54 protein-coding genes and 2 pseudogenes (2 of these 56 cut by a window edge) are annotated in these 55,240 nt (G+C 71.1%); 26 read left to right on the forward strand and 30 right to left on the reverse strand.

Going from position 1 to position 55,240, the window contains the following annotated elements; genetic code table 11:
- On the reverse strand, positions 1-366 hold the 5' portion of the coding sequence (locus ACWDA7_RS09205) for a hypothetical protein (RefSeq protein WP_450603511.1). The gene continues 642 nt to the left of window position 1, outside the view; 366 of the gene's 1,008 nt are visible here — the first part of the coding sequence; it begins with the start codon at positions 364-366; its stop codon lies off the left edge, out of view.
- 300 nt (positions 367-666) lie between these two features.
- On the opposite strand from ACWDA7_RS09205, the gene ACWDA7_RS09210 reads away from it, so the two are divergent.
- From ACWDA7_RS09210 to ACWDA7_RS09225, 4 genes are all read left to right on the forward strand, one after another.
- Positions 667-1,119 carry a DUF4442 domain-containing protein gene (locus tag ACWDA7_RS09210; protein WP_450603512.1) on the forward strand — a complete coding sequence of 151 codons (453 nt, stop codon included), beginning with the start codon at positions 667-669 and terminating at the stop codon, positions 1,117-1,119.
- 477 nt (positions 1,120-1,596) lie between these two features.
- On the forward strand, positions 1,597-1,983 hold the full coding sequence (locus tag ACWDA7_RS09215; RefSeq protein WP_450603513.1) for a hypothetical protein: 387 nt from the start codon (positions 1,597-1,599) through the stop codon (positions 1,981-1,983).
- Between the two features lie 511 nt (positions 1,984-2,494).
- Entirely contained in the window at positions 2,495-2,641 is a 147-nt protein-coding gene (locus tag ACWDA7_RS09220; RefSeq protein WP_450603514.1) for a hypothetical protein, read from the forward strand.
- Between the two features lie 198 nt (positions 2,642-2,839).
- Positions 2,840-3,490 carry a DedA family protein gene (locus ACWDA7_RS09225; RefSeq protein WP_450603515.1) on the forward strand — a complete coding sequence of 217 codons (651 nt, stop codon included), beginning with the start codon at positions 2,840-2,842 and terminating at the stop codon, positions 3,488-3,490.
- 2 nt (positions 3,491-3,492) lie between these two features.
- Here the strand turns inward: ACWDA7_RS09225 and ACWDA7_RS09230 are convergent, their stop codons facing one another.
- The gene (locus ACWDA7_RS09230) at positions 3,493-4,026 is read right to left on the reverse strand and encodes a gamma carbonic anhydrase family protein (protein WP_450603516.1); all 534 of its coding nucleotides are present in this window, start codon (positions 4,024-4,026) and stop codon (positions 3,493-3,495) included.
- Positions 4,027-4,132: 106 nt separating this feature from the next.
- Between ACWDA7_RS09230 and ACWDA7_RS09235 the strand changes: the two genes are divergently transcribed.
- Positions 4,133-4,897 (forward strand): acyltransferase, encoded by a 765-nt coding sequence (locus ACWDA7_RS09235; protein ID WP_450603517.1) that lies wholly within the window; start codon positions 4,133-4,135, stop codon positions 4,895-4,897.
- A 1-nt stretch (position 4,898) separates the two neighbouring features.
- Here ACWDA7_RS09235 and ACWDA7_RS09240 read toward each other — a convergent pair whose 3' ends face one another.
- Entirely contained in the window at positions 4,899-5,756 is an 858-nt protein-coding gene (locus ACWDA7_RS09240) for a DMT family transporter (RefSeq protein ID WP_450603518.1), read from the reverse strand.
- A gap of 93 nt (positions 5,757-5,849) precedes the next feature.
- Here ACWDA7_RS09240 and ACWDA7_RS09245 point away from each other — a divergent pair, with 93 nt between their 5' ends.
- Together ACWDA7_RS09245 and ACWDA7_RS09250 are read left to right on the forward strand one after the other, a co-directional pair.
- Positions 5,850-6,422: a helix-turn-helix domain-containing protein gene (locus tag ACWDA7_RS09245; protein ID WP_450603519.1), complete on the forward strand. Its 573-nt coding sequence runs from the start codon at positions 5,850-5,852 to the stop codon at positions 6,420-6,422.
- Positions 6,423-6,465: 43 nt separating this feature from the next.
- A complete protein-coding gene (locus ACWDA7_RS09250; RefSeq protein WP_450603520.1) occupies positions 6,466-7,020 on the forward strand; it encodes a YbaK/EbsC family protein in 555 nt (184 codons plus the stop codon).
- 630 nt (positions 7,021-7,650) lie between these two features.
- Here the strand turns inward: ACWDA7_RS09250 and ACWDA7_RS09255 are convergent.
- Positions 7,651-8,772: a cation diffusion facilitator family transporter gene (locus ACWDA7_RS09255; protein WP_450603521.1), complete on the reverse strand. Its 1,122-nt coding sequence runs from the start codon at positions 8,770-8,772 to the stop codon at positions 7,651-7,653.
- A 63-nt stretch (positions 8,773-8,835) separates the two neighbouring features.
- On the opposite strand from ACWDA7_RS09255, the gene ACWDA7_RS09260 reads away from it, so the two are divergent.
- Entirely contained in the window at positions 8,836-9,225 is a 390-nt protein-coding gene (locus ACWDA7_RS09260; RefSeq protein ID WP_432925357.1) for a metalloregulator ArsR/SmtB family transcription factor, read from the forward strand.
- A gap of 271 nt (positions 9,226-9,496) precedes the next feature.
- On the opposite strand, the gene ppk2 is transcribed toward ACWDA7_RS09260, so the two are convergent.
- From ppk2 to ACWDA7_RS09280, 4 genes are all read right to left on the reverse strand, one after another.
- Positions 9,497-10,384, reverse strand: coding sequence for a polyphosphate kinase 2 (gene ppk2, locus ACWDA7_RS09265; protein ID WP_450603522.1), 888 nt, complete (start codon positions 10,382-10,384; stop codon positions 9,497-9,499).
- A 22-nt stretch (positions 10,385-10,406) separates the two neighbouring features.
- Positions 10,407-10,640 (reverse strand): hypothetical protein, encoded by a 234-nt coding sequence (locus ACWDA7_RS09270; RefSeq protein ID WP_450603523.1) that lies wholly within the window; start codon positions 10,638-10,640, stop codon positions 10,407-10,409.
- 19 nt (positions 10,641-10,659) lie between these two features.
- Positions 10,660-11,814, reverse strand: coding sequence for an anion permease (locus tag ACWDA7_RS09275; RefSeq protein WP_450603524.1), 1,155 nt, complete (start codon positions 11,812-11,814; stop codon positions 10,660-10,662).
- A gap of 256 nt (positions 11,815-12,070) precedes the next feature.
- Entirely contained in the window at positions 12,071-12,628 is a 558-nt protein-coding gene (locus ACWDA7_RS09280) for an NAD(P)H-dependent oxidoreductase (protein WP_432925349.1), read from the reverse strand.
- A 148-nt stretch (positions 12,629-12,776) separates the two neighbouring features.
- On the opposite strand from ACWDA7_RS09280, the gene ACWDA7_RS09285 reads away from it, so the two are divergent.
- From ACWDA7_RS09285 to ACWDA7_RS09310, 6 genes are all read left to right on the forward strand, one after another.
- The gene (locus tag ACWDA7_RS09285) at positions 12,777-13,433 is read left to right on the forward strand and encodes a TetR family transcriptional regulator (protein WP_432925347.1); all 657 of its coding nucleotides are present in this window, start codon (positions 12,777-12,779) and stop codon (positions 13,431-13,433) included.
- A 38-nt stretch (positions 13,434-13,471) separates the two neighbouring features.
- Positions 13,472-14,023 (forward strand): DinB family protein, encoded by a 552-nt coding sequence (locus tag ACWDA7_RS09290; protein WP_450603526.1) that lies wholly within the window; start codon positions 13,472-13,474, stop codon positions 14,021-14,023.
- Positions 14,024-14,207: 184 nt separating this feature from the next.
- The gene (locus ACWDA7_RS09295) at positions 14,208-15,221 is read left to right on the forward strand and encodes a cation diffusion facilitator family transporter (RefSeq protein ID WP_450603527.1); all 1,014 of its coding nucleotides are present in this window, start codon (positions 14,208-14,210) and stop codon (positions 15,219-15,221) included.
- Between the two features lie 76 nt (positions 15,222-15,297).
- On the forward strand, positions 15,298-15,753 hold the full coding sequence (locus tag ACWDA7_RS09300; protein WP_359398391.1) for a MarR family winged helix-turn-helix transcriptional regulator: 456 nt from the start codon (positions 15,298-15,300) through the stop codon (positions 15,751-15,753).
- Positions 15,750-16,604 carry an ABC transporter ATP-binding protein gene (locus ACWDA7_RS09305; RefSeq protein WP_450603528.1) on the forward strand — a complete coding sequence of 285 codons (855 nt, stop codon included), beginning with the start codon at positions 15,750-15,752 and terminating at the stop codon, positions 16,602-16,604. Before ACWDA7_RS09300 ends, ACWDA7_RS09305 begins: the two co-directional genes overlap by 4 nt.
- Positions 16,564-17,424 carry an ABC transporter permease gene (locus ACWDA7_RS09310; RefSeq protein ID WP_432925337.1) on the forward strand — a complete coding sequence of 287 codons (861 nt, stop codon included), beginning with the start codon at positions 16,564-16,566 and terminating at the stop codon, positions 17,422-17,424. The genes ACWDA7_RS09305 and ACWDA7_RS09310 overlap by 41 nt, the downstream gene beginning before the upstream one ends.
- A gap of 8 nt (positions 17,425-17,432) precedes the next feature.
- Here the strand turns inward: ACWDA7_RS09310 and ACWDA7_RS09315 are convergent, their stop codons facing one another.
- The 5 genes from ACWDA7_RS09315 to ACWDA7_RS09335 form a co-directional block, all read right to left on the reverse strand.
- The gene (locus tag ACWDA7_RS09315; protein ID WP_450603530.1) at positions 17,433-17,615 is read right to left on the reverse strand and encodes a hypothetical protein; all 183 of its coding nucleotides are present in this window, start codon (positions 17,613-17,615) and stop codon (positions 17,433-17,435) included.
- A gap of 490 nt (positions 17,616-18,105) precedes the next feature.
- Positions 18,106-18,513: a CoA-binding protein gene (locus ACWDA7_RS09320; protein ID WP_450603531.1), complete on the reverse strand. Its 408-nt coding sequence runs from the start codon at positions 18,511-18,513 to the stop codon at positions 18,106-18,108.
- 889 nt (positions 18,514-19,402) lie between these two features.
- Complete coding sequence (locus ACWDA7_RS09325) at positions 19,403-20,290, reverse strand: alpha/beta hydrolase (protein ID WP_450603532.1); 888 nt, start codon at positions 20,288-20,290, stop codon at positions 19,403-19,405.
- Positions 20,291-20,511: 221 nt separating this feature from the next.
- A complete protein-coding gene (locus ACWDA7_RS09330) occupies positions 20,512-21,501 on the reverse strand; it encodes a cytochrome d ubiquinol oxidase subunit II (protein ID WP_450603533.1) in 990 nt (329 codons plus the stop codon).
- A complete protein-coding gene (locus ACWDA7_RS09335; protein ID WP_450603534.1) occupies positions 21,498-22,913 on the reverse strand; it encodes a cytochrome ubiquinol oxidase subunit I in 1,416 nt (471 codons plus the stop codon). The genes ACWDA7_RS09330 and ACWDA7_RS09335 overlap by 4 nt, the downstream gene beginning before the upstream one ends.
- Before the next feature lie 699 nt (positions 22,914-23,612).
- On the opposite strand from ACWDA7_RS09335, the gene ACWDA7_RS09340 reads away from it, so the two are divergent.
- Both ACWDA7_RS09340 and ACWDA7_RS09345 read left to right on the forward strand, forming a co-directional pair.
- A complete protein-coding gene (locus ACWDA7_RS09340) occupies positions 23,613-24,293 on the forward strand; it encodes a hypothetical protein (protein ID WP_450603535.1) in 681 nt (226 codons plus the stop codon).
- Complete coding sequence (locus ACWDA7_RS09345; protein WP_450603536.1) at positions 24,290-24,829, forward strand: SixA phosphatase family protein; 540 nt, start codon at positions 24,290-24,292, stop codon at positions 24,827-24,829. Before ACWDA7_RS09340 ends, ACWDA7_RS09345 begins: the two co-directional genes overlap by 4 nt.
- Before the next feature lie 15 nt (positions 24,830-24,844).
- Here ACWDA7_RS09345 and ACWDA7_RS09350 read toward each other — a convergent pair.
- Positions 24,845-26,110 (reverse strand): annotated as a pseudogene (locus ACWDA7_RS09350) (amino acid transporter); the annotation flags it as partial.
- Positions 26,111-26,171: 61 nt separating this feature from the next.
- Here ACWDA7_RS09350 and ACWDA7_RS09355 point away from each other — a divergent pair.
- The 3 genes from ACWDA7_RS09355 to ACWDA7_RS09365 all read left to right on the forward strand — a co-directional run bounded on the left by ACWDA7_RS09355 (position 26,172) and on the right by ACWDA7_RS09365 (position 31,081).
- Complete coding sequence (locus tag ACWDA7_RS09355) at positions 26,172-26,798, forward strand: YigZ family protein (RefSeq protein WP_450603537.1); 627 nt, start codon at positions 26,172-26,174, stop codon at positions 26,796-26,798.
- A gap of 94 nt (positions 26,799-26,892) precedes the next feature.
- A complete protein-coding gene (locus tag ACWDA7_RS09360; RefSeq protein WP_450603538.1) occupies positions 26,893-28,056 on the forward strand; it encodes an exonuclease SbcCD subunit D C-terminal domain-containing protein in 1,164 nt (387 codons plus the stop codon).
- Positions 28,057-28,087: 31 nt separating this feature from the next.
- Positions 28,088-31,081 carry an AAA family ATPase gene (locus tag ACWDA7_RS09365; RefSeq protein WP_450603539.1) on the forward strand — a complete coding sequence of 998 codons (2,994 nt, stop codon included), beginning with the start codon at positions 28,088-28,090 and terminating at the stop codon, positions 31,079-31,081.
- A 6-nt stretch (positions 31,082-31,087) separates the two neighbouring features.
- On the opposite strand, the gene ACWDA7_RS09370 is transcribed toward ACWDA7_RS09365, so the two are convergent.
- Entirely contained in the window at positions 31,088-31,534 is a 447-nt protein-coding gene (locus ACWDA7_RS09370) for an Lrp/AsnC family transcriptional regulator (RefSeq protein WP_359391211.1), read from the reverse strand.
- 123 nt (positions 31,535-31,657) lie between these two features.
- Between ACWDA7_RS09370 and ACWDA7_RS09375 the strand changes: the two genes are divergently transcribed.
- From ACWDA7_RS09375 to ACWDA7_RS09385, 3 genes are all read left to right on the forward strand, one after another.
- Positions 31,658-32,140, forward strand: coding sequence for a rhodanese-like domain-containing protein (locus tag ACWDA7_RS09375; RefSeq protein WP_450603540.1), 483 nt, complete (start codon positions 31,658-31,660; stop codon positions 32,138-32,140).
- A gap of 50 nt (positions 32,141-32,190) precedes the next feature.
- Complete coding sequence (locus ACWDA7_RS09380) at positions 32,191-32,706, forward strand: immunity 21 family protein (protein WP_450603541.1); 516 nt, start codon at positions 32,191-32,193, stop codon at positions 32,704-32,706.
- A 62-nt stretch (positions 32,707-32,768) separates the two neighbouring features.
- Positions 32,769-33,614: an SDR family oxidoreductase gene (locus tag ACWDA7_RS09385; RefSeq protein ID WP_450603543.1), complete on the forward strand. Its 846-nt coding sequence runs from the start codon at positions 32,769-32,771 to the stop codon at positions 33,612-33,614.
- Between the two features lie 45 nt (positions 33,615-33,659).
- Here ACWDA7_RS09385 and ACWDA7_RS09390 read toward each other — a convergent pair whose 3' ends face one another.
- Both ACWDA7_RS09390 and ACWDA7_RS09395 read right to left on the reverse strand, forming a co-directional pair.
- Positions 33,660-35,354, reverse strand: a complete 1,695-nt coding sequence (locus tag ACWDA7_RS09390) for a DUF885 domain-containing protein (RefSeq protein WP_450603545.1) — start codon at positions 35,352-35,354, stop codon at positions 33,660-33,662.
- 55 nt (positions 35,355-35,409) lie between these two features.
- Positions 35,410-35,913: an Lrp/AsnC family transcriptional regulator gene (locus ACWDA7_RS09395; protein ID WP_450603546.1), complete on the reverse strand. Its 504-nt coding sequence runs from the start codon at positions 35,911-35,913 to the stop codon at positions 35,410-35,412.
- Between the two features lie 60 nt (positions 35,914-35,973).
- Between ACWDA7_RS09395 and ACWDA7_RS09400 the strand changes: the two genes are divergently transcribed.
- The gene (locus ACWDA7_RS09400; protein WP_450603547.1) at positions 35,974-37,191 is read left to right on the forward strand and encodes a trans-sulfuration enzyme family protein; all 1,218 of its coding nucleotides are present in this window, start codon (positions 35,974-35,976) and stop codon (positions 37,189-37,191) included.
- A gap of 217 nt (positions 37,192-37,408) precedes the next feature.
- On the opposite strand, the gene ACWDA7_RS09405 is transcribed toward ACWDA7_RS09400, so the two are convergent.
- The 3 genes from ACWDA7_RS09405 to ACWDA7_RS09415 form a co-directional block, all read right to left on the reverse strand.
- Positions 37,409-38,842: a GNAT family N-acetyltransferase gene (locus ACWDA7_RS09405; protein WP_450603549.1), complete on the reverse strand. Its 1,434-nt coding sequence runs from the start codon at positions 38,840-38,842 to the stop codon at positions 37,409-37,411.
- Positions 38,843-39,122: 280 nt separating this feature from the next.
- Positions 39,123-40,709 carry an alkaline phosphatase D family protein gene (locus tag ACWDA7_RS09410; protein WP_450603550.1) on the reverse strand — a complete coding sequence of 529 codons (1,587 nt, stop codon included), beginning with the start codon at positions 40,707-40,709 and terminating at the stop codon, positions 39,123-39,125.
- 346 nt (positions 40,710-41,055) lie between these two features.
- Positions 41,056-41,886: an alpha/beta fold hydrolase gene (locus tag ACWDA7_RS09415; RefSeq protein ID WP_450603551.1), complete on the reverse strand. Its 831-nt coding sequence runs from the start codon at positions 41,884-41,886 to the stop codon at positions 41,056-41,058.
- 497 nt (positions 41,887-42,383) lie between these two features.
- Between ACWDA7_RS09415 and ACWDA7_RS09420 the strand changes: the two genes are divergently transcribed.
- A complete protein-coding gene (locus ACWDA7_RS09420; protein WP_450603552.1) occupies positions 42,384-43,145 on the forward strand; it encodes a GntR family transcriptional regulator in 762 nt (253 codons plus the stop codon).
- 111 nt (positions 43,146-43,256) lie between these two features.
- Here the strand turns inward: ACWDA7_RS09420 and ACWDA7_RS09425 are convergent, their stop codons facing one another.
- Positions 43,257-44,414: an ROK family transcriptional regulator gene (locus ACWDA7_RS09425; protein WP_359391234.1), complete on the reverse strand. Its 1,158-nt coding sequence runs from the start codon at positions 44,412-44,414 to the stop codon at positions 43,257-43,259.
- A gap of 314 nt (positions 44,415-44,728) precedes the next feature.
- On the opposite strand from ACWDA7_RS09425, the gene ACWDA7_RS09430 reads away from it, so the two are divergent.
- On the forward strand, positions 44,729-45,172 hold the full coding sequence (locus ACWDA7_RS09430; RefSeq protein WP_450603553.1) for a hypothetical protein: 444 nt from the start codon (positions 44,729-44,731) through the stop codon (positions 45,170-45,172).
- 4 nt (positions 45,173-45,176) lie between these two features.
- Here the strand turns inward: ACWDA7_RS09430 and mug are convergent, their stop codons facing one another.
- Positions 45,177-45,722: a G/U mismatch-specific DNA glycosylase gene (gene mug / locus ACWDA7_RS09435; protein WP_450603572.1), complete on the reverse strand. Its 546-nt coding sequence runs from the start codon at positions 45,720-45,722 to the stop codon at positions 45,177-45,179.
- Positions 45,719-47,161 (reverse strand): adenylosuccinate lyase, encoded by a 1,443-nt coding sequence (purB, locus tag ACWDA7_RS09440; RefSeq protein WP_450603555.1) that lies wholly within the window; start codon positions 47,159-47,161, stop codon positions 45,719-45,721. Before purB ends, mug begins: the two co-directional genes overlap by 4 nt.
- A gap of 203 nt (positions 47,162-47,364) precedes the next feature.
- Between purB and ACWDA7_RS09445 the strand changes: the two genes are divergently transcribed.
- Entirely contained in the window at positions 47,365-47,544 is a 180-nt protein-coding gene (locus ACWDA7_RS09445) for a hypothetical protein (protein WP_450603556.1), read from the forward strand.
- 135 nt (positions 47,545-47,679) lie between these two features.
- On the opposite strand, the gene ACWDA7_RS09450 is transcribed toward ACWDA7_RS09445, so the two are convergent.
- The 7 genes and pseudogenes from ACWDA7_RS09450 to ACWDA7_RS09480 all read right to left on the reverse strand — a co-directional run.
- Positions 47,680-48,039, reverse strand: coding sequence for a DUF4326 domain-containing protein (locus tag ACWDA7_RS09450; RefSeq protein WP_450603557.1), 360 nt, complete (start codon positions 48,037-48,039; stop codon positions 47,680-47,682).
- Positions 48,040-48,070: 31 nt separating this feature from the next.
- Entirely contained in the window at positions 48,071-48,853 is a 783-nt protein-coding gene (locus ACWDA7_RS09455; protein WP_450603558.1) for an SGNH/GDSL hydrolase family protein, read from the reverse strand.
- A 158-nt stretch (positions 48,854-49,011) separates the two neighbouring features.
- On the reverse strand, positions 49,012-50,043 hold the full coding sequence (locus ACWDA7_RS09460) for a hemolysin family protein (protein ID WP_450603559.1): 1,032 nt from the start codon (positions 50,041-50,043) through the stop codon (positions 49,012-49,014).
- Positions 50,040-51,368 carry a hemolysin family protein gene (locus ACWDA7_RS09465; protein ID WP_450603560.1) on the reverse strand — a complete coding sequence of 443 codons (1,329 nt, stop codon included), beginning with the start codon at positions 51,366-51,368 and terminating at the stop codon, positions 50,040-50,042. Before ACWDA7_RS09465 ends, ACWDA7_RS09460 begins: the two co-directional genes overlap by 4 nt.
- Positions 51,369-51,532: 164 nt before the next feature.
- A complete protein-coding gene (locus ACWDA7_RS09470) occupies positions 51,533-51,958 on the reverse strand; it encodes a GNAT family N-acetyltransferase (protein WP_450603562.1) in 426 nt (141 codons plus the stop codon).
- A gap of 56 nt (positions 51,959-52,014) precedes the next feature.
- A pseudogene (locus ACWDA7_RS09475) lies at positions 52,015-52,911 on the reverse strand (LLM class F420-dependent oxidoreductase).
- Positions 52,912-52,954: 43 nt separating this feature from the next.
- Positions 52,955-55,240 carry the 3' portion of an ABC transporter permease gene (locus ACWDA7_RS09480; RefSeq protein ID WP_450603563.1) on the reverse strand. The gene runs 282 nt beyond the window's last position, so only the last 2,286 of its 2,568 coding nucleotides appear in the window; the start codon falls outside the window, past its right edge; the stop codon is at positions 52,955-52,957.

Consider the following 55,240-nt stretch of genomic DNA (forward strand, 5'->3'; position numbering starts at 1 on the left):
GGGCGCCGAAGGCGTCGTGCTCTGCGAGGCGCTGGGCGACGGCTTCGTGTTGCCCCCGGCGTTGTCGTCCTTGCCGTCGTTGCCGAGGACCAGGAAACCGGTCACCCCGGCGGCCACGACCACGGCCGTGGCCGCACCGATCGCGACGTACTTGGTCCGGTTCCCGCCGCCTCCGCCGCTCGGCGGCTTCGGCGCCCCCATGGGCGAGGGCGTCCCCCACTGCTGCGCACCGGGCTGCTGATACGGGTTCGGCTGCTGGTATCCCGGCTGCTGGTACGGGTTCGGCTGCTGGTAACCCGGCTGCTGATAGGGGTTCTGGTGCTGCGGGTTCTGCTCGCCCCCGGGCGGCTGCTGTCCTGGCCACATGGACGGTAACCCTAGTGCGGCCTGTGGCACGTTTGGGTCACCGCGCATCGTCAGACCCGTACCGGAAGCGGGAGTTGAGGATTCCGGCCCCGGCCCCGGAACGGATCAGGGTGACTTGGGCCACCACGTCGGCGGGGGGCACACCGGGGCGTGGTGGCCGGTACCCACACGCCGGTGTTCCGTACCGATCCGGAATTCCGACGGTGGAGAAAGCGCCTGGCCCGAGGCGCTTCACCCGGGCCAGGAACGAGGGAAACAGCGGGGTGGCCAGGAGCCCTACTCGTCGGTAACCTCGTCCCCATGACAATCAACAGCGCCTCGATGGGCGAGATGCTTGCCGCCACGGTCCCCATGGTGCGCACCCTGAACCTGGAGTTCGTCGAGGTGACCCCGGAGCGCGCCGTGCTCCGGCTTCCGGACCAGCCGGACTACCACAATCACCTCGGCGGTCCCCATGCGGGTGCCATGTTCACCTTGGCCGAATCCGCCAGTGGCGCCATCGTTCTCTCAGCCTTCGGCGATGAGCTCTCCCGAGCGGTGCCGCTCGCGGTGCGGGCCGAGATCGGCTACAAGAAGTTGGCCATGGGCCCCGTGACGGCCACGGCTACCCTGGGGCGCCCGACGGCCGAGGTCATCGCGGAACTCGACGCGGGCACGCGGCCGGAATTCCCGGTGAGCATCTCCATCCAGCGCGAGGACGGGGCTGTCACGGGCGAGATGACGGTTGTCTGGACGCTGCGGCCGAACGGCTGAGGGTTTTGGCTGGAGAAACCGCGCTCCCTGGCTTCGCTGCTCTGAGGCCAGGGAGCGCTCAGGGAGATCATTGACGAAGCGCCCGCGAATCAGGCATCCATCGCCGTCCGACCCCGGCATCATGTGCGCATAGATCTTGAGCGTGATCGACGGGTCCGAGTGCCCCAGCCACTTCGACACCGCCACCACCGACTCCCGGGCGCCCAACTGCACCGAAGCGAACGTGCGCGAGTCGTGGAAGCCGTCGTCCGGCGAAACCGCATGCTTCGTGCGCGGCCGAGCCCTGCTACCGTCCGATCGCCGCGGCTGCGGTATACGCGCTTCCCGCACGGCGTCGAGCTGCAACTGCAGGTAGATGCCGACGGTCTCGTTCTCGACGACCTGCTCGTCCAGCCAACGCAGGATCGCGCGGAGACGCTCGGGATCAGGGGGCAGTTCGGGCATGGGGCCGAGCCCCAGGGCGGTATCGGGTCTGCCATGCTGAGCGCGACGAAGGAGGAGATCGTGGACGAGCCGCGCATCACCCTGGTCAGCGCCGACCTGCTCTCGAAGTGGGGTTTCCACGACGGCAGCGACCCCGACGAGTGGATCGACTACTGCGACAACAACGGTCTCGACTGGGCCAAGCTGGACTTCCCGCTCGTCGAGGTCGTCCGCCGCTTCCTTCTGCCGAAGCTGGAGCAGAACGTCACGGTCGTGGAGATCGAGACGAGCCACAACCCGATTCGCGTGGAGACGATCGACGGAGTCGACGTCAGCGAGTACTGGTGGCTGGAGAGCGACTCAGGCCCGAAGCTCACCCCGGAGTACGTCGACGTGCCGCTCTCGGAGGTGGCACGGATCGCGCAGGAGCTGGCCGCGTGACCAGCCCGAGCAATTCCACTTCACCCTGACCCTGGACGGCCGCCGCACATTCGTCTCCGCTCGTCTCTGCATCGCAGAGCCCTGAAGGCGCCCTGGGTCATGATTCGCGCTGGTGGCCGGGCTGCGGAAGCCAGATGACGGTTGTCTGGACGCTGTGGGCGAGAGCCGGTCTCAAACTTGGAGGTCAGACGGGATCGGTCCCATCCGGGGGCCGACCCCGCCGCAGAGCCTGACCCTCGGGGCGTCAACTGCACCACTTTCCATGAGAGCGTCGTGCCGGTGACCGAGGCCTGGGTGATCGCTGACGGCAGCACCGTCCCCGTGGCGTCCGAGGCGGTACCGGCGACTCTGCGGTCGAGGATCGGCAAAGGGCAGCTTGAGACGTGGCTGACCAGTTCGTACGGCCGATCGCTGGCCTTCGTGACGAACATCGAGCGCGCGATGGTGATGCTCCTCGGCGGCGAAGGCGATCCCGGCGAGCACGCTGTGCATCCAGGGGCCCCTGGGTGGAGTGAGGGGTTTCGTCCTCGCCAATGGGCAACATGACGAGTACCCGGACGAGGACACCGTGCCGAGCGGCGACGCGTTCAGGATCGTGGAGCACATCGTCGGCAAGGGGTCCTGGCCTCCGTACGCCCGATGGGTGTCCGATCGCTGACCGGCAGGCTGCCGCCGGGCCAGGACAAGCCAGACAAGGATGGCGGCGACGGCGAGCCCGCTGCGCAGGCGCTGACGCAGCCGGAACGTCCTTCCGCGAGGCGTCGTCGGGGGTGGCCGAACCGGTAGGCTTCCCGGGGGCCGGCCCGAGCGGGCGTGCCCACGGAGAACGCGGACGCGAATCGGAGAGGAACCGACTGTGCACGTCCAGGAATGGCTCGACACGGTGCCCGCGGTCGCCGTCTACGCCGTGGTGGCGCTGGTCATCGGCGTGGAGAGTCTGGGCATTCCGCTGCCGGGCGAGATCGTCCTGGTGTCTGCCGCGCTGCTCTCCTCCCAGCACAGCGGCATCAATCCCGTGATCCTGGGCGCCTGCGCGAGCCTCGGCGCCGTGGTCGGCGACTCCATCGGCTACGCCATCGGGCGCAAGGGCGGACGGCCGCTGCTCGCCTGGCTCGGGAACAAGTTCCCCCGACACTTCAGCGAGGGCCATGTCGCGACCGCCGAGCGCTTCTTCGAGAAGTGGGGCATGTGGGCGGTCTTCTTCGGCCGCTTCATCGCCCTGCTGCGGATCTTCGCCGGTCCGCTCGCCGGTGTCCTGCGCATGCCCTACTGGAAGTTCCTGATCGCCAACCTCCTCGGTGGCGTGGTCTGGGCCGGCGGTACCACCGCGGTCATCTACTACGTCGGAGTGGTCGCCGAGTCCTGGCTCAAGAAGTTCTCGTGGGTGGGGCTCGTAGCGGCGCTGCTCATCGGGCTCGCCTCGATGCTGATCGTGAGGCGCAAGGCGAAGAAGGCGACGCAGGAGAGGGAGGCGGCCGAACGGGAAGCCGTCCCGGCCGCCGAGTGAGGTCAGGGCTTCTCGTGCACGTCTCGATGCGCCCTTGCCAGGTCCGCGTACATCGTGCCGTTCAGCGTGACGACTTCGCGCTCCTCGGGCGTCAGTTCACGCTTGACCTTCGCGGGTACGCCCGCCACGAGTGAGCCCGGGGGTACGCGCATGCCCTGCGGCACCAGCGCCTGCGCCGCGACCAGCGAACCCGCGCCGATCACCGCGCCGTTGAGCACCGTGGCGCCCATCCCGACCAGGCAGTCGTCCTCGACGGTGGCGCCGTGCACCACGGCGTTGTGCCCGATGGAGACTCGCTCGCCGACGGTCACCGGGAAGCCCGGGTCGGCGTGCAGCGTGCAGTTGTCCTGCACATTGCTGCTCGCACCGACGGTGATCCGCTCGACGTCGCCACGGAGCACCGCGCCGTACCAGACGCTGGCGCCCGCGTGCAGCGTGACGTCTCCTATCACCACGGACGTGGGTGAGACGAACGCCTCCTGATCCACCTTGGGGTCCTTGCCGCCGATGCCTGTGATCAGGGCCTTGTGCGTCATCGCCGTCTCCTCGTGGTCGGTTCACCGGCACGGTACGCCATCGGTGGGGTGAAGATCACAGCCGTCCCTACTCATGAGTACCCCCGGCGCCGACTACGGTGTGCGGGTGCCCAGAAGCAAGAACACGTTCTCGTCATGGCGCCGCGGCCTCGCGCAGCGCGCCGTCCACGCGGGCTGGGCCTGGGCGCAGCGCCGGGGGGCCGTGACCGCGGAGCAGCCCGGGCGGTTCCGCTTCGGTGCGATGGGCGTGGGCACCAGGCTCGCCTTTCCGCTCGGCACCGTGTTCGGCGAACCCTGGATCCATCTCGGCGCGCACTGCATCATCGGCGAGCAGGTCACCCTGACCGCCGGGCTGATGCCCGATCTCGATCTCGGCCCCGACCCGATCCTGCGCATCGGCGACGGCGTCGTCCTGGGCCGCGGCAGCCATGTCATCGCCGACACCGAGGTCACCATCGGCAGCGACTGCTACTTCGGTCCGTACGTCTATGTGACCTCCACCAACCACTCGTACGACGATCCGCACCAGCCCATCGGCAAGCAGTGGCCGCGGATGGAGCCGGTGGAGATCGGCCCGGGGTGCTGGATCGGGACGGGCGCCGTGATCCTGCCGGGCGCCCGGATCGGACGGAACGTGGTGGTGGCGGCCGGGGCGGTCGTACGCGGAGCCGTACCCGACCATGCGGTGGTGGCCGGGGCCCCGGCACGGGTCGTGCGGCGCTGGACCCCCGATACCGGCTGGCAGCCGCCGCTGCGGACTCCCGCTCCGGTGCCGATACCCGACGGGGTCACCCCCGAGCAGTTGCAGGCGCTGTCGCAACTGGACGAGGGGGACATCGCCCGGCTCGCGGAGCTGGAGGCCGAGTCGTGACTCAGCCGGTGGCCAGCAGCACCGTGCCGACCAGCGCGAGGCCCGCGCCGGCCGCCTGCACAGCGCGCAGCCGCTCGCTGAGGAAGCCTCGCGCGGCGAGCGCCGTGACCACCGGGTAGAGCGAGGCGAGGACCGCGGCCACGGTCACCGGGCCGTGCTGGGCGGCGAGCGCGTAGGTGCCGTTGGCGGCCACGTCCGCCAGACCGACGAACGCGAGCGCGGGCAGCGAGCGCCATGGGAAGCCCTCGCCCGGGAGCGCGGCGGCACCGCGCCGCACGGAGGCGTACAGGGCGGCCCCGCCCACGGCGACATTGGTGACGCGCTGGACGAAGAGCGCCAGGAGCAGCCCGGTGACCGTGGTCGACGCCTCCGCGATCAGGGCGAACACCGTGCCGAAGCCGAGTGCCGCGACCAGCGTGAGCAGGATCGCGCGCCGCTGCACCGGCGCGCCTCTGAGCTGGGGCCCGCCCGCGAGCACCACCCCGGACAGGGCGACCGCGATGCCGGTGGCCTGCAGCAGCCCCGGACGCTCGCCGAGGACGAGCCCGACGCCGACGGGAACGGCCACGCTCAGGGTGGCGAGCGGTGAGACGACCCCCATCGGGCCCAGAGCGAGTGCCTGGTAGAAGGAGAGCAGGGCGATCGGCCCGACCAGGCCCGCGGCGAGCGCGAACCAGAGCCGGGGTCCCGCCTCGCCGAAGCCGCCGGTCGCCACCACGAGCGCGCCGAGGACGGTCGCGGCGACGGCCTGGGAGACGACGACCACGGTCAGCGCCGGAATCCGCCGGGTCAGCAGCCCGCCGCCGAAGTCGGCCAGGCCCCACAGGAGGCTCGTGGCCAGGGCGAAGAGTGCTGTCATGGACCGCCTCGCAGTACAGTTCAGTGAACGATCGGGTGCACCACACCATAGTTCATTGAATTAAACTCTGTCATACACAATATTGGACGGAAAGTGTCGGACCTCGACCTGCTGACTCAGTCCCTGGCGCGCAACGTCAAGCGCTGGCGTACCGAGCGGGGCTTCACGCTGGAGGCGCTCGCCGCCCGCGCCGGAGTCAGCCGCGGCATGCTCATCCAGATCGAGCAGGCGCGTACCAATCCGAGCATCGGCACCGTCGTGAAGATCGCCGACGCACTCGGCGTCAGCATCACCACGCTGCTCGACTACGAGCAGGGCCCCAAGGTCCGCATCGTCCCGGCCGAGCAGGCCGTGCGCCTCTGGCACACCGACGCGGGCAGCTACAACCGCCTTCTCGCGGGCACCGAGGCGCCCGGACCGCTGGAGATGTGGGACTGGCACCTGATGCCCGGCGACCACAGCGCCTCGGACCCACATCCCTCCGGGACGGTGGAACTCGTCCATGTCACCGCCGGCGAACTGTCCCTCACGGTCGACGGCGTCCTCTACGTCGTCCCCACGGGTGCCAGTGCCTCCTTCGAGGCCAACACCCCGCACATCTACGGCAACGACGGCGACGGCCCGACGGAGATGGTGATGGCGATCTCGGTGCCGCCCGTGCGCTGAGACGCCCGTACGGCCATGGGCGTACGGCTGTTAGCGTGCGCCCATGCGCGCACCCATCGGAGACTTCGACAACGCCAGGCCCGCCCCCGACTGCCTCGACGAGCTCGCTCGCCCGGTGGCGGACGCCCTGCGCACTTGGACCGGTAGTGTGCCCGCCGAGCGGATCGTCTACGTCGACACCGAGCCCGAGTGGGCCGACACCGCGGTCTTCCTGGAGCACTACGGCAAGGACCTGCTCGACACGTCCGCCAACTGCGTGGTGGTCGCGGGCAAGCGCGGCAGCGAGACGACCCTGGCCGCCTGCATGGTCCTGTTCACCACTCGCGCCGACGTGAACGGCGTCGTCCGCCGTCAACTGGGTGCGCGCAAGGCGTCCTTCGCGCCGATGGAGACGGCGACGGGGGAGAGCGGGATGGAGTACGGCGGCATCACGCCGATCGGACTGCCCCGCACCTGGCCGGTGCTGGTGGACTCGGCGGTCGCCGACCTGCCGTACGTGCTGGTCGGCAGCGGTAGGCGCCGCGGCAAGCTGCTGGTGCCGGGCAAGGCGCTCGCCGAACTGGCGAACGCGGTGGTGCTGGAGGGGCTCGGCGTCTGACGGCCCTCCGGGCCGGCGCCCCCGGGTGTGAGCGCTGCGCCTGGGAGGACAGGGCCCGCCCGGCCTGGGAGAGGCTGCGTCGCCCCGGGCCGGGACCCTGGTGTGAGCGCTGCGCCTGGACAGGCTCGGCTGGCCCGGGAAGGGCCCATGGTGTGAACGCCCAGCCCGGGACAGGATGCGTACAACCCCGGGACGGGGCCCTGGTGTGAGCGCCCGCCTGGACAGGCCTGTCCGCCCGGGAAGGGGCCCCTGGTGTGAGCGCCCAGCCCGTGCAATCCCGGGACGGGGCCGCCCCCTTGGGGCAGGGCAGCCTGTGAAGGGCCGCTGGTGTGAGCGCCCGGCCCCGGAGAGGGCCCGGCGCGGCCCCGGGACAGGCCCGCCCCGTTCGGGGCAGGGCAGCCAACGTAGCCCGGACAGGCCCGCCCGTCCCGGGAAGGGGCCCACGGTGTGAGCGCCTGGCCTGGTTCGTGCCCCTGGCGTGAGCGCTCCGCGCGAAGCCAGCACCCCCGGTGTGAGCGCCCGGCCCGTGACGGGGCCCGCGCAGCCCGGGGACTGGGCCCGCCCCGATCGGGCAGCAGCCCGCGCAACTCCGGGACAAGACCCACCCCGCCCGAGGCGGGCCCCCGCGCGTCAGCCCACAGTGCGGTCGTGATGCGCCAGAACCAGATGCGGATCCGTTTCGCCCGGTGCCGGGGCCGGGTCGGCGTGGACCAGGGCCGCGGTGAGCTTCGGGACCGCGTGCAGCAGGGCGTGTTCGGCCTCGACCGCGATGGCGTGCGCGTGGCGCACGCTGACCTCGCCGTCGACCACGACCGCCACCTCGGCGCGCAGACGGTGCCCGATCCAGCGCAGCCGCAACTCGCCCACCTCACGTACGCCCGGCACCGCGCGCAGCGCCAGCTCGGCCCGGTCCACCAGGGCCGGGTCGACGGCGTCCATCACCCGCCGGAACACCTCGCGGGCCGCGTCCCGCAGCACCACCGCGCTCGCTGCGGTGATCGCCAGGCCCACGACCGGGTCGGCGAGCTGCCACCCCAGCGCCGCCCCGCCCGCGCCGAGGAGCACCGCGAGCGAGGTGAACCCGTCCGTGCGCGCATGCAGCCCGTCGGCCACGAGAGCGGCCGAGCCGATCTCACGGCCCACCCGGATCCGGTGCCGGGCGACCCACTCGTTGCCGACGAATCCGATGACCGCCGCCGCGGCCACGGCCGGGATGTGCTGTACCGGGCGTGGGTCCAGCAGCCGGTCGACCGCAGCCCAGGCGGCGAACGCGGCGGAGGCGGCGATGGTCAGCACGATCACGATTCCGGCGAGGTCCTCGGCACGGCCGTACCCGTAGGTGAAACGGCGCGTGGCCGCACGCCGGCCCAGGACGAAGGCGACGCCGAGCGGTACGGCGGTCAGGGCGTCGGCGGCGTTGTGCACCGTGTCGCCGAGCAGCGCGACGGATCCGGACAACACGACGACGGCCGCCTGGGCCAGTGCCGTCCCCCCGAGTACGGCCAGCGAGACCCACAGCGCCCGCATGCCCCGAGCGGAGGACTCCAGCGCGGAGTCGAGCTTGTCGGCGGTCTCGTGGGAGTGGGGGACAAAGAGGTGCCGGAGGCGGGGCAAGGGCCCGTTACGGTGCGCGTGGCCGTGGCCGTGACCGTGGCCGTGACCGTGGCCGTGCGGGTGGTGATGCGGACGGGCCTGATCGAGATCGTGACCGGGCGCTCTGTCGTGCTCGTGCCCCGCGTGTTCGTGTCCCATCCGAAGGCCCCTTCCGCCGCGCGGCAGTGGACGCGTCCGCCCCCACAGGGCCATTATGTGCGTATGAGCGCACGCATGCACCTATCACCTGCGGACGATGCGCAGCCGCGCACGGATGGCGCGGCCGGCGACCATCCCCGCACCCCTGGCGAGGAGCAGTTCGCGCTCGCTGCCGAGTTGCTCGCCCTGCTTGGCGACCGCACCCGTCTCGCCCTGCTGCACGCCCTGACCGGTGGGGAGGCGGATGTCTCCACGCTCACAGAAGCGTGCGGCGCGGCCCGGCCGGCGGTCAGTCAGCATCTGGCGCGGCTGCGGCTCGCAGGACTGGTCCAGACGCGCAAGGAGGGCCGCAGGGTGATCTACTGGCTGCGCGACGGCCATCTGCGCAGGGTCGTGGACGAGGCTCTCAGCCTCGCCGACCACCGGCTCACCGACCGTCCGGCGCACGACTGACGGGTGCGCACGGCGCCGTGGCCGCAGGACGCGCGTGACGCCGTACCCGAACCCCCGGCCGCCGAATGCCGAAGGACGCGTCACCCGGGCTGGGTACGAGCCGGGTGAGTGACGTAAAGGCGCCCGCGTCGGGCGCCCTTACGCGACACCGGCCGTCGGCGGCCGGCAGTGCGTGCTCCTGCCGAGTGAGGCCCAGACGCGAAGTCGCACCGAGGTCGGGCGCGCCCACACAGCCTCCCGTTCGGGCAGGTGCCCCCGGCCCGGCGCTCGTTCACCGGGTGTTGTCGTCCTCGCCCGCTTCCAGCAGGTTGGCCGCCGCACCCACGATGCTGGGATCGGGGCTGCCGACGACCTCCTTGTCCTTGTCGCTGTAGTCGAAGCGGGCCAGGACGCTGCGCATCGCCTCCACCCGCGCCCGCTTCTTGTCGTTGCTCTTCACCACGGTCCACGGCGCGTAACCGGTGTCCGTCTCGCGGAACATGGTGACCTTGGCGGCGGTGTAGTCGTCCCAGCGGTCCAGGGAGGCAAGGTCCATCGGGCTGAGCTTCCACTGCCGTACGGGGTCGACCTGACGGATCGTGAAACGGGTGCGCTGCTCGCTCTGCGAGACGGAGAACCAGAACTTCACGAGGTCCACGCCGTCGTCCACCAGCATCCGCTCGAACAGCGGCGCCTGGCGCATGAAGCGGTGGTACTCGTCGTCCGTGCAGAAGCCCATCACGCGTTCGACTCCGGCCCGGTTGTACCAGGACCGGTCGAACATCACTATCTCGCCCTCGGTCGGCAGGTGTTCGACGTAACGCTGGAAGTACCACTGCCCGCGCTCGCGCTCGGTCGGCTTCTCCAGAGCCACCACCCGGGCGCCGCGCGGGTTGAGGTGCTCGGTGAAACGTTTGATCGTCCCGCCCTTGCCGGCCGCGTCGCGGCCCTCGAAGACGATCACGAGACGGCGGCCGGACTCCTTGATCCAGCTCTGCAGCTTCAGCAGTTCGATCTGCTGGAGCCGCTTGTGCCACTCGTACTCCTTGCGCTCCATCCGCTGGTCGTACGGGTAGTTCTCCCGCCACGTGTCCACCGGGCTGCCGTCGGGGCGAAGCAACACCGGATCGTCGTGGTCGGTGTAGTCGACCCGCAGGCCTTCCGTCACCAAAGGTGTCATCACGTCCTCCCTGCCTGCTCTCTCAGTGGAACTGCGGCACGATCAGATAGATTCCGTACGCGACCGCGGCGGCACAGGCCAGGAAGCAGAGCCCCGCCTGGGCGATGCCGACGGCATGAGTGCCGCCGTCCCGCTCGCGGGCGTGCTCGACCTGTGCCAGGCCGAGCACGCCGAGCGCGAAGACGACGACCACACCGACGGTAACTCCGATGCTGACCGCGGTGACCTCGCCGAGGGCTGTCCAGTCAAGGTGCATGTCTCGTATTCTTCCTGGCTCAGGCGGCGGTGCCGACGCTCGTGGGGGCGGTGGCGCGAACGGTGACCTCGTGGCTGTCGTTCACGTTGTGGGCGTGTACCGGGTTGCGGCGCGAGGCGACGACGATGAAGGCGGCGACGGCGGCGGCGACGAGGGCGATCACCACGGTTCCGGCGTTCCCGCCGTGTTTCACCACGGCGGCGGACACTCCTCCGACCAGCGCCGCCGACGGGAGGGTGATCAACCATGCGATCACCATGCGGCCCGCGGTGCCCCAGCGCACCTCGGCGAGCCGTCGCCCGAGTCCCGCGCCGAGGATGCCGCCGGAGCAGACCTGCGTGGTGGACAGGGCGAAACCGAGGTGGGCCGAGGTGAGGATGACGGTGGTGGACGCTGCCTCGGCGGCGAAGCCCTGCGGCGACTGGATGTCCGTGAGCCCCTTGCCCATCGTGCGGATGATCCGCCAGCCACCCAGATAGGTGCCGAGCCCGATGGCGAGGCCGGCCGTCGCGATCACCCACACGGGAGGACCGGCGTCATGTCCCAGTGCTCCCGCGGAGATCAGCGTGAGCGTGATCACGCCCATCGTCTTCTGCGCGTCGTTGGTGCCGTGCGCGAGGGAGACGAGCGAGGCGGAGGCGATCTGCCCGAGGCGGAAGCCCTTGGTCACCGACTCCTTGCGGCCCCGGGCCGTGATCTTGTAGGCGAGGTAGGTGGCCAGCAGCGCCGCGAGACCGGCGACGACGGGCGAGGCGAACGCCGGGACCAGCACCTTCTCGACAACCTTGTCAAAGTGCACGCCGTTGCTGCCGGCGCCCACCCATACGGCGCCGATCAGACCACCGAACAGCGCGTGCGAGGAACTCGACGGCAGTCCGACGAGCCAGGTGAGTAGATTCCACAGGATCGCGCCGACCAGCCCGGCGAAGATCATCCCGGGTGTCACCAGGGTGTCGTCCACGATGCCGCCCGAGATGGTCTTCGCCACCTCGGTGGACAGAAAGGCGCCGACGATGTTCAGCACGCCGCTGATCAGGACCGCGGTTCTCGGCTTGAGGGCGCCGGTGGCGATGGATGTGGCCATCGCGTTGGCGGTGTCATGGAATCCGTTCGTGAAGTCGAAGGCCAGTGCCGTGACGATGACGGCGGCCACGAGGAACGTGATGTGGTCCATTCCCCGATCTAAGCAACCCGAGACGTACTGACGGAGAATCACAAGCGAAGCGGAACCGTGTGTCTGATGGGCGAACAGGCACCGGATGCACAGCCGGTCAAGGGTGTAGGGAAGCCCCTGCGGGGTACGCGGTCGACTCACGGTGGCACGGTGCGGTCCCGGTGGGGTGCGGAGACGGCCGTGGGCCAGAACCCTCGGGGGTTCTGGCCCACGGCCGGTCACGCACGGGGCGCCGACGAGCCGGATCCCCTAGGGATCAGGCGGCGGCGGGGGCGGCCTGCGAGAGCTGGTCGATGACCTTGGTCAGGCCCTCGACGACCTCGGCGTCGTCGGCCGGGTGGGTCTCGGCGAAGCGGGTCACGGAGCCGGGGATGGACAGCTTGGCCTCCTCGACGACGGTGCCGCCGGCGATGCCCACGGCCTTGCGGGCCTCGTCCTGCGCCCACACACCGCCGTACTGGCCGAAGGCCGTGCCGACCACCGCGACCGGCTTGCCGACCATGGCGCCGGCGCCGTACGGGCGGGACAGCCAGTCGATCGCGTTCTTCAGAACGGCCGGGATGGTGCCGTTGTACTCGGGCGAGAACAGCAGCAGGGCGTCGGCCTGGTTGGCGGCGGCACGCAGCGTGGCCGCGGCGGCGGGCACGTTGCCCTCGACGTCGATGTCCTCGTTGTAGAAGGGCACCTCGGCCAGACCCTCCTGGAGCACCACCTCCACGCCCTCGGGGGCGTGCTTGACGGCGGCCTCGGCGAGCTGGCGGTTGTGGGAACCGGCGCGAAGGCTGCCGACGAGGGCGAGGATGCGTACGGACATGGCGTTAACTCCCAGAATCTACGATCAGCACGAACGGAACGACTGAGTCCGTTGAATGTTGTACCACTTTAACCGGACCTCGGTCCACTTTCTATCATGTCAAACGGACCACGGTCCGATTGTCTTCCCGGGGCGCTAGGCTGATCTCATGACCGAGCCGCTTCCGCACTTCCCCGCGCCGCCGGACGACCGGGGCCCCGCGGACCTCAGCCTCATGCCGAGTGGTGAGCGCGCCCAACTGCGCGCCGACGCCGCGCGCAACCGCACCCGCCTGCTGGAAGTGGCCGCCCGCCTGGCCGCCGAGCGCGGCATCGCGAACGTGACCATGGAGGCCATCGCCTGTGGCGCCGGGGTTGGAAAGGGCACGGTCTTCCGTCGGTTCGGCGACCGCACCGGCCTCCTGGTGGCGTTGCTCAGCCATCAGGAGGAGCAGTTCCAGGCGGCCCTGATCTCAGGACCGTCGCCGGTCGGCCCGGGGGCGCCCGCGGTGGAGCGGCTGCACGCCTTCGGCTCGGCCCTCATGCGCCACGAGCAGGCACACCGGGATCTGTATCTGGCCGCCCACGCGGAGCCGGGCCGCATTCGTACGAGTCCGCCGTACCAGTTCCGGCTGGCCCACGTCTGCATGCTGCTGCGCGAGGCGCGCGCCGACGGCGACATAGACCTCGTCGCGCACACCCTGCTCGCCTACCTGGAGACGGTGTTCGTCGACCACCTGGTCACCGGCCGCGGGATGTCCATGGAGCGCCTCGAGGTCGGCTGGTACGACCTGGTCGACCGGTTCACCGGCCGATGTAGCGGCTGACGTCCCTTCGAGCCTTCGAGGGCCCGAAGATGGTGGCCATGACCCCTCCCAGCAGAAGAGCCGAGATGTTCGTCGCCGCCGGGCCGGATCCCCGTCCCCTCGGCCCCGCCACGGGCGGCGAACGCACCCTCCTGCGCGATTTCCTCGCCGCCCAGCGCACCACGCTGGAACTCAAGTGCCAGGGTCAGCAAACGCAGTTGTCGCAGCGCTCCGTGGCGCCGTCCACCCTCTCCCTGCTCGGCCTGGTCCGGCACCTCGCCGACGTCGAACGCCGGTGGTTCCGGTGTGCCTTGGCCGGTCAGGACGCACCGCCCAGGTTCTCCTCGCCCGCCGACCCCGACGGGGACTTCACCGGGGCGATCCCCGACCCGGAGGTGGTCCTCCAAGCCTGGGAGGCCTGGCGTGCCGAGGTCGCCTTCGCCGAAGCCTTCGCCGCCGACGCGCCGCACCTCGACGTCGAAGGCCATGACTCCTGGCGTGGCACGGTCTCGCTCCGCTGGGTACTCATCCACATGATCGAGGAGTACGCCCGTCACAACGGGCACGCGGATCTGCTGCGGGAGCGCATCGACGGGGCAGTCGGCGTGTGAGGAGCGCCTACGCGGGCGTGTGCGGAGCGCCTATCCGGGGTGTGTCTCGAGGCTAGGACGTTTGTGCAGGTCAGCGGCTTATTATCGGACATGACAATGGTCACCGATGCAGCCTTTGCCGAAGGGCCCCGCGATGCGTTTCACTGCGATCAGGGCACCCGATGCAAGGGAGAGGGCGGACCAGATGAGCGACCACGGCCATGGGCACGGCGTGGGAGGCCACGCCGGGCACTCCCACGGTGTGTCCGCGGACGCCGACCGCCGCTGGCTGGCCCTCGCGCTGGCCCTGATCACCGTGTTCATGGCGGTCGAGGTCGTCGTCGGTGTCCTCGCCGGCTCCCTGGCCCTGATCTCCGACGCGGCCCATATGCTCACCGACGCCGCGTCCATCGTGCTCGCCCTCGTCGCGATGCGGCTCGCTGCTCGTCCTGCCCGCGGCGGTTTCACCTATGGGCTCAAGCGCGCGGAGATCCTCTCCGCCCAGGCGAACGGCCTCACGCTGCTCCTGCTGAGCGTCTGGCTGGCGTACGAAGCCGTACGGCGCCTCATCGCCCCACCGGCAGTCGTCGGGGGAGCGATGCTGGTCACCGCCCTCGTCGGCATCGTCGTGAACGTGGCCGCGGCCTGGTGCATCTCGAAGGCCAACCGCACCTCACTGAACGTCGAGGGTGCGTACCAACACATCCTGAACGACCTCTTCGCCTTCATCGGCACCGCGGTCGCCGGTCTGGTCGTCGTCCTGACGGACTTCCAGCGCGCCGACGCGGTCGCCACGCTCGTGGTCGTGGTGCTGATGGTGAAGGCCGCGTACGGGCTGCTGCGCGACTCCGGTCGCATCTTCCTGGAGGCGGCGCCCGCCGACGTGGACCCGGACGCGCTCGGCGACCGGCTCGTCGCCCGGGCCGACGTCGTCGAGGTGCACGACCTGCACGTGTGGGAGATCACCTCCGGCCAGGCCGCGCTGTCCGCACATGTCCTGGTCGAGCCCGGCCGCGACTGCCACGCCGTCCGCCGTGATCTCGAGGACGTCCTGCGGCACGACTACGGCATCACTCACACCACCCTCCAGGTCGACCATGCTCCCGAGCAGGTCCTCCAGTTGGCGCTGCCGGGCGACCGGAAGAGGGCGGACGACGCGGATGCCCACTGCGAGGCCCCGCACGGCCCGGTGCACCGGGAGGAGCCGCACCACCACTGACGGGCACTGCCGTGCCCGTCCCGTCTTGACCGTCTCTTTTGCCGATTACCTCTGATGCAGAGGTAATCTTGCGGATGTGGGATCGGAAGACTTCACCGACGATTTGTCGGACGCGCTCGTCGGCGTGCAGCGGCTGATCCGGCGGCGGCTGCGCCGCGGGATCAGTGCGCCGCGGCTGCGCGGTGCCGAGGTGGAGCTGTTGCGCCTCGTCGCGACGCGGCCGGGCATCGGGGTGTCGGACGCCGCGAGGGAGCTGTATCTGGCGGGAAACTCCGTCTCGACGCTCGTCAACCAGTTGGTGCGGGACGGCTATCTGGTCCGCGAGACGGACCCGGCCGACCGGCGGGCCGCGCGACTGCTGCCCACGGAAGCCGCGGAGGCGCGGCTGAGGGATTGGCGGGAGCGGCGCACGGCACTCGTGCGCCGCCAGGTGGCCCGCCTCGACGAGGTGGATCGCAAGGCGCTGGAAGCGGCCCTTCCGGCCCTGCGCAAGCTGGCGGAGAACCTGCACGAGGAGGCCGAGGAGATATGAAGCGCAGCGCAACGGACGGCGAGACCCCGAAGGTCGACGCGGTCACCTGTGCCGGACTCCGCTACTCCTTCGGGGAGACCACCGCGGTCGACGGGCTCGACCTCTCCGTCGGCGACGGCGAGGTGTTCGGACTGCTCGGCCCGAACGGAGCGGGCAAGACTACGGCGATCCGCTGTCTCACCACCCTGCTCCCGGTCCCGGCGGGCATGGTTCGCGTCTTCGGTCACGACGCGACCCGTGAGCGCATGGACGTACGGCGCCTGCTGGGCTACGTACCGCAGCAGCTCTCCGCAGACTCCGGGCTCACCGGCCGGGAGAACGTCGCCCTGTTCGCCCGCGTGTTTGACGTGTCCCGGCGTGAGCGGGCCCGGCGCGTGGAGCAGGCGCTCGCGGCCGTCGACCTGACCGCCGCCGCCGACCGGCTGGCGAAGACGTACTCCGGCGGCATGGTCCGCCGGCTCGAACTCGCCCAAGCCCTGGTGAGCGCGCCCAGGCTGCTGATCCTCGACGAGCCGACGATCGGCCTGGACCCGATCGCCCGGACCAACGTGTGGGACCACATCAACGCCGTGCGGGCCGCCACCGGCATGACCGTCCTCGTCACCACCCACTACATGGACGAGGCCGACCAATACTGCGACCGGGTCGCTCTCATGCACCGCGGTCGCGTCCGTGCCCTCGGCACGCCCGACGAGCTGAGGAGCGGCCTTCGGGAGCGGCTCGGCACCGATGGCCCGCTGCCGACGCTGGAGGACGTCTTCCGGGACGTCGCCGGCAGTGGACTCGACGACCAGTCAGGAGACTTCCGCGATGTCCGAAGCACCCGCCGCACCGCGTCCCGTGTCGGCTGATCCCGCGCGCGAGGTGGAGCTCGACCTGCTGCTGGCCCCGCCGCGGGCCCGGACCGGCTGGAAGGTGCTGCCGGCCCGGGTCGGCGCGATGTGCGCGGTCGAGCTGCAGAAACTGCGCCACGACCGCACCGAGCTGTACACCCGCGCCATCCAGCCGGCGCTGTGGCTGCTGATCTTCGGCGAGACCTTCACCCGGATCAGGGCGATCCCCACCGGCGGCATCCCATACCTGGACTACCTGGCCCCCGGCATCATCGCCCAGTCCGCGATGTTCATCGCCATCTTCTACGGCATCATGATCATCTGGGAGCGTGACGCCGGGATCCTCACCAAGCTCCTGGTCACACCGACCCCGCGGGCGGCGCTCATCACCGGCAAGGCCTTCGCCGCCGGGGTCAAGGCGCTGATCCAGGCGGTCGTGGTCGTCCTGATCGCGGCGGTCCTCGGCGTGGCGATGACCTGGAACCCGCTGCGACTGCTGGGCGTCGCAGTGGCCGTCGTCCTGGGCTCGGCCTTCTTCTCCTGCCTGTCCATGACGATCGCGGGCATCGTGCTCACCCGCGACCGTCTGATGGGCATCGGCCAGGCGATCACCATGCCGCTGTTCTTCGGCTCCAACGCCCTCTACCCCGTGTCCGTCATGCCCGGCTGGCTGCAGGCCATCAGCAAGGTCAACCCCCTCAGTTACCAGGTCGACGCGCTGCGCGGACTCCTCCTCGGCACACCCTCCCACCTGCTGGCCGACTTCGGCGTCCTGGCGCTGGCCGCGGCCCTGGGTATCACCTCGGCCTCGTCGCTGCTGGGGCGGCTGGCCCGCTGAGCCCGCGGTCACCGCTTCTTCCAGAACGCCATCAGATCGGCAAGGGCCCTGATGATCTCGGGACGCTCCGCCGCCTCCGCCTGGCGCAGGCTGATGAGGAGTGACAGCAGGATCATGACGACGAAGAGTCCGACCGCATAGAGGATGAGCTGCGGAGCGGCGACGGCCACTTGCTCCAGCACGGTCCACATGGTGCCTCCCGGACGGTCCCGTCCGCCGCCTCCGAGAGGCTTCGCCCTGACGCGAAGACCTCAGCGGAGGCAGGCGGACGCCTGTCATCACCCAGCACCCGCCGACTGCGAACCCCGGTGGCGTGGTGCGGGAGGGAAGGCACGTCCTCACCGAGGAAGCCTTCCTGTACCCGGTCGGCATGGTGTGGCGCTCGTACCTCGAGCGGCTCGGCGCCACGACCGCGTCGTCCTGCTCCGTGAGTTCGGCGGGGACGGCGTCATCGAGTCCGGCGAGTCGGCGCCCTGCGCGGCCCCGTCTCGTCGACGCTGGCGGTGCGGGGCAGACCCCTCGACACCGCCTGACCAGTAGCTTCGCAAGATCGACCATAGTCGCGAGGACAACCTGGACCCGCCTGACCCGCACATCCGTTCACTCGTTGGGTCCTCACGGCCCGGCCATACGGGTGGCCCGGCGCCGGCCCGTGGGCCGGCGCGGCCACCGGGACACGGACTAGTGCAGGGACGGAATCTCGATCGCCGGGCAGCGGTCCATGACCATCTCGAGACCCGCGTCGCGCGTCCGCTCGTACGCCGCCTCGTCGAGCACGCCGAGCTGGAACCAGACGGCCTTGGCGCCCTTCGCCACGGCTTCATCGGCGACCGCGCCGGCAAGATCGCTGTTCACGAAGACATCGACGACATCGACGTCGAACGGAATGGCGTCGAGAGATGGGTAACCCTGTTCCCCGTGCACCGTCTCGGCCTTCGGGTGAACCGGGACGATCCGCTTGCCGAAGCGCTGAAGGACCTGGGCGACTCGGTAGGCGGCGCGCTGCTCGTTCGAGGAGAGACCGACGATCGCCCAGGTGTCACCGAGTTCGGTCAGGATCTTGCGGACTGTCTCCGTCTCACTGTGCATGCTCTGCCTCCGCTGGGTCGATGTTCGCCGCAGACGGAAACGACCTTCGACTGTGTGCCATTCCCGGCGGCTCCCGGAGAGTGAGGAGAGCGGGAGGAAGGTGAGTAAGAGGGGGAGGGGATCCACTCCTCCTCTCACCGAGGTCCGATCCCTCCAGACGTGTCGACCGACCCTGCGAGGCCTGGGCCCGGGCCCAGGCAGCATGCGCACAGCGGGAGACGGGAGCGACCCGGCTCAGAGTGCGGCACGGCACTTACCGAGTGATCTAGGCTGTTGTGAGATCAAGCCCCCGGCGCGCGTGGTCTCTGTGCAGGAAACTGCGCGGAACATGCATCCTTGAGCACGGGACATCGTCGTCCAGCGTGCCCTCGCCCCTGGTCCAGCATCGCCTGGCGGTGCCCCGATGCGGCCGGTTTCGACTGGGGAGAGGTACCGAGTCCTGCGGGGATCGCGGGCCACGTTTCGGATCTCGGCCTCGTCGTCGCCGGCGACATCGTCTACAACGGTGTCCACCCCTACCTGGCCGGCGGCGAAAAGGCCCGCCCGCTCGCTGAGCGGCGAAACCACTGGATCGCTGTCATCGACAAGATCGCTGCTGTCGACCGCGCGTCGTCGTCTCGGGGCACAAGGCCCCACCTCTTCCCCGGCACAACCGTCAACGACCGGGCACCTCGAGTGGTAGCCAGTGACCTGCGGAAGAGGTCCGCGGTTCGGTACGGGAGGCGGGGACGCGGAGGTGATGGCCGTCGCCGTTGACCGGTGCGGTGCCGCAGCGCTTCGACGAGAAGCCGCTGCGGCACCCGCGGAGGCCGGACGGATCTCTGCCCGGGACGCTCGGCGAACTGGTCCAGGAAATCCGTTGGTTCCGCTCAATCAGCTCGTGAGGCTCTCACCTCACGGCATCGATGGCCGATTCGATGACCTTGGCGACCGGCTCCGGGTTGGAGATGAGCGTGAGGTGCGAACCGCCCTCGAACGTAGTGACCTTCGAGCCTGCCCGCCGCGCCATCTTCATCTCGGACGCGGGAGTGATGATCTGGTCTCCGGTGCTGATGAAGAACCAGGAGGGAATGGTCTTCCACGCCGCGTACTTGGAAGGGGTGTTGAGGGCGGCGGTCGAGGCGGCGCGTTGCGACGCCCAGAGATCGGTGGCCTGTTGCACCGGCAGGTTGTTGGCGAAGTTCTTCAGGAAGACGCCCTTCTTGAGATAGAGATTGCTGGCTCCGGCCGGGGCGTTGGCGTAGGGCACCGAGTCGAACAGTGTGCTGGCCGGTGCGTTGAGGGCGGAAGTGGAACCGCTCAGGGACGCCGTGGTCTCCCCTACGGCCGGGGCGGCGGCGTCGACGAAGACGAGTGCTTTGACGTTCCCGGTCTGGGCGGCCGCATTGGTGATCACAGCGCCGCCATACGAATGCCCGACCAGGACCACGGTTCCGGGGATGCTCTGCACGAAGTCGGCGACCGTGCGTGAGTCGGTGGTCAGGTTCTGCAGCGGGTTGGCGATGGCGCGGACGGTGTATCCCTCGCGCCGGAGAATGTCGATCTCACCGTTCCAGCTCGATGTTCCGGCCCAGGCGCCGTGCACCAGCACCACGGTGGGCTTGCTGCTCTTCGACGCCGGGCTTCCGGCGAGCTGGACGGTGGCCGTCCGTGCGATTGCCTGTCCGTTCCTGGCCTCGGTGCTGCAATTGATGGTCAGGGCGGTCCCTGCGACAGTGGCTGCCGATGCGCACAGTGCGATCCGTATGAGGCTTCTTCGTGATCCGAAGACATGCATGAACGGGCAGTCCTCCTTTGCTCTTCTGCTCCACCCGAGCGTGCGACTGCGAGGATGCGCGTGCATCGGAAGGCGTCGCCGAGCAATCCGCGGCCGGACATGAGATCGGCCTCTTCTGCGACACTATGTGCCCGCCAGTGCGTAGTGCTCGTTACGAGGGGCCCAATGGGTGATGTTCCCGCCCCACCCGCGGAAACGGCCGTGGAGGTCGAGGTGCGGGGTCAGCCGAGTTTGCGTCGCAGTTGCAGGCTGTACAGCACCAGGAGCGAGGGCGCGATCAGCACTGCGGCGACGCAGGTCACCATGAACAGCACCCACAGGCTGGCCGCCGGAGCCGCTGCGTGCTGGATGGTCAGATGCGTGCCCAGGAGGTAGGGGTACTGGGCGATGCCCCAGCCCGCGACGACGGTGGCGATCGCGATGGCCGCCAGGGTCCGTACGACGGAAGGGCGGCCCCTGCGCAGCAGGAGCAGCGCGGCGAGGCCGCACACGCCGGAGACGGCGAGGAGCGGAGCGCCCACCGTGCTCAGCTGGTGGAACAGGCGCGGGGAGTCCGTGTGCAGGAGGAACACACCCGCCAGTGCCACCAGACCCGCGGCGATGCCCGCGCCGAAGGCCCGGTAGCGGAACGCCTTTTCCAACGAGGTGTCTCCACGGCGCTGGGCCTGTCCGGTGAGGAACACGGCGGCGAGATAGGCGCAGACCGTGACCGCGAGTACTCCGCCGAGAATGGACGTCGGGTTGACCCAGCTGGTCAGCGCGTCACCGTGCCCCGCCGAGGGGACGCGTCCGGAGGCGATCCCGCCCGCGATGGTGCCGAAGAAGTACGGAGTCAGTACCGACGAACAGGCGAAGACGGCACCGCTGATCCGCTCGCCCCGGCTCCGGGTCAGCACATGACGGAAGGCGAAGCCCGCTCCTCTCGCGACGATGCCCAGTGCCGCCAGCCCGAGGGGGATGTACAGGGTGGTGGTGATGGCGGTGAAGGCCTGGGGAAAGCCCGTCCAGATCGTGACGAGGCAGAAGATCAGCCACGTGTGGTTGGCCTCCCACACCGGGCTGAGGGAGAGGTTGATCAGCTCGCGAGCGTGCCGTCCCCGGGCAGGTCCCCCGGCCGTCAGGTCCCAGAAGCCGGCCCCGTAGTCCGCCCCACCGAAGAGGGCATAGGCGATGACCCCGACGAACAGGATCGCGGCGATCAAGGTGCTCATGCGTCATCACCTCCGGTGGAGCGCCCGTTCATCGCCGGCGCCGGCTCGGGGCCGTACGGGACCGCGACGGCGTCGGTACCTTCCCGGGACCACCGGCGGCCCATGGTGCGCAGGACGTACAAGGCGCCGGCGCCGACGCAGGCATAGATCGCGAGCACCGTCGCGAAGAGCGGCCACAGATTGCCTTGCGTGGCGACCGCGTCCCTCGTCAGCAAGAGCCCCACGACGGTCCAGGGCTGGCGCCCGACCTCGGTCACCACCCAGCCGCTCTCCAGGGACAACAGCGCGACCAGACCGGCGATGGCCGAACAGCGCAGGAACCAGCGGTTCATCGGCACCTCGCGCCGCCGCCACCACAGCCAGCCGAACCAAAGGGACAGCAGGAGCAGGAGTGAGGCGGTGCCGACCATGACGTCGAAGGCGAGATGCACGACGCTGACCACGGCGTCCGTGGGACGTACGGCGGCCGGGATCGCGTCGAACCCCTTGATCGTGGTGGAGGGGCGGAAACCGGCGAGGATCGAGGCCACGTCGGGCAGCGGGATGCCGTATCGCACCTTGCCGTCGATGTAGACGCCGCCGACGGTCTCCGCAACGTGATCGCCGGTGGTCGGCACCATCTCGATGGCGGCGAACTTCGCCGGTTCCCTGTCGAACACCTGGCGGGCGATGGTGTCCCCGACGATGAATTGCAGCGGCATGGCGATTGCGGCGACCGTGAAGGGGACGAGAAACCCGAGCCGGTGGTAGCGGTCCCGACGTCCCTTGAGCAGGCCCCAGGCGTACACCCCCGCCACCATGAACCCCGCGACGATGTACGCCGCGAGGAGCATGTGCACCATTTCCCACCAGAACGCGCCGTTGAAGAAGACCCTGGACGGGATCACGTCCACCACACGCCCGTTCTTCACCACGACCCCCGCAGGCTGGTTCATCCAGCTGTTGGCCGCGATGACGGAGGCCGTTCCGCCGACGCCCGCCAGGGTGACCACCACACCGGTGAAGAAGTGCGGCCACGGTGGAAGCCTCTTCCAGCCGTAGATGTAGATGGCCATGAAGATGGCTTCGAGGAAGAAAAAGAGCCCTTCGATGGCAAAAGGAAACCCGAACGCCGACCCGAATCTGTTCATGAGTCCGGGCCACAGCAGCCCCATCTCGAACGTCAGCACCGTGCCGGTCACGGCCCCCACGGCGAACAGTACGGCGGCCACTTTGGACCACCGCTGCGCCAGGAGCAGCGCCTGCTGATCGTCGCGGCGGAGCGCCCAGTACTGACAGAACAGCATCATGAAAGTGAAGGCGACACCGAAGGGCACCAGAATGATGTGGAAGCCCAGGGTGAACGCCATCTGCTCGCGCGCGGGGAGGAGTTGTGGCGGGTCGGCGGCTCCCAGGAGGGCAGACAACACCATAATTCCTCTTTTCGACTCGGACGGTGGCGGACGATTCGTTTGGCGTGGCGAAAACGGGCTGCCGGCGCCGGCACCCAGCGGCCGGGGCGCTCCCGCCAGGCGGCGAACACATCCGGATGCTGACGTGCCGTCCAGGCGCAGGCCTTCTATATGGCCCGGCCAGGCGTCGGCCGGACAGTCGAATCCCCGTTCGCCTCATTTATCCGCGGGATGGCGCGAGGCCCGTTCAACGGCGGATTCCAGCGGACCATGAACCGGCTGACACTCCTGGGCTCGCGCCACCCGGACGCAGGACAACGGCGGGATTGGGGAGTCGGCCGCGGGCCGCGAAACTCCTCTTTTGCCGTCGTCTTTTCGACGCCCGCTCCCGTCTCCTGCGCATCGTTCATGGCCTTTACCTTTCGGCACCTTGTGCCAGCCTGAAGAGTGATCCTCCCGAGTGGCCGGGCCGAGTGATTGCCGGGGTGATTCCGAGCATGTCTTGCCTTCCGCGGCCGATGGTAAACAGCCACTCGGCGGCACACCCGCTCCGCCGGGCGACGGTTTCGCAGGTTCCTCCTGCAGGGCCATGCCGTCGGCGCCAGTCGGCGGAAACGCCGAGCAGGACAGCGCACCGATGCGGTGCCCCGCCGGGGCACGTGTGTCCGGAACGGCCCCCGCTTCGCTGCGCCGGGGCCGTCGGCCGCCTACGCTCGCTCCGTGCTCCGAATCATCGACGCCCGCAGCGGCGAGCCCACCGAGATCCGTCCGGGCCTGGTCCGCGTCCAGGCGCACACGGCCGGCGCCGACACCTCCGCCCTGCGGGTGCTGCTGGTGGCCGACACGCTGGCCCGGGCCCTGGAACTGAGCGGAACACCCGTGGTCACGGTCGCCGCGCTGCCCGCCGGACTCCGGGCACGCGTCGAGGACTTCGCCATCCGGCCCGCGGAGCCCGACGCACCCGGCGTCGGACGGGTCCTGCACGTCCTCGGCGCGGGGGGCACGGCTCCCGACGGAGTGCACGTCGAGGTGGCTCCGGCGACCGGGTCCTACGACGCCGGCGAGCCGTCGGCCGTTCGCCTAGCCCTGCTCGCCCGTGCGCGCCGGGAGCCCGTGCAGCTGGATGCGGCCGTCCTCGGCGAGGCGCGCGACACGCTCGCGCACTGGCGGAAGGCCGTCGCGGGCTGGTCGACCCGCCCCTCGAAACCCATCCCCCCGCAGGTGCGGGACGCGTTGCGCGCAGCCTGGGAGGACGATCTCGACATGCCGGCCGTCCTCGATGTGCTGCGCCGGGTGGAGAGCGCCGACGACGTGCCGGACGGTGCGCGCTTCGAGACGTACGCCTACGCCGACCGGTTGCTGGGTCTGGGCCTCGCCCGTGAGATCGGGGCCCAGGCGTGAACGGCCACTCCGATGACCGCCCGCTGCGCAGACTCGTCGTGCTGCGGCACGCCAAGTCCGATTGGCCCGCCGGGGTCGACGACCACGAGCGGCCACTCGCGCCGCGCGGCCGCCGGGACGCCCCGGCCGCCGGACGGGCGCTCGCCGAAGGGGACTGGCTGCCCGACCTCGCGCTGTGCTCGACCGCCGTCCGGGCCCGGCAGACCTGGGAGTTCGCCTCGGCCCAGTGGGGCACTCCACCACCAGTGCGACTGGACCCGCGGCTCTACGCCGCCGACGTGCCCGACCTGCTTCAGGCCGTACGCGACGTACCCGCCTCCGTAGAGACCTTGCTGGTGATCGGTCACAATCCGGGTCTGGCGGAGCTGGTTCTGGCACTCGCGGGGGACGGCCTCGACGACACCCTGGACCGGGTCCGCGCCAAGTTCCCCACCTCCGCCATCGCCGTACTCGCCTGGCACGGCGTCAGCTGGGACGCCCTCGCCCCGGGCGCGGCACTCCTGACGGACGTGACCGTGCCGAGGGGCGGGAAGTAGGGCGGGTGGCAGGGGCTAACCGACATGGATCCGGGGCCTGCGCTCCGGGTCGGGCTCGGCGCGGCGCAGCACCTCACGCGTGACCGGGGCGACTTCGCCGTCCCCGAACACGAGGAAGCGCGGCAGGTGGCTGAACGGATTGCCCTCGGTCCAGCTGAAGTAGGCGTGCGGCACCTCGCCGGTGCGTTCGCGGAGCTCCATCAGTACGGCCGCGATGGTGTTGGGCACCGTCGCGCCGGCCACGCGCAGCCTGCGCACCCCGTGCTTCTCGTCGCCGTGGACGGCCAGGTCGGTGGTGAAGTCCGAGGAGTCGGCGACGAAGACCTCCAGGAACAGCACCGGGCGCCCGCCGGGGATATGGGTCTCTTCCCGCTGGCTGTACTCCTTCGCGCGGTACTCGCCGGTGGTGTGCTCCTGCGGCTCGTTGGCGATCAGCCTGAGTGGCCCGCTCGCCGCGGCCTCGTCGATGAACCGGGCCGCCGTCTCGTCGAACGCCACGGCCGCCGCGCGTAGTTCGAACGCCCGGTGTACACGTGAGGCGAAGGACGTGACCAGGATCGCGACGATGAAGATCAGCGCGATCTTGATGCCGTCGGGCCGCTCGATCACGTTGGTCACCAAGGTGTACGCGAGGACGGCGGTGATCGTGCCGAAGCCGAGTGCGGCCGTCCGGTGACCGCGCCGGTGCACGGCGACCGTCGAGGCGAACGCGGCCGAGAGCATCAGTACGAGCACTCCGGTCGCGTACGCGCCGCTTTGGTCGTCGACGTTCGCGTCGAACCAGAGGGTGATGAGCGCCGCGGCCGCGATGAAGACCAGGACGAGAGGCCGTACGGCGCGCGTCCACCCCGGAGCCATGCCGTAGCGCGGCAGATAGCGCGGCACCAGGTTCAGCAGCCCGGCCATCCCGGAGGCGCCCGTGAACCATTGGATCGCGATCGTCGCGATGTCGTAGACCGTGCCGAAGCCCTCGCCGAGGTGCTGGTGCGCGAGATACGCGAGCGCCCGTCCGTTGGCCGGTCCGCCGCTCTTGAAGGCGTTCTGCGGGATCAGGATCGTCGTCGCCAGGCTGGACAGCAGAAGGAAGACGCTCATGATCACGGCGGCTGTGGTGAGCAGTTTCCGGGTGTCCCGGACCCGGCCGGCGGGGTCCGCGCAGGTGTCCGTCGGATCGCCCTTGACCTGCGACATCACCGCCACGCACGTCTCGAAGCCGGACATGCCGAGCGCCAGTTTCGGGAAGACGAGCAGCGCCACTGTGACCATCGCGAGCGGGGAGGTCCCTCGACCCGGCCCGGGCCCTCGTGCGGCGCGCGGGTGGGCAGCCGCATACGCTGGGCCGATGCAGGAGGAGTACCGCACAGTCGCCCGCGCGGGCGTGCACGAGACAGAGGTCAACCGCTCCCGCTTCCTGTGCGCCCTCGCCCCGGCCGCCTCCGAGCAGGAGGCCCAGGACTTCATCGCGGGTGTCCGCAAGGAGCATGCCGACGCCACGCACAACTGCTTCGCGTACGTCGTCGGAGCCGACGCCGCTGTGCAGAAGGCCAGTGACGACGGCGAACCCGGCGGCACCGCGGGCGTCCCCATGCTCCAGATGCTGCTGCGCCGCGACATGCGGTACGTGGTGGCCGTCGTGACGCGCTACTACGGCGGGGTGAAACTCGGCGCGGGCGGGCTCATCAGGGCGTACGGGGGAGCCGTGGGCGAAGCCCTCGACGCGCTCGGCACCGTCACCCGCCGCCGGTTCCGGCTCGCCACGGTGACGGTCGACCACCAGCGCGCGGGCAAGGTGGAGAACGACCTGCGGGCGACCGGCCGTGACGTCCGGGACGTGCGCTACGGGGAGGCGGTCACGATCGAGATCGGGCTGCCGGACTCGGACGTGGAGGCCTTCCGGGCCTGGCTGGCGGACGTCACCGCGGGTACGGCCGGATTCGAACTCGGCGGAGAGGCGTACGGGGACGGGTGACGGGCCCGGCGTCCGACGCATGGTCGGCCCTGATGCGGGCCGATACGGGAGTAACCGCCCGTGATGTCAGACCCGGCCGTTAGTCTCGGGGATCATGAGGCTGCTGCACACTTCCGACTGGCATCTGGGCCGGGCGTTCCACCGGGTGAACCTGCTCGACGCCCAGGCCGCGTTCATCGGGCATCTCGTCGCGACCGTGCGTGAGCGCGGCGTGGACGCGGTGGTCGTGTCGGGGGACGTGTACGACCGCGCGGTGCCGCCGCTGGCCGCCGTCGAGCTGTTCGACGACGCCCTGCACCGCCTCGCCGAGCTCGGCGTGCCCACGGTCATGATCTCCGGCAACCACGACTCGGGCCGCCGTCTGGGCGTCGGCGCGGGGCTCATCGGCCGCGCGGGCATCCATCTGCGGACGGACCCGGCGGCCTGCGGAACACCGGTCGTACTCGCCGACGCCGACGGCGATGTGGCCTTCTACGGCCTGCCGTACCTCGAACCGGCCCTGGTGAAGGACGAGTTCGTGGTCGAGAAGGCGGCACACGAGGCGGTGCTCGCCGCCGCCATGGACCGGGTCCGCGCCGATCTCGCCCGGCGCGTACGCGGCACCCGTTCCGTCGTCCTCGCCCACGCCTTCGTCACCGGCGGCGAACCCAGCGACAGCGAGCGGGACATCACGGTCGGCGGGGTCGCCGCGGTACCCGCCGGCGTCTTCCACGGAGTGGACTACGCGGCCCTCGGCCATCTCCACGGCAGCCAGACCATCACCGAGCGGATCCGCTATTCCGGTTCCCCGCTGGCGTACTCCTTCTCCGAGGCCGGCCACCACAAGAGCATGTGGCTCATCGACCTGGGCGCGGACGGCTCGGTCACGGCGGAGCGCGTGGCCTGCCCGGTACCGCGCCGCCTGGCACGGATCCGGGGACGGCTGGAGGACCTGCTCGCGGACCCCGGGCTGGCGGGCCACGAAGAGGCATGGGTGGAGGCCACCCTCACCGATCCGGTGCGGCCCACCGAACCCATGGCCCGGCTGACCGAGCGCTTCCCGCACACGCTCAGCCTCGTCTTCGAACCCGAGCGCGCCCCCGAGGAGTCCGGCGTCTCCTATGCCCGGCGGCTGGCCGACCGCTCCGACCAGGAGGTCGCGGAGGACTTCGTGCTGCATGTGCGCGGGGCGGGGCCCGACGAGCACGAACGGTCCGTCCTGCGGGACGCGTTCGACGCGGTGCGCGCCGACGAGGCGGTCCTGGAGGCCGCCCGGTGACCATGCGTTCACGGGACACGGAGGGAGCCCTGTGAGGCTGCACCGGCTCGACATCACCGCCTTCGGCCCCTTCGGAGGCACCCAACAGGTCGACTTCGACGAACTGTCCGCCGCCGGGCTGTTCCTGCTGCACGGACCGACGGGCGCCGGCAAGACCTCCGTCCTGGACGCCGTGTGCTACGCCCTGTACGGTGCCGTGCCCGGCGCCCGGCAGAGCGGCCAGGGCCTGAACCTGCGCAGCGACCACGCCGCCGCGCAGACGCGCACCGAGGTCCGGCTCGAACTCACCGTCGCCGGACGCCGCTTGGAGATCACCCGGCAGCCGCCGTGGGAGCGCCCCAAGAAGCGCGGCACCGGCACGACGACCGACAAGGCCCAGACCTGGCTGCGTGAGTACGACTCCGCGGCCGGCGCCTGGAAGAGCCTCAGCCGCTCCCACCAGGAGATCGGCGAGGAAGTCACCCAGCTGCTGGGGATGAGCCGCGAGCAGTTCTGCCAGGTCGTCCTGCTGCCCCAGGGCGACTTCGCCCGGTTCCTGCGGGCCGACGCCGAGGCCAGGGCGAAATTGCTCGGCCGGCTGTTCGACACCTACCGCTTCGCCGAGGTCGAAAAACGCCTGGCCGAGCGGCGCCGGGCGGCGGAGGCCGAAGTACGGGACGGGGACACCGCCCTGCTCGCCGACGCGCACCGGATGCAGCAGGCGGCTGGTGACGCACTGCCCCTGCCGGACCTCGCCCCCGGCGACCCCGGGCTCGCCGACGCCCTGCTGAGCTGGGCCGCCGTCGCCCGGAGCACGGCGCGCGAGCGGCTCACCGTCGCACACTGCGCGCGTACGGCCGCCGAGTCCGCGCGGGCCGCGGCTGAGCGCCTCCTCGGCGACGTCCGCGAACGGGCGCGACTCCAGCGTAGGTTCGCCGAGGCCCGGGAGCGTGCGGCGCTGCTCGAGGAGCGGGCCGAGGCCCACCGCGCGGCGCAGACCCGCATGGAGCGCAGCCGCAAGGCGGAGGCAGTGGCTCCCGCGCTGGACCTGTGCGAGCGCGCGGAGAGCGAGCACCGGGGCGCCGCCGCAGCGGAGGCGCGCCTGCGTGCCCAGCTCCCGGCGACGTTCGCGGAGGCCGGCGTGGCCGGACTCGCCGCCGCCGCGCGCCGGGCCGCCGAGGAGCTCGGCGGTCTGGAGTCGGCCCGCCGCGCCGAAGAGCGGGTGGCCCGGCTCGCCGCGGAGCGGACGGAACTGGACCGTGAGGAGCGCGCCGACGAGGCCGTACTTCAGGAGGCCGAGGACTGGCTGGACGGCTGGGAGGAGATCCGGACGGACCTGCAAAGCCGGATCGACGCCGCACAGCAGGATGCCACCCGGGCCGAGCAGCTCGCAGTGCGGCGCGAGCCCGCGCAGAGGCGACTGAACGCCGCCCGGATGCGCGACGAGCTGGCCCAGGACACCGAAGCGGCCCAGGCCCGCGCCCTGTCCTCCCGCGAACGCGCGCTGAAGGCGCACGAGCACTGGCTCGACCTCAAGGAACGGCGCCTGAAGGGCATAGCGGCGGAGCTCGCCGCCGGCCTCGTGGACGGCGAGCCCTGCGCCGTCTGCGGCGCCGTGGAACACCCCGCGCCCGCGCGGAAGGTCGCCGGGCACGTCGGCCGGGAGGCGGAGGAGCGGGCCCTTGCCGCCCACCGGCAGGCCGACGAGGAGCGCGCCGAGGACGAACGGCGGCTCGGCGTCGTACGGGAGGCGCTGGCCGCCGCGACCGCCGAGGCGGGCGACGCCCCGACAGCCCGGCTGGCCGAGGAGGCCGACGACCTGGAGAGGCTCCTGCGCACCGCGCGGGCCGGCGCGGCGCAGCTGCACGCCGCACAGGAGGAATTGAGACGGGCGGAGCAGGAGCGGGAACGGCGCATCGCGGACCGGCAGCAGGCGGCCCTGCGCGGGGCGGCCCGACTCTCCCGCCGCGACGCACTGGATCGTGAACGGACCGCGCTGGAAGAGGAGTTGAGCCGGGCCCGGGGTGACGCGGGAAGCGTCGTGGCGCGCTCGGCGCAACTGGAACGCACCGCCGCACTGCTCACCGAGGCCGCCGACGCCGCGCGCGCCGCCGAGGACAGCGCCCACCGGCTCAAGGACGCCGAGGGACGGCTCGCCGACGCCGCTTTCCGCGCCGGGTTCGAGACCCCGCAGGCCGCGGCCGACGCCCTCCTCGACGACGCGGCCCACCGCGAACTGCAACGGCGGCTCGACGTCTGGCAGCAGGAGGAGGCGGCCGTGCGGGCAGTACTCGCCGAGCTCGAGACGGCGGCCGCCGCACAGCAGCCGCCCGCCGACCTGCACGGTGCCGAACGTGCCGCCGAGGCCGCGGCCCGTCGGCTCCAGGACGCCGCCTCCGCGCAGGACGCGGCGGCCCGCCGGTGCGCGGAACTCGACCGGTTGTCGGTCCGGGCCACCGCGTCCGTCCGGCGTCTCGCGCCTCTGCGCCGGCAGTACGACCGGGTGGCCCGGCTGGCGTCCCTGGCGGCCGGCACCTCAGCCGACAACGAGCGCAAGATGCGCCTGGAGTCGTATGTGCTCGCCGCCCGCCTCGAACAGGTGGCCGCCGCAGCGACCGTACGACTGCGGCGCATGTCCTCGGGCCGCTACACCCTGGTCCACTCCGACGACCGCTCCGGTCGCGGCCGGAGCGGCCTCGGACTGCATGTCGTCGACGCGTGGACCGGGCGCGAGCGCGACACGGCGACCCTCTCCGGCGGAGAGACGTTCTTCGCCTCCCTGGCGCTTGCCCTCGGCCTCGCGGACGTCGTCACCGACGAGGCCGGCGGTATCCGCCTCGACACGCTCTTCATCGACGAGGGGTTCGGCAGTCTCGACGACCAGACCTTGGACGAGGTCCTCGACGTCCTGGACTCGCTGCGTGAACGGGACCGCAGCGTGGGCATCGTCAGCCATGTCGCGGACCTTCGGCGGCGCATCCACGCCCGCCTGGAGGTCGTGAAGGGCAGGACGGGATCGGTGCTGCGGCAGCGGGGAGCCGGCTGACGCGGCTCAGCGGCCGAGGGGGCGGCGGGGGAGGGGCGAGGAGTACACCACGCTCGTCGTCACCGAGCCGAGCGCACCGATCCTGCCCGACACCTCCTCCAGATGCCGCATCGAACGCGCCGTCACCTTGATGACGAAGCAGTCGTCGCCGGTGACGTGGTGCGCCTCCAGGATCTCGGGGGTCGCGGCCACGAGGTCGTGGAACGGCTTGTAGTTGCCGTTCGGATACCTCAGCCGGACGAACGCCAGGATGGGCAGACCCAGGCGCTCCGGGTCGACGACCGCCGCGTACCCCTGGATGACACCTGCCTCCTCCAGCCGCCTGACCCGTTCGGTGACTGCGCTCGGGGACATGGAGACGGCACGCGCCAGCTCGGCATAGCTGGCGCGGCCTTCGCGTTGGAGGACGTCGAGGATGCGCCAGTCGGTGGCGTCCGGGGAATACGCGGTCATTCCCGAGTGATAGCAGGGGAATCACCGGCGGCTCAAGAGGACTGCCGTCGATCGCACCTTCAGAGAGGCGATCGGCGACCGTAGATTTCGGGACGTCGAGAACATCCAGGGAAAGGCCCGACGATGACCATGGACACGATGTCCGTCAACCCCGTCCTGCGTGTGCCCCCGGCCGCCCCGGCCGCGGCCGCCGCCCACTTCCGGGCGAGCCTCGTTTTTCACGCCGATGTGTCCGATGTCGCGGCCGCACTGTCGGCCGGCACCGACCCGGGCTTCGTCCTCCTCGACTCACGCTCCACCGCGGCCTGGGACCAGGGCCACATCCCCGGCGCCGTCCATCTGCCGACCGCGCTCGTCCCGGAGGGGGCCGAGCAGCTCCTCGACAAGTCCGTGCCGGTCGTCACATACTGCTGGGGCCCCGGCTGCAACGGAGCGACCCGTGCGGCACTCGCCCTGGCCGAACTCGGTTTCCAGGTCAAGGAGATGCTCGGCGGTTTCGAGTACTGGGTGCGGGAGGGCTTCGGGTTCGAGACCGGTGAAGGCCCCGAACGCCGCGCCGCCGACCCGCTGACGGCACCCGCGGAAGCGGCGAACTGCGGCTGCTGATCGGCCGGAAGCTGTCCCTCCGGTACGCCTCGTGCGTGTAGCTTCTGGGCATGGCCAGATACGCGGATCAAGGAACGGTCGAGTGGGTGGAGTCGGGCGGGGGACCGCTCATCCTGGTACCGGAGGCGGTGCTGCCGTTCTGGGCCGGCGCCGACGGCGACGAGACGTCCTCCGACTACGACCGGGCATGTGAGGTCGAGGGCTACATCGGTCTGCTGCCGGTCGGTGACACCCGCGCCCTGGTCCTCGGTGACGAGCCCGCCTCCACCGCCTTCCTGCCGGAGCACGGCACGTTCGTGCGGTGGTGCGCCGCGGACTCCGAGTCCGCGCTGCTCGACCGGGTGCCCGAGGCGCTGCGGACGGCCGAGTGGGAGCCCGAGGTGCAGTGGGACGTGCCGGGTGACGTCCGGCTGTTCGACGCGGCCTGGCCCGGAGAGGAGTCCGAGCACACCGAGCACCTTCGTGTGACGCTCGCCCCGGGGCGGTACGCGGTGCGGGCGGCGTACGTGGAACCGGGTCCGGAGGTGTGGATGGGGCTCGTGCAGGTGCGCAGGACGGGCGACTGACGGAGGCCGGGGACGCCGCAAATCGAGTGCGCACCCCCTCTTCCCTTGCGCATCATGCGGTCATGCCGCCTGCCGCGTACTCCACTGCCGAAGACCTCCGCCGCGACCCCCTGCCCCTGCGCGGCCGGACCGCCCTCGTCACCGGGGCCAGCCGCCGCGCGGGCATCGGCCTCGCGGTCGCCCGTCGGCTCGCCGCGTACGGGGCCGGTGTCTATCTGCACCACCACGTACCGCACGACGCGGAGATGCCCTGGGGCGCCGACCGTCCTGAGGACGTCATGGCCCAGGTGCGTGCCGCGCTTGGCGACCCCGAGGCGCCCGTGGCCCACGGACCGGCCGATCTGTCCGACCCGGCCGCCCCCGCCGAACTGATCGCGAGGGCCGCCGAAGCGCTCGGCGGACGGATCGACATCCTCGTCGCCAACCACGCCCTCAGCGGCAGCGACGGCACGCTCGACACCCTCGACGCCGCCATGCTGGACGCCCATTGGACCGTGGACACCCGCTCGGTACTGCTCCTGATCCAGGCGTACGCCCGGCTGCGCGCCGGACTGCCCGGCGGCGGTGCCGGGGGGCGGGTGGTGATGATGACGTCGGGGCAGGACATCGCAGGCGGCATGCCGGGCGAGATCGCGTACGCCCTGCAGAAGGGCGCTCTCGCCTCGATCACGCGTTCGCTTTCGACCGCGCTGGCGGAGCACGCCATCACCGTCAACACGGTCAACCCCGGTCCCGTGGACACGAACTACCTGACCGGTGCGGCGTACCAGGCCGTCGCCGAGCGCTTCCCGGCCGGGCGCTGGGGAATGCCGGACGACCCCGCACGCCTCATCGCCTGGCTCGCCACGGACGAGGCGGCCTGGATCACCGGACAGGTCATCGACTCGGAGGGCGGCTTCCGGCACTGACGGCGGGGCCCGGAGCGACGATCCGGGCCCCGCCGTCTTCCGTTGTCACAGCCCGGACAGTTCCTCCACCAGGTCGTCCAGACCCAGCGAGCCCTGCGAGAGCGCGGCCATGTGCCAGGCCTTCGCGTCGAACCCATCGCCGTGGCGCCGCCGTGCGTTCTCGCGGCCCAGAAGCCAGGCGCGTTCGCCCAGCTTGTAGCCGATCGCCTGGCCGGGCATCGACAGGTAGCGGATCAGCTCGCTCTCCACGAAGTCCGCCGGACGGCTGCTGTGCGTGCCGAAGAACTCCTGGGCCAGCTCCGGCGTCCAGCGCTCTCCCGGGTGGAAGGGTGACTCGGCCGGGATCTCCAGCTCGAGATGCATGCCGATGTCGATGATGACGCGGACCGCGCGCATCATCTGGGCGTCCAGGTAGCCGAGCCGGCGCTCCGGGTCGGTGAGGAAGCCCAACTCGTCCATGAGGCGCTCCGCGTACAGGGCCCACCCCTCCGCGTTGGCACTGACGAGACCCACCGTCGCCTGGTAGCGGGAGAGGTTCTCCGCCACGTGCACCCACTGGGCCAGCTGGAGATGGTGGCCGGGGACACCTTCGTGGTACCAGGTCGAGACCAGGTCGTACACCGGGAAGCTGGTCTGGCCCATGGTGGGCAGCCAGGTCCTGCCCGGACGCGAGAAGTCCTGGGAGGGAGCCGTGTAGTACGGGGCCGCGGCGCCGCCGGGCGGGGCGATGCGGGCTTCCACCCTGCGCACCCGCTCGGCCAGTTCGAAGTGGGTGCCGTCCAGCGCCTCGATCGCCTCGTCCATCAGGCCCTGGAGCCACTCGCGGACCTCGTCGACGCCCTCGATGTGGGTGCCGTTCTCGTCGAGGTGCGCCAGCGCGACCCACGGGGTCTCGGCTCCGGGCAGGACCTTCTCCGCCTCCTTCTTCATCTCGCCGAGGATGCGGTGGTACTCGGACCAGCCGTACGCGTACGCCTCGTCGAGGTCCAGGTCCGTACCGTTGAAGTAGCGCGCCCAGCGGGCGTAGCGCTCGCGGCCGACCGTGTCCGGCGTGCCCTCGATCGCCGGCGCGTACACGTCCCGCATCCAGTCCCGCAGTTCCACGACGGCCGCGGTCGCCGTACGCGCCGCCTCGTCCAGCTCCGCGCGCAGCGCCTCCGGACCCTGGGACGCGAAGTCCTCGAACCAGCCCCGGCCCTTACCGTCCGTGTCCGACCACTCGGTGAGCTGTTCGATGAACGTCGCGGCCGGGCCCGGTCCTCCGTACAGCTTGCGCTCCAGGCCGAGGGCGAGGCACTCGCGGTAGCCGCGCAGCGCGGCGGGGACGGCGCGCAGTCGCTCGGCGATCGCCGCCCAGTCCTCGTCCGTCGCGGTGGGAGTGATCGTGAAGACGTCACGCACGGAGTGCACCGGGCTGTGCAGGTTGCTCACCGTCCTGAGGGACTCGTCGGCCTCGTGGACGGCGAGTTGGGCGATGAGCCGCTCGCGCAGCAGGCGCGCGCAGCGGCGCTCGATGTCGCTGTCGGCGCCGGGGCGGCGCTCGGCCTCGTCGAGTCGCGCGAGGGTCTCCCGCGCCAGCTCGGCGAGTGCCTCCTGGCCCGCGGGCGAGGTGTCGGGCAATCTGCTCGAACTCTCCTTCACCCCGAGATAGGTGCCGGTGACGGGGTCGAGGGCGACGAGGGCGTCGACGTAGGCGTCGGCGACCTCCCGGGGCAGGGGGCTGCTGGTGGTGTCTGACATGCGGACAATCCTGATACGGCGACGTGGTCCGCGTCACGGGGTTTCCGCGCTCGGCTTACGTCGTGCCGGAAGGTTTCGGCACGGCATGGCCGGGAGGCAGCAGGGGGCCGCAGTCCCACTGCTGGAAGATCAGCCGGGTCTCGACCCGCGCCACCTCGCGCCGCGCCGTGAACTCGTCGAGAACCAGCCGCTGGAGGTCGGACATGTCCGCGACCGCGACATGCACCAGGTAGTCGTCAGGCCCGGTGAGGTGGAAGACCGTGCGGGACTCGGGCAGCGCCCGGATCCGCTCCACGAAGGGACCCACCAGCTCCCGCCGGTGGGGTCTGACCTGCACCGACAACAGAGCTTCCAGGCCGCGCCCCAGCTTCGCCGGGTCGAGCCGCAATTGGTGGCCGAGGATCACGCCCGAGCGACGCAGCCTCGTCACCCGGTCCAGACAGGTCGACGGCGCGACCCCCACTTGTGCCGCGAGGTCGCGGTAAGTCGTCCGGGCGTCGTTCTGCAACAACCTCAGAAGGTGGAGATCCACCGGGTCCAGTACGACGGAATCGGCCATGCGCCGAACGTAGCACGGGTTTCTCGGCCATAGCCACGGACGTTGTTCAGTCTGCCGTCCATGGATTCCCGGACTCATGACGCTCAGGACGGATGTCCCACCGGCGACTCGCCCGCTCGCCGGGCACTCGCCACCGAGGCCGTGCACGCCGGACGTGAGGACCTCGCCGAGCTGGGGTTGCACGCGCCGCCCCTCGACCTCTCCACGACCTATCCCTCCCGTGACAGCCGCGGCGAGGCCGCCCGTATCGACGCCTTCGCCGCCGACGGCGCGGAGCTCGCGGGCCCGCCCGTCTACGGGCGGCTCGGCAACCCCACCGTGACCCGGTTCGAGTCCGCGCTCGCCCGGCTCGAGAACACCGAGAGCGCGGTCGCGTTCGCGAGCGGCATGGCGGCGCTCAGCGCCGTCCTGCTCGCTCGGAACGCGCTGGGTCTGCGCCATGTCGTCGCGGTGCGCCCGCTCTACGGCTGCAGCGACCATCTGCTGACCGCCGGGCTGCTCGGCTCGGAGGTGACCTGGACGGATCCGGCCGGCATCGAGGACGCACTGCGCCCCGACACCGGTCTGGTCATGGTCGAGTCCCCGGCCAACCCGACGCTCGCGGAAGTCGACCTGCGCGCGGTCGCCCACGCCTGCGGGTCCGTACCGCTCCTGGTGGACAACACCTTCGCGACACCCGTGCTCCAGCGCCCCGCCGAGCAGGGGGCGCGCCTGGTCCTGCACAGTGCCACGAAGTACCTGGGCGGGCACGGCGATGTGATGGGCGGGGTGGTGGCCTGCGACGAGGAACTGGCGCGGCGGCTGCGCCAGGTGCGCTTCGCGACGGGCGCCGTGCTCCACCCGCTCGCCGGCTATCTGCTGCTGCGCGGTCTGTCCACACTGCCGGTGCGGGTGCAGGCCGCGTCCTCCACCGCCGCCGAACTGGCCCGCCGGCTCGCCGCGGACCCGCGGGTGGCCCGCGTCCACTACCCGCGGATCGGCGGCGCGATGATCGCCTTCGAAGTGCACGGCGATCCCCACGCGGTGATCGCCGGGGTCCGTCTGATCACTCCCGCCGTCAGCCTCGGCAGCGTCGACACCCTGATCCAGCACCCGGCGTCCATCAGCCACCGCATCGTCGACGAGACGGACCGCTGGGACGCCGGGGTGAGCGACCGGCTGCTGAGGCTGTCGGTTGGCCTGGAGGACGCCGAGGACCTGTGGACCGATCTCGACATGGCTCTGGGAGCGGAGCGCGCCCTGGACCGTTGGCGGCAGGAGGAGGTAGCGGGACGGTAGCCCGGCCGGCTGGGGGTCACCGGTTGCTCTGCTTCGGTGGGGCGATCGGTGGTCCGGCCGTGGTGGGGCGGACGGTCCCTCGGCTGCGGTGGTCCGGCCGAGGTGGGACGGTCGCTCGGCCGCGGAGGTGGCGGGTCGGTTGTCCCGGTCCCGTTACGCCGGACGGCCCGGCGGAGTGCGCCGGGCCGTCCCTGTCGTGTGTTCCACGGGCGGGCTGTCAGTCCCGTACGTCCCGCATGCCGTGGGGCTCATGTGTCAGGCCGTACGGCAGATGCGAGACCACCGGAGTCGCGTCGAGCCGGGCTGTGATGACGAGGGTTCCCTCCTCGATCTGGTAGTCGAGGGGCAGGCCGAGGCCGCGCATCGCGGCGACCATGCCCGCGTTGGACGCCTGGGTGACCGCGTAGACGTTCTCGCAGCCCGCCTCGACCGCCATCCCCACCAGACGCCCGAGGAGTTCGGTGCCGATACCGCGCCGCTGCCACTCGTCCTCGACGAGCAGCGCGACCTCCGTCTCGTCCCCGTCCCACAGAAGGTGTCCGAGCCCGACGACACGGCCCGAGGCCGTCTGCACCGCGAGGGTGCGGCCGAACCGCGGGCTGAGCAGGTGCCTGAGGTAGCGGTCCGCGTCGCCGACCGGCCCGTGGTAGCGCATGCCGAGGGTGCGCCCCGAGCAGCGGGCGTGCATCTCCTTCGCCGCCTGCAGGTCGGAGGTGTCGGCCCGCCGCACGGTGATGGCGTCGCCCTCCGGCAGCGTCAGCACGTCCCGGCTGCGCGGGATGCGCGGGCCGAGCCGTGCGTCGAGCTCGACCAGGGCCCGTGCCCGGGCGAACTCCGTCGGGGTGAAGGGCAGATACGGCCGCTCCACAGTGATCACTCCGCCTTCCGGTGCCCGTAGCCGCATCACCGTGTCCTCGAGGGCGCCCTCGACCGGAGCGTCGTGCTCCGCCCGCCCCGAGCCGGGGGAGACGACGGGCAGCGAGCGGATGGTGCAGCGGCCGAGCAACTGCCTCAGTGCCAGCGGGAGCTCGGCCGCGTCCAGCGCCGTGCGCGTGGCCAGGCCCAGGATCCGGGTGGGGGCGTCCACCAGGTCGTGCGCGTCGGCCCGCTCGATCCAGCTCTCGGTGCCCCCGGCCGAGGAGACGGCACGGGTGATCTCGGTCGCCTCCCGCTCCGCCGGGGCCCGCAGCAAGAACTCGTCGACCGTGCCCTGCGCCAGCGGGTGCGTCTGCAGACTGAGGATGTCGATCCGCAGTCCGGCCAGCGCCGTGCACAGCGAGGCCAGCGCGCCCGGCTCGTCCCGCACCGTCGTCCGCATCCGCCACAGCGTGGTCGTGCCGCCGTCGGTACCGGTACCGGACAGCCCGGTTCGCTGCCCTTCGGCGAGCGTCCGGGCCCCGGTATCACGTGTGGGCGGGGCATGACCGTGGCGGCGTGCCCACCATGTGTGGAACCCGGCCGTGACGACCAGTCCCGCCGCCGACAGCGCCAGCAGGGCGGGGCCGTCGGGTCCGTGCCCGACGAGGTTGGCGGTCACGTCCGCCACGGCGACCGCCGTGAACAGGGCCGCCAGTTCGATGACGTCCCGTCGCCAGTGGTGCACCGGCCGGCCGTGCTTCGCTCGTGTCACATCAGACATATCCGGAGTCATGCAACCACTGTGAAGGAAGGGTGTTGCGTGATCACGAACGCTTTGTGTCTGATGAGTAAAGTATGCTTCTGTCCTTTTTGTTGTTCTTTTGACAAACGAATCCGCTCGGGATGCCTCCAGGGCGGCGTGCCGGGGCAGGCCCACGCCGCGCACCGGGGGATGACTCCGGTGCGCGGCGTGGTGACCGAGGGTACGCGAGCCGGAGGCCGGTCGCGGAACCGGGAACCACCGTGGCCGGGGCCGGCCCGGCAGTTCCGAACCACCTGTGAGGAAGGGGGAGTTACTGCCCCACGCGTCCCGGCTGGAGCACCTGCGTGAACAGCACGGTCCCGTCCTGCTCGCGCAGCCGGACGGTCAGTTCCCCGCTGTGCCCGTCGATGTCGACCTCACCGAAGAACTGGTAACCGCCGGCGGGGGAGACGTTCGAGGCGGTCGGCGCCTTCACGAACACGCGCTCGGGGCCGAACGTGTTGTCGAGCGCGCTCGCGGGAAAGGCGCCGGCGTTGAGCGGACCCGAGACGAACTCCCAGAACGGTTCGAAGTCGGTAAACGCGGCACGGGAGGGCTGGTAGTGCTGCGCCGACGTGTGATGCACGTCCGCCGTCAGCCACAGGGTGCCCGTGATCTTCCGGTGCTTGATGAAGCGCAGCAGCTCCGCGATCTGCAGCTCCCGGCCGAGCGGCGCGCCCGGGTCGCCCTGGGCGACCGCCTCGATGTTGGGCTGGTTCTCCGTCGGGTCCGGTACGACCAGGCCCAGGGGCATGTCCGCGGCGATCACCTTCCACACCGCGCGCGAGCGGGCGAGCTCCCGCTGGAGCCACTCCAGCTGCTCCGCCCCGAGGATGCCCTGCGGGTCGACAGTCTGGTTGTCGGGCGAGTTGGCGTTGCGGTAGGTGCGCATGTCGAGGACGAAGACGTCCAGCAGGGGACCGTGCCGCATGACCCGGTACACCCGGCCCTGCCGGTCGCCCGGCTGCAGGGTGGAGATGGGGAAGTACTCGCTGAACGCGCGCCGGGCCCGGGTCGCGAGCGCATCGATGCTTTTCTCGGTGTAGCGGGGGTCCAGGGAGGTGATCACCTCGCCCGGATACCAGTTGTTGCGGACCTCGTGGTCGTCCCACTGGATGACCGACGGCACCTGGGCATTGAACCTCCTGAGGTTCTCGTCCAGCAGGTTGTAGCGGAAGTTGCCGCGGTACTCGGCCAGGGTCTCGGCGACCTTCGACTTCTCCTTGGTGGTGATGTTCCGCCAGGTGCTGCCGTCGGGCAGCGTCTGGGTGGCGGTGATCGGACCGTCGGCGTAGATGTTGTCGCCGCTGCAGAGGAAGAAGTCGGGGTCGAGCTTCGCCATGGCGTTGTAGATCGTGTAGCCGCCGAAGTCCGGGTTGATGCCCCAGCCCTGGCCCGCCAGGTCGCCCGACCACAGGAAGCGCACCCCGTGACGGCGCCCGATCGGCGTCGTGCGGAAGGTGCCGGTCACGGGCTCTCCGGTACGACGCGGGTCGTCCGGGTCGGCCAGGAGCACGCGGTAGTGGATCTGCTCGCCCGCCGGCAGCCCGTGCAGCCGCGTGGTGCCCGTGAAGTCCGTGTCCGAGCCGAGCAGCGGGCCGTGCCATCTGTGCGGGTTGCGGAAGGACTCCGTCGCGGAGGTCTCGACGATCATCCGGGCCGGGCGGTCGGAGCGCACCCAGACGAGACCGGAGTGGGCGGTCACGTCACCTGCCTGGACACCCCAGCCCGCCTTCGGACGCCCGGACAGGGCGAAGGCCGCTGCCGAGCCCAGCGCGGTGGGAAGGGCGAGGGCCGCCGATGCGGCCAGGGAGCCGTGCAGGACGCTGCGGCGGCCGGGGACGGGACGGTGTGACATGAAGGTGCCTCCAATGGACGGTTCCGGCCAATAGGCACTGCCACAACTACTGGTGCGCCGCAGCGCACACGGAAACCAGAAGTGAACAACTGACCGCCGTGGAACCGCAGTTCGCGGAGCCGAGCCGGGCACAGGCGACGGGAGTGCGCCGGCCGCGGCGAAACGGAGAGCACCACTTCTCTTCTCCGGCCCAGTCCCCCTCGTCGGCGCCAGTGGCGCCCCGTTCGCCGGCACCGGGGCGTACGGGGCGGCGTGGGCCGCCGGAAACGCTCTGGTGGGCGCCGGAGCGGCAGTGGGCCAGAACGCGTTGACCGTCAGGCGCTCGAGGGGCGCGCACCCGGGACGCTCAGCGGCTGCCGTCCAGGATGACCCGCGCGACCAGCGCCGGGTCGTCGTTCATCGGGACATGCCCGCAACCCGGCAGCCGCACCAGCCGGGCCTTGGGGATGATCTGCTTGGCCCGGATGCCCTGACGGCGCACCAGAAGCCGGTCCTTGGTGCCCCACGCCACGGTGACCGGGAGTCCGGGCACGTCCTCCGTGAACTGGACGGAAATACCGGCGCGGAGCGTGTCGGCGAACCCCTCGGCACGGGCCAGCGCGAGCGTCTCGGCGACGACGGCCTCGGGCGAACGGCGGGCGGGACGTGCGTAGATGGTGCTCGTCAGTACCGTGCGCCCGGCCGCCGAACGCGACAGCCGCTCCACGAGCGGCGGCGGCATGCTCCGTGCGGCCTGTCGCATCGCCGCGAGCACCGTGAACGCGTACCGCCGCTCGGCCTCGGTCCAGAAACCGGCGGGCGAGAGCGCGGTGACGGACCGTACGCGTTTCTCGCGGCCCATCTCCAGGGCCAGCAGACCGCCGAGGGAGTTGCCCGCCACGTGCGGACGGTCGATCTCCAGCGCCTCGCACAGCGAACCGAGCGCCGGCACCACCGAGGACAGGCCGTACGCGAGGCCGTCGGGCAGGGCGGGGGACGCGCCGAAGCCGGGGAGGTCGACCGCGATCACGTCGCGCTCGGCCGCCAGGATGTCCACCACCGGGTCCCAGGCCTGACGGTGGTGGCCGATGCCGTGGAGCAGCAGAAGCGGTTCACCGGTGCCCACGCGCGCGTAGGAGACGGTCACGGTCCGCGGGCCGTGCGAAGAGGGGACGGTGAAGGAGACCGTGGCGGTCATGGTGCTGCTCCTCGTCTGGGACAGACTGACGGACACTGTCGTAGACAGCTTGTCAGCAACGGCTACCCGCCGGTAGCCCCCGAAGCGGTGAAACCGCGCCCCTGGTGCCTCAACCCGCGCAGCAGACGGCCGGATTGAAACCGCTGAGCGTGTCGGCACGCCGTGCTCCGGCCGAGGGGTTCCTCGCCGGGCCGGCCCGAGCACTCTGCCGGCCCTCTGGCCACCGGGCCGGGCGGCTGTCCGAACCGCCGTTGATGAACATCCAGAAACATCGATGAACATCCGTGGACGAAGGCTTCGCCTGCGTCTCATCCGTGTCACCCACCACGAACGCCGTGTGAACGCTGTGCGGCGCGGCGCCTGTGCAGTGCGTAAGGGATCGAGGATTGGTCTTGACCAAGGGTGGGGGCCGTCCTATGGTCGCAGAGAAGTGCAACAACCTTTAATAAACAAGGGCGCTAAAACGCCGCCGTGCCACGGCGATTGCGGAGGACAGGGTGGGGACCACGCGGCTGGAAACGGTGCCGGAGCCTAAGTACTGGCACCTCAAGAACGTACTCACCGAAGCACTCGACTCCGAGTTCTCCGTGGGCGAGATCCTGCCCAACGAACGGGACCTCGCGGCGCGCTTCGGCGTCGCCCGTGCCACGCTCCGCCAGGCCCTCGAGCAGCTGGAACTGGAAGGCCGGCTGCAGCGGCGCCGCGGCGTCGGCACCACCGTCGCCCCGCCCCGCATGGGCGTGGCCGTCGACTCCGAGCAGCACATGTGGCCGGGTGCGGACGGCGATGCCTGGCAGGCCGCGGACTGCACCGCCGCGGTCCCGCCCGCCGCGGTGGCCGATCTCCTTGTGACCGGCCGTTCCGAGCGGCTGCACACGGTGCGCCGCTCCCGCGTCACCCACGGCCAGCCCGTAGCCGCCGAGCTGCTCTACATCCCGGACTCCTCGGTGCCCGACCTGTCCGCGATCGACGCGCCCTCGGGTGCGGCACGCGCACGAGCCGTGCTGCGCGAGCTGCAGCACCTGGAGCTGGAGGGCCAGGAACAGGCCGTGGAACTCGGCTCGGTCAGCGCCGAGGACGCAAGGGAGCTCGACCGGCTGCCCGGCGCGCCCGTTCTCGTCGTCACCACCCGCTACTACGCCGAGGGCCGGACCGCGGCGGTGTCCGTCGCCACCTACCGCGCCGACACATGCCGTCTGACCTTCGGCGCCACCGGCGGGGTCGAGATCCACCACGACCCGGAGCGCCGCGCCTCCTGACCGTGGCGCCGGGCGCCGCGGCCCAGCCGCTATCCGCTTCTCGCCGCCGAGAGCCGTATCCGTCGCGCCCCGGACGAAGTGGTCCGGGGCGCGACGCGTCGCAGGGCCGGGTCAGCGCCGCGCGGTCACCGTGCCCTCCACCGCGAACAGCTCCTCCTCCACATGGTCCAGTGCCAGCCGCAGGGCGCCCGTCGCCACCGCGGCCTCGCCCAGGTGCGACAGCGCCACCTTCGGAGGGCGCAGACAGTAGCGGTCCAGCTCGTCGCGCAGCGGGTCCAGTACGCCGTCCAGGCCCGCCGCCCAGCCGCCGATGACGACCAGTTCGGGGTCGAGCGCGAGGACGAGCGCCGCCACGTCGTGCACGAGCCGCTGGATGAAGCGGTCCACGGCCGCGCGGGCCCGCTGGTCGCCCTCGCGGGCGAGCGCGAACACATCGGCCACCTGCTGCTCGTCGAGCGGCTGCAGTGGCTCGTCCGTGGTCGACAGCAGCGTCTCGGGAGTGGCCCCGCGGCCCAGCAGGTGCAGTGCGCCGATCTCCCCGGCCGCGCCGCCGTAGCCGCGGTGCAGCCGCCCACCGATCAGCGAACCGGCACCGGGGCTCAGCCCGGCCAGCACGAACACGATGTCGTCGGACTCGGCGGCCGCGCCCTTCCAGTGCTCGGCGACGGCCGCGGCGTTGGCGTCGTTCTCCACCAGCACCGGGCACTTGAAGGAGCGGCTGAGCCGATCGCCCAGTTTCAGACCGGTCCAGTCGGGCAGCGCCGTGCCCAGACGCACGGTGCCGTCGGCCTCGACGATCCCGGGGCTGCCCACGCCGACCGCGCGCAGCGAGTCACGGGCGACGCCCGCCCTGCGCAACAGCTCGGCGACCGTGCTCCGCAGCCGTTCCAGACGTTCGTCAGCCGAAGCCGCCTCCGAGACCTCCTTGGACAGAGTGCCCAGCTCCCGGCCGTCGAGATCGGCGAGCACCGCCGTCACCCGGTGTGCGCCGACGTCCAGGCCCAGCAGATGGCCCGCCTCCGCACGGAACCGGAACCGGCGCGCCGGCCGCCCCTGGCGGCGGGCGGCGCCCTCCTCGGCCGCCTGCTCCACCACCAGCCCGGCTTCGATCAGGCCCTCCACGACGCCCTCGACGGTCGGCCGGGACAGCCCGGTCACCCGGGTGATCTCGGTGAGCGTCGCGCAGTCCGCGGCGCGCAGCGCATGCAGCACCACCGCCGAGTTGATCCTTCTCAGCAGAGAGGGGTCCCCGCCGGTCAGCCGCCCCAACGTCCGTCCTCCCAGCTCGTGCGCGTGTTGGGCGGATCGTACTCGGCGCCGCGCACACCCGCGAGGGCCAGGCACCATCTGAGCGGATCAGAACCGGGGGCGTGTCGTCCGCGGCCGTGCCGAGAACGCCGGCATACGGCTCCGCCGTCCCGGCGGCGACGGTCGGCCGCCGGTGCCGACGGCCCCGGACGGCGCGTGGGTGCGGGCGGGGCGGCCCTGTGGCGCGAATACAGCCCCGCGAATTGTCGATGTGCGCACCTCACAGGGCAACTGACACCGCGCCAATTGTCAGTGGGAACTGGTCTACTGGACATATGACCATCGAGCAGTTCCTGGACGCGATCGACGTGCTGTGCGCGCGGGAGTTCCCCGCGCTGCGCGGCGGGTCGGACGCGGGGTTCGGAGGACCCGGCTTCCAGGTGGCCGCTTTGGCGGCGAGCGTCGGTCTCGCAACGGGCGACGGCGCGGATCGGGAGCGGACGGCGGACGACTTCCACGCCTGGAAAGAGGCCATAGCCCAGCGGCTGGACGACCGATGGGGACAGGCGCACCGCTGGGGACTGCTGACGGTGGTTGTGCGCAGGGCACGCGGCGAGGAGATACCGGAGCCCTGGGCGACGCTCAGTGACCTCGTGGATGACGTCTACCTCTGGGAGGCGGGCGATACGGGCCGCTGGGTCGCCCTCGGGGTGGCCGAGCGCGACCGGACCGACGAGATACGGCTCCTGGCCGCCGTCACGGACCGGGACCCGCTCTGACCGGCTAGTGCTCGGCGGCCGTGCGCAGCCGTGCGAACTCCTCCGCCATCGTCGCCGCCGTCCAGTGAGCGTTCAGACCGCTGGGGTTGGGCAGCACCCACACACGACTCGACCCGATCGTCTGCTCCTGCGGACCGACTACGGCCCGTCGGTCGCCGAAGGCCGCCCGGTACGCGGTGACTCCTACGACCGCCAGCCAACGGGGCCCAAGGTGTGCGACCTTGGTGCTCAGAACGCGCCCGCCCTCCCGGTACTCCTCGGCGGTCAACTCGTCGGCCCGCGCGGTCGCCCGCGCCACCACATTGGTGATACCGAGTCCGTAGGAGAGCAACTCGGCCTGCTCCGAAGGCCGCAGCAGCCGTGGGGTGAAGCCCGAGAGGTGGAGCACAGGCCAGAAGCGGTTGCCGGGGCGCGCGAAGTGATGGCCGGTGGCCGCTGTCATGAGACCGGGATTGATACCGCAGAAAAGGACCTTGAGGCCGTCCGCGATCACGTCCGGTACCAGACGGTCGCGGGCGGCCTCCAGTTCCGCCGGGGTGAACCGGGTCAGAGGATCGCCCCCGGGGTGTAGCCGGCGGCCTCCGGGTGCCGCTTCAGCAGCTCCTCGACCCGGCCGACGACCGCGCCGACCTGGTCGGCCGCGGCACCCGTGAAGGACAGCTTGTCCGCCATCAGCGCGTCCAACCCCCCGCGGTCCAGCGGGATGCGCTCGTCCGCGGCCAGCCTGTCCAGCAGCTCATTGCGCTCCGCGCCCTGCTCACGCATGGCGAGGGCGCAGGCCACGGCGTTCTCCTTGATGGCCGCGTGCGCGACCTCACGGCCGACGCCCGCGCGCACCGAGGCCATGAGCACCTTCGTGGTGGCGAGGAAGGGGAGGTAGCGGTCGAGCTCACGCGCGATGACCGCCGGGAAGGCGCCGAACTCGTCGAGCACCGTCAGGAACGTCTCGAGCAGACCGTCCAGTGCGAAGAACGCGTCCGGCAACGCCACCCGGCGTACCACCGAGCAGGACACGTCACCCTCGTTCCACTGGTCGCCCGCCAGCTCACCGGTCATGGAGGCGTAGCCGCGCAGGACGACCATCAGGCCGTTGACGCGCTCGCAGGAGCGGGTGTTCATCTTGTGCGGCATCGCGGAGGAGCCGACCTGGCCGGGCTTGAAGCCCTCGGTCACCAGCTCGTGCCCGGCCATCAGCCGGATCGTCTTCGCCAGCGAGGACGGCGCCGCGGCCAGCTGCACCAGTGCCGTGACGACCTCGTAGTCGAGCGAGCGGGGGTAGACCTGGCCGACCGAGGTGAAGGCCTTCGAGAAGCCCAGGTGGTCGGCGATCCGCTGCTCCAGCTCGGCGAGCTTCGTGGCGTCGCCGCCGAGCAGGTCGAGCATGTCCTGCGCCGTGCCGACGGGTCCCTTGACACCGCGCAGCGGGTACCGGACGAGCAGCTCCTCGACCCGGCCGTAGGCGACCAGCAGCTCGTCGGCGGCGGTCGCGAAACGCTTGCCGAGAGTGGTGGCCTGCGCGGCGACGTTGTGCGAGCGGCCCGCCATGACCAGCTCGCCGTACTCGGCGGCGAGCTTGCCGAGACGCGCCAGCACGGCCACCGTACGGTCGCGCATCAGCTCCAGGGAGAGCCGGATCTGCAGCTGCTCGACGTTCTCCGTCAGGTCGCGGGAGGTCATGCCCTTGTGCACATGCTCGTGCCCGGCCAGAGCGTTGAACTCCTCGATCCGCGCCTTCACATCGTGCCGGGTGACCTTCTCGCGCTCGGCGATCGAGGCGAGGTCGACCTGGTCGAGCACACGCTCGTAGTCGGCGATCGCCGCGTCCGGCACCTCGATCCCCAGGTCCTTCTGGGCCCGCAGCACGGCGAGCCAGAGCTGTCGCTCCAGCCTCACCTTCTGCTCGGGCGACCAGAGCGTGGCGAGCTCGGCGGAGGCATAGCGTCCGGCGAGGACGTTCGGGATACGGGGCTTTGCGGGCGCAGCAGTCACGTACACGGAGTTTACCCGCCGTCCATCAGGGGTCCGACGCGTCCAGGCGTGCACCGAGCCAGGTCAGCGGGTGCGAACGGGCCCCGTCTCCGGCGGCCGGGAGAGCAGTCGGCCGGCCCGTGCACGATGTGCCCCGATCGGCCGAACGGCGGTGACGGCCGATGGGGTGGGGGCGTTGAGCTTGTATGAGCAGGAGCCGTAGGTTGCGGGAGCTGTCAGGGGCGGCAGCGTACGACCAGCTGCAGGCGCAGCTGGCCCGCGCCGCCGCTGGAATGGCCCGGAAGAAGCCGCTGCCGCGGCAGGGAACCGAGCAGACACTCCGGCCGGCGGGTCCCGAGCCGGACGTAGGTCACGAGGACGTGGTGCCGACCGGCTCGGGCTGAGTCTGTCCCCCGGCCGCAGCTGCCGGTGCGGACGGCAGAGGCCGGCGCATCTCCGCACCGTCGGCGCCGCGGCGTGCACCGGCGCCGGCTGCCTCGCCGCACGGGCCGCCTGGGGGCTGCGGTGGTGTCCTCGGGCTACCGCCGGTGTGCCGGGCGTTTCGAGGAGTCCGCGACCTCCGCCAGGATGTCCCCGTGGCACAACTCGGGCGCGCACCAGCACGCGAGCGTCCTGCCGCGCAGTGCGGGCACGAGCTCCAGCAGGTCGGGGCGTGCCATCAGATATTCCCGGTACTTGGCCATCACCTCGGCCCGCGTCCCGTCGTGCTTCTTCTTGGCGGTGTCGATCTGGAAGGGGTTGTAGAGCGGGTGCTGTCGGAGGTTCCAGCCGCCCCGGGTGAGGCGGCGGCCGATGTAGACGACTTCCTCGGGTGCGTGTTCCAGCCGGGAGCCGAACTCCTGAATGCGGCCTTTCAGGTTGATCACCTCGGCGGTCACACGAGACTCCCTTCGAAGCGTTGCGTGCTCCCTACGCGGTCGGCCCCTCGTAGGGCAGCAGCTCCGGGCGCTTGGCCGGGCGGCCGTCGCCCGAGGAGCGACCCGTCAGCCGTCGGCCTATCCAGGGCAGCAGATGCTGCCGGGTGAAGCGGATGTCGGCGGTCCGCCTGGTCACCCAGTTCGGCGGCGCGGGCACGGGCAGCGGCGTGCGCCATTCCGTATCCTCCGCCTCGTACCCGAGCGTCTGCCACACGGCTTCCGCCACCCGGCGGTGTCCGTCTGCCGTCAGATGCAGCCGGTCCACGTCCCACATACGGGGGTCGGCGAGTGATGCCGCGCTGTAGAGGTCGACCACGAGCGCGCCGTTTCGCTCGGCGAGCTCGTCGACGCAGGCGAACAGCTCTTCCATACGGGGGCGGAAGCGCTCGAGGACCGGGCCCTGACGGCCGGGGCTGCGCATCAGGACGAGTTGCTTGCACGCCGGGGCCAGACGCTCCACGGCCTCCGTTAGCAGCCCCCGTACGCGTCCCATGTCGCACCTGGGACGCAGCGTGTCGTTCAGTCCGCCGACCAGTGTGATCACGTCGGGCCGCATCGCCGCGGCCAGGTCGATCTGCTCGTCGACGATCTGCCCGATCAGCTTGCCCCGCACGGCGAGATTGGCGTACCGGAACCCAGGCGTCTGTGCGGCCATCCGACCTGCCAGGACATCCGCCCAGCCGCGGTAGGAGCCGTCGGGTAGCAGGTCCGACATGCCTTCGGTGAAGGAGTCGCCGACGGCGACCAGGCTCGTATATGTGGGGTTCGTGTGCATGGCGTGGCCGATGGTATCCCGCGGGCATACCCCACGGTCGGTCGCCCCGTACACCCCTGGTCCTGGGGCCGCTCGGCCCCCACACGTACAAGGCGGGGAGGGCCTGCGGCCGCCCGGGGGAAACAGGTTCGCGCGGCTCGCCCGGGGCGGGGTTCGGGTCAGGCGGCCGGTCCAGGTTCGCTCGCCTGGCCGAACAGCTCCCGCAGCACGTCCTCCATCGTCACCAGGCCCACCAGCCGTCCGTCCTCACCGGTCACCCCCGCCAGGTGCGTACGGTCGCGGCGCATCGCCGTGAGCACGTCGTCCAGCGGAGTGTCCTCGCGTACCCGGGGGACGGGACGGATGTCCTGCAGCGGGAAGGGCCGGTCCCGGGGCAGGGCGTCCAGTGCGTCCTTGACGTGCAGATACCCGACGATCCGGCGGTTCTCGTCCACGACCGGGAAGCGGGAGAACCCGGACTCGGCGGAGAGCCTCTCCAGTTCCTCCGGGGTCACGCCTACGCGTGCGTAGACCACACGTTCGAGTGGCACCAGCACGTCGCGCACGCGCATACGGCCCAGCTCCAGGGCGTCGTGCAGCCGCTCCCGAGCGCGGTCGTCGATGAGCCCCGCCTCGGTGGAGTCCTTGACGAGGCGGGCCAGCTCGTCGTCCGAGAAGGTGGCCGAGACCTCGTCCCTGGTCTCGACGCGCATCAGCGTCAGCAGGGTGTTCGCGAAGGCGTTCACCGTGAAGATCACCGGGCGCAGGGCCCGGGACAGGCCGACCAGCGGAGGCCCGAGCAGCAGGGCCAGACGCACCGGTTCGGCGAGCGCGATGTTCTTGGGCACCATCTCGCCGAACAGCATGTGCAGATAGGTCGCCAGCGTCAGCGCGATCACGAACGACACCACGCGGCCCGCACCCGACGGGATACCCACCGCGTGGAACACGGGCTCCAGCAGATGTTCGATCGCGGGTTCGGCGACGACACCGAGGACCAGGGTGCACAGGGTGATGCCGAGCTGTGCGGCCGCGAGCAGTGCCGACACATGCTCCAGACCCCACAGCACGCTGCGGGCACGCCGGTCGCCCGCCTCGGCGCGGGGTTCGATCTGGCTGCGGCGGACCGAGATCAGGGCGAACTCGCCGCCCACGAAGAAGGCGTTCCCGACCAGCGTCAGCAGGCCGATCAACAACTGGACGATCGTCACCGGTCCTCCTCCCGCAAGGCGGTGGCCGGCTTGTGCAGGCGCACCCGCGCGGCCCTGCGTCCCGAGGCGTCCACCACGTCGAGGCGCCAGCCGGCGACCTCCAGGCTGTCGCCCTTGACCGGTATCCGGCCGAGCTCGGCGGCGATGAGACCGGCCAGCGTCTCGTAAGGGCCCTCGGGCACCCGCAGCCCGACACGGGCGAGCTGGTCGATGCGGGCGAAGCCGTCGGCCCAGAACAGCGCGCGGCCGGACTCGTCCGTGCCGGCCGGGGCCAGGTCCGGCGCCTCCTGCGGGTCGTGCTCGTCACGCACCTCCCCGACGACCTCCTCGACGATGTCCTCCAGCGTGACCACTCCGGCGGTTCCCCCGTACTCGTCGATGACGACGGCCATGGCGATCTTGCCGGAGAGCCGGTCCAGCAGCCTGTCGACGGTGAGGGACGCGGGCACGAACAGCGGTTCGCGCATCACCTGTGCGACAGGACAGTGCGGCCGCTCCTCGGCCGGGGTGGCCACGACGTCCTTGATGTGGGCGATGCCCACGACCGAGTCGAGGCTGCCGCGGTAGACCGGGAAGCGCGACAGGCCCGTCGCGCGGGTCGCGTTGGCCACGTCCTCGCAGGTCGCCTGGACCTCGAGAGCGACGACCTGGACACGCGGAGTCATCACGTTCTCCGCGGTGAGGTCGGCCAGGTTGAGGGTGCGGACGAACAGCTCCGCGGTGTCCGCCTCCAGGGCGCCCTCTTTCGCGGAGTGCCGGGCGAGTGCCACCAGCTCCTGGGGCCCGCGTGCGGAGGCCAGCTCCTCGGCGGGCTCGATGCCGAAGCGGCGGACGACGCGGTTGGCCCCGTTGTTCAGATGGGTGATGAAAGGCCGGAAGGCGGCGCTGAACCAGCGCAGCGGCGACCCGGCCCTCTTGGCCACGGCCAGCGGTGAGGAGATGGCCCAGTTCTTGGGCACCAGCTCACCGACCACCATCAGGAACAGGGTCGACAGAGCCGTGCCGACGACCAGGGCGACGGACATGGCCGCGGAGCGGGACAGCCCCAGCGAACGGAGCGGGCCCGCGAGGAGCCTCGCGATCGACGGCTCGGAGAGCATGCCGACCACCAGATTGGTGACCGTGATGCCGAGCTGCGCCCCGGACAGCTGGAAGGTCAGGCTTCGTACGGCCTTGAGCGCGCCGGCAGCGCCGCGCTCACCGTGCCGCGCGGCATCCTCGAGGGCGCTGCGCTCGACGGTGGTGAGCGAGAACTCCGCCGCGACGAAACCGCCGCAGGCGAGCGAGAGCGCCACCGCCACCAGCAGGAACAGCACTTCGGTCATCGAGTCACCTCTGTCCCAGGATCGGTCCGGGACGTGGGGACCGCGCGAGGTCGGCTACTGGGAGGCTCGCCCATCGGCGGACGCTCACACCTTTCCATGGTGGGACGAGTTGACCCGTCCGGAGGAACGCTCGACCTCTTCATGGTAAAGGATCGGCAAAGTCGTTACTCTCCCAGGAGTTTCACCCAGCGACGCCAGTGCTCCTCCGGCACGTACCCGGCCGCCCGCCACGCATGGTGGGCGGTCTCATTGCGCTGGAGCACCATCGCGTCCCCACGGCGTCCGCCGAGCCGTACGAACCGTTCCTCCGCCGCGGCGAGCAGCGCCGAGCCGATGCCCTGCCGCCGCCGGTCCGGGTGCACCGCGAGCCGGTACAGATGGCAGCGCCAGCCGTCGAAGCCCGCGATCACGGTGCCCACCAGGGCGCCGCTCTCCTCGACGAGGATCAGCGCCTCGGGATCGCGGGCGAGCAGTCGCTCCACACCGTCGCGGTCGTCGCTGATGCTTGTGCCCTCGGCGGCCGTCTTCCAGAAGGCGAGCACGCCGTCCAGGTCCTCGGGCCGGGCGGCCCGTATCCGGAGATCGGTCATGTGGTGATCACAGCACGCGTCGCCGCCGGGTACCGGGAATTCCGGCATACGGACGGCTACTCGGCGCGCAGTGCCTCGATCACGGGCGCGAACGCCTCCATGTGCGGCTCCAGAACGGTCAGGTAGGAGAACCCGTACCGCCTGCGCCGGTCCCGGATCTGCTCGACGATCTGGTCCAGCGTGCCGAGCAGGACGACGGGCAGCCCCAGTGCTTGTTCAAGGCTCAGGTCCGGGGCGCGGTCCACGAGCGGACGCACCGCGGCCGCGCGGTCCTCGGTGATGGCGACCAGCTGGATGAGCAGGTTCAGCTCGGCCGGCTGCGCACGGCCCTCGGCCAGCTTCCGGTACAGGGCCACGCGCCCGTCGAGTTCCTCGGCCGTGAGCAGTGCCAGCCGCCCCGTCGTGCTCCCCGGCACCGAGCGCGCCCCGGTGAACGCCGCGATGTCGGCGTGCTCGGCGGTCAGCTTCAGCATCCGGTCGCCGCCCGCTCCGATCAGCAGCGGCACCCGGGGCCGCTGCACCGGCCGGGGACGGTGCTCCTCACTGCCGAGCAGCCGGCCCAGTTCCTCCACCGTGCGGCGCAGATGGTCCACGCGCTCGCCCGGAGAGCCGTACGGCAGGCCCGCCCGGTCGTGTTCGGCCTGTACGTATCCGGTGCCGAGACCGAGTTCGAGACGGCCGCCGGTCAGTGCGTCCGTGGTCGCCACCTCGCGGGCCAGCAGCGCCGGATTCCAGAATCCGGCGTTGAGCACGAACGTGCCGACCCGTGGACGCTCCGTCGCCTCGGCCGCCGCGACGAGCGCCGGGAACGGGGCCGGAAGGCCGAGGTGGTCGGGGACGAGGATGACGTCGTAGCCGAGTTCCTCGGCGCGCCGGCACCTGTCCCGTCACTCGCCGGCCGCCGCGGGTTCGATCAGGTTGACGCCGAAGCGGAACGGACGCGGACGTGGCACGAACTCTCCTCGGCCGAGCGCGACTTGATGTGTGCCGAGTACATCATTCGTGCGCGATCGCCGCCAGCACATTCATGCGCGACGCTCGCAATGCCGGCAGCAGAGCCGCCACCACACCCACGACCGCCGAACCAACCACCACGACGACGATCGTGCTCCAGGGGATCGCCAGCGCCTTCATGCCCTGCAGCGCGAGCACCTGCTGGGTGCACACGCCCCACACCAGCCCCAGTGCGAGCCCGAGCACGGCCCCGAACACGGCGATCACCACCGACTCCAGCCGGATCATGCGCCGCAACTGGCGCCGGCCGAGTCCGATGGCCCGCAGCAGACCGATCTCACGGGTGCGCTCGACGACCGACAGGGCCAGGGTGTTGACCACGCCGAGGACGGCGATGACGATCGCCAGCCCGAGCAGCGCGTACACGAGGTAGAGCAGCACCGCGATCTGGTCGTGCACCAGCTTCTTGTAGTCGGCCTGGTCGCGGACCTGGACCTGCGGGTACGGGGCGAGGGTCTTCTCCAGCCGGGACCGAAGCTGGTCCTTCGGCGTGCCGGGCGCGGCGTTCACGTACAGGCCGGAGTCCTGCCCCTCGGGCACGTACTTCTGGAGCGTCGCCATGCCGAAGTACAGCCCGCCCTGAGTGCCGAAGCCACCGGAACCGCCCTGGTCGGTCAGGGCTCCCACCTTCAGTTCGGTGCGGTGCCCGGCCGGGAACTCGACGGGGAGTGTGCTGCCCAGGCGGACGCCGTGGCTCTTCGCGAACTTGGCGTCCATCGCGAGGGCACCCTCGGCGAGCGCGGTGGCCGTGTCGCCCTGCGTGTAGGCGATGTGGGCGACGTCATCGAGCCGGGGGTCGTAGCCCGCGGCGGTGGTCTCGACACGCTGGCCGTCCGGCAGCCGTACCGCGACGGGTGTGAACCGCTGGCGGACCACGAGCCCCACACCGTCCGTGGCGCGCAACCGGTCGGTGATCTCCTGCGGGAAGGGCTGGAAGTTGGCGTTCTGCACCACGAAGTCGGCGCCCAGCGTCTTGTCGATCTGCTGGTCGAACGACTTGGACATGGACGCGCTCGCCACCGACATCCCGCCGACCAGCGCGAGCCCCACCATCAGCGCGGAGGCGGTGGCACCGGTGCGGCGCGGATTGCGCAGGGCGTTGCGCTGGCTCATCCGCCCGACGGAACCGAACACGGCGGGGAAGGCCCCGCCCAGGACGCGGATCACCGGCCGCACGAGCAGCGGCCCCGCGATGACGGTCGCGACCAGCGTGAGGACCACGCCGAGCCCGAGCAGCGAGGCGGCCGGCGCGGTCTTCGTGGCCCGGGCGCATCCCGCGAGGGCGGCCACGCCGAGCGCGCCGACGATCGCGCCGGCCACCGCCCGGACCCTCAACGGCCGCCCGACACCAGCGACCTCCGCGTCCGCCAGGGCCGCCATGGGCGAGACGGCGGCTGCGCGCCGAGCCGGGAGGTAGGCGGCCACGAAGGTCACCCCGACCCCGACCGCGTAGGCGGCGACGGGAGTCGGCCAGTTGATCACCATCTCGGTGGACTTCAGGTTCATGCCGAACGCGCTCATCAGCCGGATGAGCCCGGCCGCCAGGCCGATGCCCGCGGCGAGCCCGAGTGTCGAGCCGGCCAGCCCGAGCAGCAGCGCCTCCGTCAGCACGGACCGGCGCACCTGCCGCCGGTCCGCCCCCAGGGCGCGCAGCAGCCCCAGTTCGCGGGTGCGCTGGGCGATGAGCATCGAGAACGTGTTGACGATCAGGAACACGCCCACGAGCACGGCGATGCCGGCGAATCCGAGCATCACGTACTTGATCACGTCGAGGAAGGCGCCGAGCTGGTCGGTGTTCGACTTGGCTTGTTCGCTCGCCGTCTTGAGGTCGTAGGCGGAGGAGTGGAGCGCCGCCGCGACCCGCTGCTTGAGCTGTGCGTCACCGACCCCGGGTGCCGCGTCGACCGCGATGCTCGTGGCCGCCGAGGGGTTGCCGAGCAGTTTGGCCTGGGCGGTCGGCGTGTCGAGGAACACCAGCGCGGCGCCCGGGTTGGTGGTCGTGAAGGTGGCGATGCCAACGATGCGCACCTTGAACGAGCCGGGCCGGGCGAGGACGGTCAGCGTGTCGCCGATCTTCACGTTCTTGTGCTCGGCGGTGTCCGCGTCGAGGAGCGCCTCACCTGGGCCCTGCGGCGGGTGCCCGGACGTCAGTTTGACCGGACTTCTCTCGGTGACGTACCAGTTCTTGGCGATGGTGGGCGCGCCGGTGGTCGGGCCCACGGGCTCGTTCTTGCTGTCGACGACCGTGATGTTCTGGACGGCGGCGTC

The sequence above is a fragment of the Streptomyces sp. NPDC001156 genome (assembly GCF_053598275.1).

Coding starts and splice junctions, on each gene's coding strand:
- ACWDA7_RS09380 (WP_450603541.1), top strand. CDS start 32,191: ATGGCCAGATACGCGGATCAAGGAACGGTCGAGTGGGTGGAGTCGGGC.
- ACWDA7_RS09415 (WP_450603551.1), bottom strand. CDS start 41,886: ATGACCGCCACGGTCTCCTTCACCGTCCCCTCTTCGCACGGCCCGCGG.
- ACWDA7_RS09335 (WP_450603534.1), bottom strand. CDS start 22,913: ATGGTGTTGTCTGCCCTCCTGGGAGCCGCCGACCCGCCACAACTCCTC.
- ACWDA7_RS09400 (WP_450603547.1), top strand. CDS start 35,974: ATGGATTCCCGGACTCATGACGCTCAGGACGGATGTCCCACCGGCGAC.
- ACWDA7_RS09250 (WP_450603520.1), top strand. CDS start 6,466: ATGCGCGCACCCATCGGAGACTTCGACAACGCCAGGCCCGCCCCCGAC.
- ACWDA7_RS09370 (WP_359391211.1), bottom strand. CDS start 31,534: ATGACCGCGTATTCCCCGGACGCCACCGACTGGCGCATCCTCGACGTC.
- ACWDA7_RS09405 (WP_450603549.1), bottom strand. CDS start 38,842: ATGACTCCGGATATGTCTGATGTGACACGAGCGAAGCACGGCCGGCCG.
- ACWDA7_RS09255 (WP_450603521.1), bottom strand. CDS start 8,772: ATGGGACACGAACACGCGGGGCACGAGCACGACAGAGCGCCCGGTCAC.
- ACWDA7_RS09270 (WP_450603523.1), bottom strand. CDS start 10,640: ATGCACCTTGACTGGACAGCCCTCGGCGAGGTCACCGCGGTCAGCATC.
- ACWDA7_RS09355 (WP_450603537.1), top strand. CDS start 26,172: ATGCAGGAGGAGTACCGCACAGTCGCCCGCGCGGGCGTGCACGAGACA.
- ACWDA7_RS09410 (WP_450603550.1), bottom strand. CDS start 40,709: ATGTCACACCGTCCCGTCCCCGGCCGCCGCAGCGTCCTGCACGGCTCC.
- ACWDA7_RS09210 (WP_450603512.1), top strand. CDS start 667: ATGACAATCAACAGCGCCTCGATGGGCGAGATGCTTGCCGCCACGGTC.
- ACWDA7_RS09280 (WP_432925349.1), bottom strand. CDS start 12,628: ATGTCCGTACGCATCCTCGCCCTCGTCGGCAGCCTTCGCGCCGGTTCC.
- ACWDA7_RS09320 (WP_450603531.1), bottom strand. CDS start 18,513: ATGCACAGTGAGACGGAGACAGTCCGCAAGATCCTGACCGAACTCGGT.
- ACWDA7_RS09330 (WP_450603533.1), bottom strand. CDS start 21,501: ATGAGCACCTTGATCGCCGCGATCCTGTTCGTCGGGGTCATCGCCTAT.
- ACWDA7_RS09455 (WP_450603558.1), bottom strand. CDS start 48,853: ATGCACACGAACCCCACATATACGAGCCTGGTCGCCGTCGGCGACTCC.
- ACWDA7_RS09310 (WP_432925337.1), top strand. CDS start 16,564: ATGTCCGAAGCACCCGCCGCACCGCGTCCCGTGTCGGCTGATCCCGCG.
- ACWDA7_RS09305 (WP_450603528.1), top strand. CDS start 15,750: ATGAAGCGCAGCGCAACGGACGGCGAGACCCCGAAGGTCGACGCGGTC.
- ACWDA7_RS09390 (WP_450603545.1), bottom strand. CDS start 35,354: ATGTCAGACACCACCAGCAGCCCCCTGCCCCGGGAGGTCGCCGACGCC.
- ACWDA7_RS09240 (WP_450603518.1), bottom strand. CDS start 5,756: ATGACAGCACTCTTCGCCCTGGCCACGAGCCTCCTGTGGGGCCTGGCC.
- ppk2 (WP_450603522.1), bottom strand. CDS start 10,384: ATGACACCTTTGGTGACGGAAGGCCTGCGGGTCGACTACACCGACCAC.
- ACWDA7_RS09360 (WP_450603538.1), top strand. CDS start 26,893: ATGAGGCTGCTGCACACTTCCGACTGGCATCTGGGCCGGGCGTTCCAC.
- ACWDA7_RS09430 (WP_450603553.1), top strand. CDS start 44,729: ATGACCATCGAGCAGTTCCTGGACGCGATCGACGTGCTGTGCGCGCGG.
- ACWDA7_RS09315 (WP_450603530.1), bottom strand. CDS start 17,615: ATGTGGACCGTGCTGGAGCAAGTGGCCGTCGCCGCTCCGCAGCTCATC.
- ACWDA7_RS09290 (WP_450603526.1), top strand. CDS start 13,472: ATGACCCCTCCCAGCAGAAGAGCCGAGATGTTCGTCGCCGCCGGGCCG.
- ACWDA7_RS09470 (WP_450603562.1), bottom strand. CDS start 51,958: ATGACCGATCTCCGGATACGGGCCGCCCGGCCCGAGGACCTGGACGGC.
- ACWDA7_RS09285 (WP_432925347.1), top strand. CDS start 12,777: ATGACCGAGCCGCTTCCGCACTTCCCCGCGCCGCCGGACGACCGGGGC.
- ACWDA7_RS09375 (WP_450603540.1), top strand. CDS start 31,658: ATGACCATGGACACGATGTCCGTCAACCCCGTCCTGCGTGTGCCCCCG.
- ACWDA7_RS09465 (WP_450603560.1), bottom strand. CDS start 51,368: ATGACCGAAGTGCTGTTCCTGCTGGTGGCGGTGGCGCTCTCGCTCGCC.
- ACWDA7_RS09215 (WP_450603513.1), top strand. CDS start 1,597: ATGCTGAGCGCGACGAAGGAGGAGATCGTGGACGAGCCGCGCATCACC.
- ACWDA7_RS09395 (WP_450603546.1), bottom strand. CDS start 35,913: ATGGCCGATTCCGTCGTACTGGACCCGGTGGATCTCCACCTTCTGAGG.
- ACWDA7_RS09325 (WP_450603532.1), bottom strand. CDS start 20,290: ATGCATGTCTTCGGATCACGAAGAAGCCTCATACGGATCGCACTGTGC.
- ACWDA7_RS09230 (WP_450603516.1), bottom strand. CDS start 4,026: ATGACGCACAAGGCCCTGATCACAGGCATCGGCGGCAAGGACCCCAAG.
- ACWDA7_RS09275 (WP_450603524.1), bottom strand. CDS start 11,814: ATGGACCACATCACGTTCCTCGTGGCCGCCGTCATCGTCACGGCACTG.
- ACWDA7_RS09295 (WP_450603527.1), top strand. CDS start 14,208: ATGAGCGACCACGGCCATGGGCACGGCGTGGGAGGCCACGCCGGGCAC.
- ACWDA7_RS09385 (WP_450603543.1), top strand. CDS start 32,769: ATGCCGCCTGCCGCGTACTCCACTGCCGAAGACCTCCGCCGCGACCCC.
- ACWDA7_RS09260 (WP_432925357.1), top strand. CDS start 8,836: ATGAGCGCACGCATGCACCTATCACCTGCGGACGATGCGCAGCCGCGC.